Consider the following 57671-nt stretch of genomic DNA (forward strand, 5'->3'; position numbering starts at 1 on the left):
CTTAGCACGTGAGGGATCGGGACACAATGGCTAACGCAGGGTGAACCTGACGAATCCGAGAACCGCCGGGACCCTGGCCTTTACACCGGGTTATCCACAGGCCGTCCACAACGGCGAGGGCCCCGGCCGTCACTGTGACGACCGGGGCCCTGCGCGGCGTATCAGGCGGGAACGACCTCGACCGCGACGCGCGCGGTGGTGTCGTGACCCAGGTCGACGACAACGCTGTGGCTGCCGGTCGCCTTGATGTGCTCCTTGGGCATGGCCACGGAGCGCTTGTCGAGCGTCGGGCCGCCGGCGGCCTTGATGGCCGAGGCGACGTCACCGGCGGTGACGGAGCCGAACAGCTTGCCCGTGTCGGAGGTCTTGACCGCGACCTTGACGTCGGACATCGACTCGAGCTTCTGCTTGAGCTCGTTGGCGTGATCCGAGTCCCGCACCTCGCGGGCCTCACGGGCACGCTTGATGGACTCGATCTGACGCTCGGCGCCCGGGGTGGCCACGATGGCCAGCCCGCGCGGGAGCAGGAAGTTACGACCGTATCCGCCCTTGACCTCGACGATGTCGCCCGGCGCACCGAGCTTGTCGACGTCGGCGGTGAGGATCAGCTTCATGATCCGTCTACCTTTCTTTCCTCCGACGGACCCGACCTGGGCCGGATTGTCGCGAGGTCATGTCTCATGCTTGTGGGGTGGGACGCCGGCAGCGCCCCGGGGAATCGACCCGATCTAGAACGGGGGCTCGTCGTCCATGCCGCCGAAGCCACCGGAACCGCCGGCCTGCGGGGCGCTGCCCCACGGGTCGTCGTTCTGCTGGCCGCGACCCTGGCCGCCGCCGTAGCCGCCCTGCGACTGACCGCCGCCGAAGCCGCCCTGGGGCTGACCGCCGCCCTGGAAACCGCCACCCTGCTGGCCGCCGCCCTGGAAACCGCCGCCCCCGCCGCCTTCGCGGTTGGTGCGGGTCACCTTGGCGGTGGCGTACTTGAGGGACGGACCGACCTCGTCGACCTCCACCTCGTACACCGTGCGCTTCTCGCCCTCACGGGTCTCGTACGACCGCTGGCGGAGCCGGCCATTGACGATGACGCGCATGCCCTTCTGCAGCGACTCGGCGACGTTCTCCGCCGCCTGACGCCAGACGTTGCAGGTGAGGAACAGGCCTTCGCCGTCCTCCCACTGGTTGGTCTGCGAGTTGAAGCGACGCGGCGTGGAGGCGATCCGGAAGTTCGCGACCGCGGCACCCGACGGCGTGAACCGCAGCTCGGGGTCCGCGACGATGTTCCCGACCACTGTGATGGGGGTGTCGCCCTGTGCCATTCGCTTGTCCTCCGTGTTTCAGGCCTGGTGTGGATGGTGATCGGAGGCCGACCGACCGCGCCCAGAGTACCGGGGTGGTCGGACAGTCCGGGTCACTTGTCGGCGCGCAGCACCTTTGTGCGGAGAACGTTCTCGTTCAGACCGAGCTGGCGATCCAGCTCCTTGACGGCATCCGGATCGGACTTGATCTGGACGACGGCGTAGATGCCCTCGGTCTGCTTGTTGATCTCGTAGGCGAAGCGGCGCTTGCCCCAGACATCGACCTTGTCGACCGATCCACCCTCTTGCCGGATCACGTTGAGGAACGTGTCCAGCGACGGCGCCACGGTGCGCTCGTCGAGACTGGGATCGAGGATGACCATCACTTCGTATTGACGCATGGGACCTCATCACCTCCTGTGGACTACAGATTCGGCCACGGTGTCTCCGTGGCAGGAGGGTCGTTGCGTCAGCAACCGCTCAAGGCTACCCCGCCTGAACTCGGCTGACGAAATCACGCCGGAGCGCCGCCCCGCCCCCGTACGGCTCAGAGGTCCTCGAGCCGGACGTACCCGTCCTCCACCGCGCGCAGCAGCAGACGCACCTTGGTGCGTGCGGGTCGGCCCACCGCCTCGTATTTGGACCGGACCCGCTGGATGTAGGTGCTCACGGTCGAGTCGGCCAGGAACAGCCGCTCGGTCACCTCCCGTTTGCTGTCCGACGCGAGCCACGCGACGAGGACCTCGACCTCGCGCTCGCTGAGCTCGGGCCGGTTCGCCGCGGGTGAAAAGTGAAGTGTCGCCGTCATGGTGCCCTCCGTCTACATGAACGTGAGTTCATCCTGAGGAGTCGCACGGCGCGCGTCGACCTCGTGCGAGATGTCCGGACAAGTCCGTACGCGGGCGTCGTCCGTTCGCATGAAATACCAGCTTCTGCTGCGGTTTCCGACCCCGTACACCCGTGACCTGGCCGTACGATGTTGACCGTGGACACCACCCGCGGGGCCGGCAACCCGACCGACGATCGATCAGTTCCCTCTCAGGTTCAGACCCGGGAGGAGCTCGGCGCCGCGTTCACGGCGCTCCGCGTGTCGGCCGGTCTGTCGGTCCGTGACGTGGTCCGGTCGGTCCCGTCTCTGACCCTGGGGACCGCGTCGGGATGGTTCTCCGGCGGGCACGTGCCCACCCGCGCGAGCGAGTCGACGCTCGTCGAGATGCTCCGCCTCCTCGGCGTGGACGACGCCCCGGCCATGGAGGAGTGGCGGGCCGCGGTCGAGCGGGTCCGCTCCCTCCCCGGCCCGCGCCGCACCCGCCGCACCCCGCCCGCGCGCCCGCGCGACCCGCACGCGTCGACGGGCCGGGGCGGGTCGACCGGTGCGGAGCCGACCCCCGCCCGCCCGGCGCCGCACACTCCGGTGCCCCAGCCCGACGACACCGGCAGCCCGTACGTGGGCCTGCGCCCGTACCTCGCCGAGGACGCCCCGCTCTTCCACGGCCGCCGGGCCGAGGTCGACCAGGTCCTGCGGCGACTGGCCGCCCCGCGCGTCCGGCCGCTGATGGTGGTGGGGGCGTCCGGCTCCGGTAAGTCCTCTTTGCTCGCGGCGGGTCTCGCCCCCCGCTGGGCGGCCGGGGACGCCGGGGGCGGGGTCCGGGGCGGTGACCACGTCGACGGCGACGACGGCGACGCACGGGTGGCGATCGTGAGGCCGTCCGAGGTGACCGCGGAACTGGCCGACGGCGGCGGCCTGCTGGTGGTGGACCAGCTCGAGGAGATCTGGGCCGACGATCTCGACGCCGGACGACGCGCGACCGTCCTGGACCTGCTCAGCCGCCGCGCCGCCGCCGGACGCCCGACCGTTCTGGCGCTGCGCGCGGACTTCTTCCAGGCCGCCCTCGCCGAGCCGGTCCTGCGCGAGGCCCTCGACGACCCGGTCGTGCTGGGCCCTCCCAGCCGCGAGCAACTGGCCGAGATCATCGTCGAACCCGCCCGCTCCCTGGGCTACACGGTCGAGCCGTCGTTGGTGAACCTGCTGCTCGACACCGTCGCCCCCACCCACGCCGGCCCCGACGAGCGCTCGCTGCTGCCCCTGCTCTCGCACGTGCTCCTCGTGTGCTGGGAACGCAGCCGCCGCCGGCGGATCACCGTGGACGACTACTACTCCACGGGAGGGGTCGAGGGCGCCGTCCGCGCGTCGGCGGAGTCCGTCTACCAGCAGCTCGACCCGGCGGGACGGGCGCACTGCCGGACCCTCTTCCTCCGGCTGGTCGACGTCCGTTCCGCCCGACCCGTCCGCCGCCACGCCCCGCTCGCCGAGCTGTCCGAGGATCTCCTCGTCGTCGCCACCCCCTTCGCCAACGCCGGCCTCCTCACCATGGACGGCGACTCGGTGACCCCCACCCACGAGGTCCTCTTCTCCTCCTGGCCGCGGCTGGTCGACTGGATCGACGCCGACCGCGAAGGGCTGCGCGTCCTCGCCCGCGTCCGCGCCGCCGCCACCGACTGGGAGGACTCCGGCCGCGGCGACGCCGCCCTGCCCCCGGCGTCGGCCACCGCCGACTACCTGAGATGGAGGGACGACGACGAGGTCGCCAGCTCCCACCTGGCGGAATCGGAACGGCAGTTCCTCGCCGCCGCGGAATCCCACCACCGCTCCGTGGCCCGGAGGGACCGCAGACGCATCCGGGCACTGACGGGGCTCGCGGCGTCGTTGGCCGTGGTGACCGTGCTGGCCCTCGTCTCCAGCGTGCTCGCACTCCGGGCCAGCGCCGACGCCCGCCACACCCGCGATGTCGCCCTGTCCCGCTCCGGATCGGTCTTGTCGACCACCGCGTTCAGTCGCGACCCCGGGCTCGGGCGCGCCCTCGCGCTGGCCGCGTACCGCATCCTGCCCACGACCGAGGCGCGGTCGGCCCTGCTCAACACCAGCCGCGCCGACGTGCCGCTGCGGTTCGAGGCCGCCGCCGGCACCGGACGCGTAGTGGCACTGCCCGACGGCGCCGGGGTCGCCTCGGTCAGCTCCGACGGCGTACTGCGTCTGTTCCGCGCGGGCGACGAGGCCGCCTTCGCCACCCTCGCGCTCGGCACCGGCCCGCGGCACGAGCTCTATGACGTCGACCTCTCGCCCGACGGCTCCGTCCTCGCCGCCGCCGGGCAGGGCGGGGTGCACCTGGTCGACGTGCGCGACCCCCACGCGCCCGTCGCCCTGTCCGTCCTCGAGTCCGGGGAGGTCCCCTTCCATTCCGTGGCCTTCTCCCCCGACGGCGTCACGCTCGCCGCCGGCACCGGCGACGGCCGCGTCCTGCGCTGGCCCCTCGCCGCCCGCGGCGGGGCGCCCGCCGTCACCGACCAGCGCGCGCGGATCGCGGTGCCGGAGCCCGGCGCCGAGGTCGCCAAGCCCGTCGAATCGCTCGCGTGGCTGCCCGACTCGCGGACCCTGCTGGTGGCGAACCGGACGGCCGGGGTCAAGACGCTGGTGGACGCCCACGCCGACGGACCCGGCCGCCGCGGGCCCGCCCTCGACACCGGGCCCGTCGCGCTGCCGCTGTCGTTGGCCGTCAGCGCGGACGGCCGTCGCGTCGCCGCCGGCACCACCGGTCGCGCGGTGCAGATGTGGCAGCTGCCGGACGGCGCCGGGGCGGGCTCCGCTGGCTCGGGGGCCGGATCGGGCGGCTCGGGCTCCGCTGGCTCGGGGGCCGGCTCGGGCTCCGCTGACTCGGGGGCCGGCTCGGGCGGCTCGGGGGCGGCGGCAGCACTCGCGGGGGCGCGGGCCCTTCCCGAGTTGACCGGCTGGAACGCCTACGTCAACGACGTCGCCTTTGACGACCTCGGCCGCCTCGCCGCCGCCGGGTCCGACGAACGGATCCGCGTGTACGACCCCGCCGGTCGCCTGCTCACCGAACTCCCCGCCTCGCAGGTCGCGACCGGGGTCCGGTTCACCGACTCCGACCACCTCGTCACCTACTCGGTCGACGGCCTCATTCGGCTCTGGCCGCTCGGGCGCCTCGGGGCCGCGTCGGAAACCAACTCCATCTTCCAGACCGCCTCCTCGCAGGATCGGACCACCGGGGTCCTCGGCGTCACCGCCGCGGAGATGCACCACACCGTCGTCGACACCACCGGCCCCGTCCCCCGTGAGACGGGCCGCGTCCTCCCCGACGACGGCACCCGCTTCTCCGGTTCCGTCGCCATGTCCCCCGACGGGCGGGCCGTCTACGCGGGCCTCGCCGACGGCGGACTGCAGGTGTTCACGGCACCGTTCGGACCCGCCACCCGGTCGGTCGCGAGTCTGCCCGTCACCTCGGGCGTCGTGGTGGCCAGCCCGCTCAGCCCCGACGGGCGGACGCTCGCCGTGTGCAGCGACACCAGCCCCGACCTGGGCCTGGTCGACGTCACCGACCCCACCCGCCCCGAACTCCGGGTGACCGTGCCCCTGCCGGACCCGTGCGTGGTCGCCGAGTTCTCCGCCGACTCCCGGCAGCTCGTCGTCCCGACCCTCGGGCCGGAGACCGTCATCCTCGACACCGCCGACCCCGACAGGCCGTCCGTCGCGCACCGGCTCACCACCGGGATCGGCGCCTCCCCGTCCGCCGGGTACGCCCACCACTCGCCGCTGCTGGCCACCTCCGGCGGCGACAAGACCATCCGGCTGTGGGACGTCTCCGACGCGACCGCTCCCGCCGAACTCGCCTCGTTCACCGCGCCGCCCGGAGAGATCTACTGGACCGCGTTCTCCGCCGACGACGACCTGCTCCTCATCACCTCGAGCACCGGGCAGGTCACCGTCATCGACGTGACCGACCCCGGCTCGCCCGAACCGTGGGCGGTCCTCGGCTCCACCACGGATCCGCTGCTCTACCAGGGACGCAGCGCCTCCCCCACCGGCGGGCTGCTGGCCGTGGGCGTCGAGGGCGCCATGTGGATGTGGCAGCTCGACCCCGACCGCGTGGTGAGCGAGGCCTGCGCCGGCGGCGTGCAGCTCACCGCCGAGGAATGGGAGCGCCACTTCCCCGACACCGAGCCGTTCGACCTCTGCGAGTGAGGTCCGGCTACAGCCGCGGGCGTGCCTGCGCGCGGCGGCGGGCGGCGGGCCGGGCGGCGCCGGCAGGGCGGCGGCGGGGCGGTCCGGGCGGCGGCGGGGGGGGCGGCGAGTCTTGCCGGGCGCCTGCGGTCGGCAGCGGGTTCGAGCAGCGTCGCAGCGTAAGCGCCCCGAGTCGCGCTGGCTGGCCGACCTACGCGGGCCGAATGGACCAGACCCGCAGCACAACCCGGGCGCAAGTGTGCATTCCGCCAGCGCGGGTCAACGAGGCAGCGCACCTGGCGGCACTCGCGCTGCCGAAATGCCCACCAGCCCTGTCACCGAGCGATCTCCCAGCACACCCGACCGCAGTCGCGCTGCCGGAATGCTCACCAGCCCGGGTGGCGGGCATTCCCGCAGCACACCCGGCCGGACTCACGCTGCCGAAATGCCCATTCGCCCCGGCGGCGAACCTGGTCGCAGCGTAAGCGGTCCGAGTCGCGCTGGCTCCCCGACTTATGCGCGGTGAATGGACCAGACCCGCAGCACAACCCGGCCGAGAGTGTGCATTATGCCAGCGCGGGTCACGGAGGCAGCGCATCTGGCGGCACTCGCGCTGCCGGACTGCTCAGTCGGCCGGGCCGGGCCGCCACTCCGGTCTCGGGCCGACGCCGAGGCTGGGGACGGAGCCGACGCCGAGGCCGGAGCCACAGCCGACGCCGGGGCCGGGTCAGCCGTGCTGCAGGCCGATCGTCAGGGCCTGCGTCACCGGGATGACCGTGAGGAACAGGAACGCGGCGACCGTCCAGCCGATCCACACCGGCTGACGCCACCCCGCGCGGTAGCCGCCGGCGGCGGTCACCATGCAGATGAATCCGATCAGGATGCACAGGAACATCCAGATCATGGCGCTGGTAGTCATCGGATCGGGTCCTTCGTCTCGGGGTCGGCGGGATCGGCCCCACCGGGGTCTGAGGGGTCGGCTCGGAACTCGAGCGGCGCGGCCGGCGGGCCCGACTGCTCGGAGGCGGACGCGGCGATCGCCTGGACCGCGGAGTTCGCCTGGGCGGAGGCCGAACGGGCGCCGGCCGAGCGCGTGCCGGCCGAGCGGACGCCGGCCGAGCGGACGCCGGTCGGCCGCGCGACGGCCCGATCGGCGGCGGGCCGGGTGACCAGGCGCTCCGCGGGATCGGCGAGCACCCCGGCCAGCGGGTCCGGCCCGTCGGGGCCGCCCTGGTGCGTCATGCGGACCCGGTCGAGGTGCGGCCGGTAGATCTCCGCGATCACCACCGCGCACACCGCCACCACGAGCAGATCGCGGACCAGCACCAGCGGGTGGAACAGCTCGGGGCCGATCCCCTTGTTGGCCACCCCGTGGAAGTACGACATGTGCGCCACCCACAGCAGCGCGTCGAACGCCATCCACGTCAGCAGCAGCCGCGCCCGGGGCACGGCGAGCACCGCGAGCGGCACGAGCCACAGTGAATACTGAGGGCTCCACACCTTGTTGGTGAGCAGGAAGAACGCCACGATGAGGAACGCCAACTGCGCGATCCTCGGGGTGACGGGCGCGGTCAGTCCGATCGCCAACACGGCCAGGCAGGCCACCGCGAACAACACCAGCGAGACGGCGTTGAGCGTGGCCGGGGCCTCCCCCGCGGCGCGGCCGGCGTCGAAGCCCTGCCAGCCGGTGAGCGTCTGGATGACGACGTAGATGCTCTCCGGGTTCGCGGGCCGGTCCGAGTTGAGCCGGAAGAACTCCCGCCACCCGTCGGGGAACGGGATCATGATGGGCAGGTTGACCGCCAGCCACGCCACCACGGCGGCGACGGCGGCCTTGCCGAGCTCGACGAACCGGCGGCGGCGAAGCGCCACCACCAGCAGCGCGCCGAACAGGAACAGCGGATACAGCTTGGCGGCCACACCCAGCCCCAGCACGACGCCGGCCCACACCGGGCGGCGGCGGGCCCACAGCAGCAGCGCCACGGAGGCGAACATCACGGCCATGAGGTCATAGTTCGTGAAGGCCTGGAAGACGATGAGCGGGCTGGCCGCCATGAGCAGCGTGTCCCAGGGCCTGCGTCCGGCGGACCGGTAGGTGGCCCACACGGCGACCATCCACATGAACGCCAGCAGCACACACCCCAGGGCGAAGTAGACCACCACCTCGAGCGGCCCGCCCGGGAAGATCTCGTGCAGGGCCTGGGCGGCCCGCGCGGTGACGTACTGGAACATCCCGGACAACACCGGGTACTCCATGTACCGCACCTCGCCGCCGTCGGCGATCCACGAGTACTTGTAGGGCAGCGCGCCCGTGTCCAGTCCCTCCGCCGAGTAGAGCGGCAGCGGGTCCGCGTAGCAGGCCTTGTAGTACTGCCGGCCATCCCAGTTCAGGCCCGGCTGCGAGCCGTCGGTGGGGTGGGTGGTCTCCAGGCAGGCGGCCTTGGAGAAGAAGCCGAACGCCAGGAAGATCACCGCGAACAGCATGATGACGCGCAACGGCGTCCAGAAGCGCTGACGGCCGACCACCGCGTGCCGGCCGAGGGGGCCGCCCCATGCCCGGAGCGACTCCGCCCCGGGGCCGTCGCCGGGGCGGACCCGCTCGTGCGGCCCGAGCGAACGCAGGTCGTCCTCGAGCGGCAGCGGCGCCACGTGGTCGTCGCCCTGCACGCTCACATCCCGGTCAGACCCGCCGGTCACGCCCCGCCGCCGTCACCGCCGTCACCGGTCCCGTCGCCACCACCGGCCGTGCCGTCGCCACCGCCTGTGCCGCCGCCGCCGGGAACGGCCGGCTCGGGCGCGGGCGCGGGCGGGGCCGGCACGGGCGCACCGGCGCCGGGGATGACGATCTCGGGCAGCCCGGGCACCTGGATGGTGAGCGGGCCCGGAGCCTGCGGGGCGGGCGCCGGCGGCGCGGGCTCGGGGGCGACGCTCGGCTCCGGAGCGGTCTCCGTGGACTCGGTGTCGTCCGTCGTGCCCGCGCCGGTCCCGGTGGACTCCCACGCGGAACGCCCGGCCTGGCCGCCGATGTACCCGGGCTGGGGGAACTGCTCCCAGTCGGTGCCGGACAGGGCCCCGTCCATGGCGGACTTCCAGATGTCGGCGGGCAGGGCGGCGCCGTACATGGTCCCGCCCCAGGCGTTGAGCAACGGCTTGTTGTCGTCGGTGCCCACCCACACGGCGGTCGCGATGGACGGGGTGTAGCCGACGAACCAGGCGTCCTTGTTGTACCCGGTGTCGCCGAGCTGGGTGGTGCCGGACTTGGAGGCCGAGGGCCGCCCGCCGGCGAGCGCGTGCCCATTGGAGTAGGCGGCGATGGGCTCCATGGCGGAGGTGAGGTTGTTGGCGACGTCGGCGTCCACGACCTCCTCGCCCTCGACCTCGGAGTTGTCCAGCAGGACCTCGCCGTCGGCGGTCTCGACACGCTCGATGAAGTGGGTGGGCCGGTGGACGCCCTCGGCGGCGAAGGTCGCCAGGCCGGTCGCCATGTCGCGGACCCGGATGGGGTACTGACCCAGGATGAGGCCGTCGTAGGGGTCCTCGCCCTGCTCGCTCAGCGTCTCCCACGGCAGACCGGGGATCTGCTTGGGGATGCCAGTGCGGTGCGCGATCTCGCGCACGTCGTTGGCGCCGTTGTCGAGCATCCGCTGCAGGCGGATGAACGAGGTGTTGAGCGACATCAGCAGTGCCTGGGAGATCGAGCAGGACCCGCAGGACTGGCCGCCGACGTTGGTGACGGTGATGTTGCCCGTGGTGACGGGCGCGGACGAGATCTGGGTGCCGAGGCCGATGCCCTGCTCGAGCGCCGCGGCGACGCCGAAGATCTTGAACGTCGAGCCGGTCTGAAGCGGGGCGTTGGCGTAGTCCCAGCCCTCGGCCTCCTCACCGCCGTAGTAACCGATGACGCCGCCGGTGCGCGGGTTGATCGACACGATCGCGGTGCGGTTCTCGGGCCGCTCGCCCTGCATGTTGTTCCGCGCGGCCTCGACCACGGCGGACTGCGTCTTGGGGTCGATCGTGGTGATGATCTTCAGCCCGCGGGTGTTGAGCATCTGCTCGTCGATCCCGGACTGGGCGAGCTCGGCGAGCACCTGCCGGCGGATGGGCCCGTTGGTGGGGTCGCCGACGTTCTGCTCGACCGCCTGCGGGTCCTCGACGACCTGCGGGAACACCGCGTTGGCGCGCTGCTGCGCGTCGAGCGCACCCATGTCGCGCATGCCGTCCATGACGTAGTTCCACCGGCCCTCGGCGGCGGGGCGGTTGTTGAGCGGGTCGAGCGCGGAGGGGGACTGGATGACGGCGGCCAGGAGCGCGCCCTCCTCCAGCGTGAGCGCCTCGACGGGCTTGTTGAAGTAGGCGATCGAGGCGGCGGCGATGCCGTAGGCACCGCGGCCGAAGTAGATGGTGTTGAGGTAGGCCTCGAGGATCTGGTCCTTGGACCACTCCTGCGTCATCTTGGCGGCGATGATGATCTCTTTGGCCTTGCGCTCGTAGGTGGGGGCGTCACCGACCATCGTGTTCTTGACGTACTGCTGGGTGATGGTGGAGCCGCCGCCCGCGCTGGACTCGCCGGTGATCTGCCCGATCACCGCGCGGCCGATGCCGGTGGGGTCGTAGCCCTCGTTGGTGTAGAAGGAGCGGTCCTCCGCGGCGATGACCGCGTTGCGGACGTGGACCGGGACCACGTCGAGATCGATCAGCCGGCGGTTGCCCTCGGGCGGGACGATGCGGCCGATCATCGTGGTGCCGTCGCTCTGGTAGATCTCCGAGATCTGCTCGGTGCGGACGCTGCCGGGCTCGGGTACCTCGGTGCGGCTGTAGGTGACCCCGACGACCGTGAGGGGGACGACGAGGAGGACGACGGCGAGGAGGATCACCGTCGTCCAGACCGGGTGGCGACGAACCCAGCCGGGCCGGTCCGGGCTCTGTCCCCGGCCCTGGTCGGCGGTCCGACGCGTCCTGTCACTCTGCGACATCTTCTACCCTCCCCGCGAGCCGATCCGACCGGCCGGGAAGGCCCCCGACGGCCGTGCTCTGGCGACCATTGTGTACGAAACCGTGGCCGACGCTGTACTCCGGCGTCGTCGACAGGCGTCGCGCGGGGTCCTCAACGGTGGCGGCGGAGCTCTCTCGCCGCCCGTCGCACGCCCTTTCCGGTCCCCGGCGTGAGCCCCACCTCATAGGACTCGACCAGGTGGTTCCAGGAGCAGCTGCGGCACACCTCCACCACGTGGACGGTGAACTCGTCGTGGGTCAGGGCCAGCTGCTCGATCTCGTCGACACCGCGGGCGGAGCCCGACGCCGGACCGAGGTCGTCGCCGAACACCCAGGACACCTCGGTCAGGTTCTCCTTGCGGCACACCGGGCAGACCGTCTCCGTGACCACCCCGTGGAAACCGGCCGCGCGCAGGAGATAGACGTCGGCGTCGCAGACCTCGCGGAGCGACAGCGCGCCCTCGCGCAGGTCGGCCAGGACGCCGCGGCGGCGCAGCGCGAAGTCCACCACCCGTCGGCGCCGCAGCGCCGCACGGCCGGTGGGGTCCTCCGGCCCCGGCGGGGGGCCGGGTCGCACGTAGCGGGAGTCGGCCTGGTCCACGAGGCCAGCCTACGGCTCCCGCCGGGCCCCCGGGCCGATCCCGGGGGGCGCGGGACGGGGGCCGGGGCGACGAGCGGGCGGGAGCGTCGCGCCGAGAGGTCGCGCCGATGCCGCGACACGGTATATCGGTCCGATACATCAGCAGGTGTACGATCAGTGACCGTCGCATGACATCCGCAGGCACGACCGACGTGGGAAGGGGGAGGTGGAGTGCTGGAACTGGCCATCCTGGGGCTACTCGACGAGCGGCCGATGCACGGGTACGAGCTGCGCAAGCGGCTGTCCGAGATGCTCGGGACGGTCCGGACCGTGTCGTTCGGCTCGCTCTACCCGACCCTGCGACGCCTCACCCAGCAGGGCGACATCGTCGAGGACGCCTCCGCCGCCACCGCCACCAGGCCGCCCGCCACCGCGCGGCGGGGTCGCAAGACCTACCGCATCACCGCGCGCGGCAAGGAGACCCTGGCGACGCTGCTCGACGAGCCCGGGGCGTCCTCCTTCAGCGACGACGGCTTCGGCGTCCACCTGGCGTTCTTCGACCGCACCCCGGGCCCCGCGCGGGTCCGGCTGCTCGAGGGCCGACGTCGGGTCCTGGAGGAACGACGCGAGGGCCAGCGCGACGCGGCCGCCCGCACCGCCCCCACCGAACTGCGCTACGCCCGGCAGCTCACCCTGCTCGGGCTCGAGACCAGCGAACGCGAGCTCCGGTGGATCAACGAACTCATCCGGACAGAGAACCCATCACAAGGAGAACCCCAATGACCGACCAGAAGGTGCGCGTCGCGATCGTCGGCGTCGGCAACTGTGCGTCCTCGCTCGTGCAGGGCGTCGAGTACTACAAGGACGCGGCGGTCGACTCGACCGTCCCCGGCCTCATGCACGTCAAGTTCGGTGACTACCACGTGAACGACGTGGAGTTCGTCGCCGCGTTCGACGTCGACGGCAAGAAGGTCGGCATGGACCTCGCCGAGGCGATCACCGCCTCCGAGAACAACACCATCACCCTCTGCGAGGTGCCGCCCACCGGCGTCACCGTCCAGCGCGGCCCCACCCTCGACGGCCTGGGCAAGTACTACCGCCAGACCATCGAGGAGTCCGCCGCCGAGCCCGTCGACGTGGTGCAGGCCCTGCGCGACGCCGAGGTCGACGTCCTCGTCAGCTACCTGCCCGTCGGCTCCGAGGAGGCCGACAAGTTCTACGCGCAGTGCGCCATCGACGCCGGCGTCGCCTTCGTCAACGCCCTGCCCGTGTTCATCGCCTCCGACCCCGAGTGGGCCGAGAAGTTCCGCTCCGCCGGCGTCCCGATCGTCGGCGACGACATCAAGAGCCAGGTCGGCGCCACCATCACCCACCGCGTCATGGCCAAGCTGTTCGAGGACCGCGGCGTCGCGCTCGACCGCACGTACCAGCTCAACGTCGGCGGCAACATGGACTTCAAGAACATGCTCGAGCGCGACCGCCTGGAGTCCAAGAAGGTCTCCAAGACCCAGGCCGTGACCTCCAACCTCGAGGGCTCGCTCAAGAACAAGGTCCACGACCGCAACGTCCACATCGGCCCCTCCGACTACGTGGAGTGGCTCGACGACCGCAAGTGGGCGTACGTTCGTCTCGAGGGACGCGCGTTCGGTGACGCCCCCATCAACCTCGAGTACAAGCTCGAGGTGTGGGACTCGCCCAACTCGGCGGGCATCATCATCGACGCCGTCCGCGCGGCCAAGATCGCCAAGGACCGCGGCATCGGCGGACCCATCCTGCCCGCCTCCGCGTACCTCATGAAGTCGCCGCCGGTCCAGATGGCGGACGACAAGGCCCGCGCCGAGCTCGAGGCTTTCATCATCGGGGCCTGACCAGCACACCAGGGGGATCGATGACCACCACAGCGACGACGCACCGCCCGCACACCCCCACGGGACGTCGCCGTGTCCCGGCCGCCCTCGCACTCGCGATGGCGGCCGGGGTCGCACTCTCGGCCTGTTCCGCCGACCCCGACGACGAACCCACCACCCCGCCGGCCCCGGTGACGAGCACCTCGTCGTCGTCGACCCCCTCCCCCACCACGCCACCCGCCGACACCGTCACCCCGGCGTCCGCGCCCACCACCAGCGCGGTGCCCGCGCCACCCGCGCCCGCGCCGCAGCTGCCCGCCAACGTCGTGGGCTCCGGCGGACCGTGCCAGATGCTCGGCGAGGTCGCCCAGGGCGAGGACGGATCCGCCCTGTTCTGCACCGAGGACCCGCGCGGCGCCGGACCGCTGTGGCTGCCCCTCGCCGGCTCCGCCCCCGACCCCGGCGAGGGCGGCGGACTCGCCGACGCCACCGGGCAGCCGCGCCCCGGCGGACCGTGCACGCAGGAGGGCCTGGCCGTCACCGGACTCGGCGGCACCGTCCTGACCTGCCGACTCACCGGCGGCGGCGACGTGCCCGGCGGCCTCTACTGGCAGTAGGCCCCCGCCGCCGCGGCGCCCATCCGGTTGCAGGCACCCGGCTTCACGGATTGACTGGGCGGCATCTGTCCCCCCGCTCAACCGGAGGCCCCGATGACCCAGACCCGGTTCGCCCATATCGAGGTCGACGACGGCGTCTACGCGCCGCAGGACGACTCCTGGCTGCTCTGCGAGGCCCTCGACGGCAGTGACGTCGTGGAAGGACGGCGGGTCCTCGACATCTGTACAGGCAGCGGGATCCTGGCGATCGAGGCCGCGCTCAAGGGCGCCCGCGAGGTGGTCGCCTACGACCTCTCCCCCGCCGCGGTGGCCTGCGCCGCCCGCAACGCCGAGCGCGCCGGGGTGGACGTCGACGTCCGGCTGGGCACCCTCGCCGACGCCCGCTACGCCGGCCCCTTCGACGTGGTGGTGTCCAACCCGCCGTACGTCCCCTCCGAGGCCCCGCTCGAGGGCACCGGCCCCAACCGCGCGTGGGACGCCGGCGCCAACGGCCGCGTCGTCCTGGACGAACTGTGCGCGCTGGCGCCCGAGCTCCTCGCGCCCGGCGGCACCATGCTCATCGTGCACTCCGAGTTCTCCGACCCGCCGCAGACCATCAGCAAGATGGAGCAGTTCGGGTTCACCGCGCGCGTCGTCGCCACCCGCACCGTCGACTTCGGCCCCGTCATGACCTCCTACGCCGAACGCCTCGAGGCCGCCGGCCTGCTCGAGCCCGGGCGCCGCGAGGAGGAGTTGGTGGTGATCCGCGTTGACCGCAGCTGAGCGCGGCACGCGCGACACCGGCGGGGCGGCGCGGGGCACCGGCGGGGCGGCGCGGGACGCCCGCGGCACGCGCGACGCCCGTCGCGTGCGGATCGTCCCGGGCGGGCCCATGCTCGTCGAGGGGCCGGTCGACATGACCACGCCCGACGGGCACCGCGTCTGCTCGGACCGGTTCATGGTGGCCGTGTGCACGTGCCGGCGGAGCAAGACCTACCCGCTCTGCGACACCAGCCACCGCCGCAAGGTCCGGCCCTCGGACACCGACGACACGCACGGCTGACCGCCGGGCCGCGCCAGCCCGCCGCGCCAGCCCGCCAGCCGAAAATCCGCTACCCCGAGTAGGGATCCGCTACCCCTGTCGGCGTAGCGGATCCGGAGCGGGAGTAGCGGATTTCGGGCGCGGGGCTGAGCCGGAGTAGCGGGTCTGGGCGCGGGCTGAGCGGGCCGCACCGGATGCCGCCGCCCGGTGCCGCGGGGGCGTCAGGGCAGGAGCGAGGACTCGCCGCGCTTCCACGCCGCGAGCATCTTCTCCGCCGCGAGCTCGTCGAGGTGGTCCAGCGCGCGCATGCCGAACACCACGTCGACGGCCAGCTCGGGCTCGCGGGCCACCAGGTCGCCCACGACGTCGTGGCGCATGACCTGCTCGTGCACGGCGTCGGCCTCCACGTGCTCGGCGTAGAAGTGCACGCACTCCTCGGGCGCGTCCATCCGACGCAGTCCGGCCACCAGCCGCGCCGAACCCGGCGACGAGGTGATCTCGATGGCGGCGAAGTGACCGATCGCGGCGCCCTTCAGCGACCGGTGCAGGCCGAACATCGACATGAGGTTGACCGTCGACAGCGTCTCCGCGGACACCCGGTCGATGTAGCCGAGGTACGAGGGGTCCAGGCCGGCCGCGCTCATGAGATCGGCCCACAGCTGCTGGTGCACGCGCTCCCCGCGCCCGCCGCCGAACTCGTCGAACTCCACCGCGACGAACGAGGCCTTGGCCTGGCCCTGCAACCGCGGGATCGCGAAAGCGTGCGGGTCGCCCTCCTTGAGGTGATACAGCGACCGGTGCGCGAAGTACTCGCGGATCTGGTCCCACGTGCCCTCGTCCTTGAAGTACCACGACGGCCCGGTTCCGCTCGTCGCCTCCACGGACAGCGCATCCATCTCGGCCACCGGGTCGTCCCCCGGCTCCACCGCGTCACGCAGGTATCGCAGGAACACCCGCTCCAGGTCGCGACGCAGGCGCAGGAGCTGCGGATCCCACTCGGCGTCCGGGTCCACGCCCTCGAACCCGCGGTAGTGCAACTCGTAGAGCGTGTAGAGGGTCAGCTGGAGGTCTCGCCCCAGGGCCTCGACGCCGTCCGGCACCTCCGGCAGCCCGTCCGTGCGCCCGGTGGCCAGCGCCTCGACCACGGCCTCCGAGAGCGGGCCGCAGGCGCGCGGCAGCGGCGGCGCGGTGGTCGGGGCAGCGGGTGCAGGGGCGAGGTCGGTGGGTGCGGCGGTCATGACCCTTGTCTACCCTCTCGGCCGGTCATCCTCCACCGTGCCGGAGGCGCCGGCGGCGTCCCTCTCATCCGCCCCGGAGCCGCCGGAGGCGTCCCCCTCACCCGCCCCGGAGGTCTCCTCGGCCTCGTCGTGTTCCCGCTCGATCCGCTCGTGCTCCTGCTGCTCGTCGGAGTCACCCTCGCGGCTCTGGTAGCTGTCGAACATCTTCCGGCGTTCGTGCCAGCGCAGGCTATAGGTCGACTCGCGGACCACGTCCTCGTCGTCGAAGTTCGACCCCAGCGCCCCCGCGAACGCGCCGAGACAACTGGACAGCCACGCCAGATGGACGTAGTCGAGCAGCCGGACCGGCCGCTCCAGCTGGGTTTCGAGGTAGCCCGCGTCCATGACCAGGACCGCGAGCGCGAACATCGCCACCAACAGGCCGACGTACATGATCCCGACCCCCGCCCCCACGGTGAGCACCGTGGCGGCGTTGTCCATCCGCCGGTTGCCGGGGGTGAAACCGTCGTCCGAACGCGTCCATAGGCCGTTGCGCAGGATGAGCCACAACACCAGCGTGAGCACGCCCATCACGCTGATGAGCAGCAGCCGGAGGGGATGCAGCGCCACCGCCAGCGAGGCGATGCTGCCGTAGAAGATGCCGAACGCGCCGGTCCCGGCACCCGCGGCCACCACGCCGGACAGCGCCGTCACCATGCGGGTGGGCCGGTTGTTGTGGACCATGCCAGCGAGCAGGCGGGCCCGGTTGACGACGCCTCGGCGGTGCGCAGGGGGGAGCTCGTCCGTCCCGGGGGTGCCGAGCCCGTCACGGTAGGCGCCCGCACGCACGAGTTGCAGGGCCAGCTCGCGGACCTTCGACCGCACGCGGAACACGCCGAGAACCGGCACGCACACCAGGGCGGCGGCCCTCGACCCGCTGACGTCGTACAGCACGGGAGCGCCGTCGGGGTGGGTCGCCAGGTCGGTCAGGTACAGCAGGAAGTCCCACCCGTGCTGCCGCAGCAGCCGCGGCGCGTGCTCGGTGAGACGGATCTCGCCCTCCGGTCCCAGCGGCAGGGTCTCCTGGTCGACCTCCACCCGCCACCGGCCGCCCAGCTCGCGCCCGAGGTCCTCGGCGAGGTCGTCCGCGATCGCCACGGCGATCCTGCGGGGCACACCGGGATCGGCCATGAGCCCGACGGTCGCGTACGTGTCGGCATCGCTCGTCTTCTGCTCGTCCACGCCACCATCATGCGGGTCCCGGGCGGTCCGGGGAGGGGCCGCGCGGCGGCGGGGGCGGTCCGGACGCGATCCGCCCGGTTCGGTTGCGGCCCCCGGTGAACTGGCGTTACATGGGGGCCGGACCCGAGGCGTACCGGAGGTGGCGATGTCGGAGCAGCAGCCCGGCCCCGAGCGGCCGCAGGAGAGGCGTCCGCAACTGGCCCGTCGCGGCTCCCCGCGGAACTGGCCCGTCTGGCGCCAGTTCACGGGCGAGGACCTGCTCGGCCGGGGATCGGCCACCCGCTCCCGCCGCTCCCTGGAGATCACGCCCCGCACCACGACCGCCGACAAGGTGGTCAAGAGCGTCTGCCCGTTCTGCGCCGTCGGCTGCGCCCAGGACGTTTACGTCAAGGACGGGAAGGTCGTCCAGATCGAGGGCGACGAGCACAGCCCCGTTTCCCGCGGACGCCTGTGCCCCAAGGGGTCGGCGAGCAAGCAGCTCGTGACCAACCCCGAGCGGATCACCACGGTCCTGCACCGCAAGCCCTACGCCACCGAGTGGGAGGAACTGGACCTCGAGACGGCCATGGACATGGTCGCCGAGCGTGTCCTGGCCTCCCGCGAGGAGTTCTGGGAGGACACGGACTCCAACGGTGACCCGGTCCGGCGCACCCGCGGCCTCGCCAGCCTGGGCGGGGCGACGCTGGACAACGAAGAGAACTACCTCATGAAGAAGCTCTACACGGCGCTCGGCGCCATCGAGGTGGAGAACCAGGCGAGGATTTGACACTCCTCCACCGTTCCCGGTCTGGGAACCTCATTCGGGCGTGGTGGTGCCACGAACTACCAGCAGGACCTGGCCAACGCTGACTGCATCGTCATCCAGGGCTCCAACATGGCCGAGGCCCACCCGGTGGGCTTCCAGTGGGTCATGGAGGCCAAGCGTCGGGGCGCGACGATCATCCACGTCGACCCGCGGTTCACGCGGACGAGCGCGCTGGCCGACCTGCACGTCCCGATCCGGGCCGGCTCGGACATCGCGTTCCTCGGCGGGCTGATCAACCACGTGTTGACCACGGACTCGTACTTCCACGAGTACGTCCGGGCCTACACCAACGCGTCCACGATCATCGGCGAGGAGTTCCTCGACACCGAGGACCTGGCGGGACTGTTCTCCGGGTTCGACCCCGAGGACCGGACCTACGACGTCGAGTCGTGGCAGTACGAGGGCCGCGCCAACGACATGCCGGACGAGAGCGGAGACCACGACGACGCCGACGACGAGCCCGCGGAGGTCCCCGGCGCCGCCGGTGCCCGCGCCTCGGCCACGACCACCGACCCGGACGTGGACGAGACCCTGCAGCACCCCCGGTGCGTGTTCCAGATTCTCAAGCGCCACTTCAGCCGCTACACGCCGGAGATGGTGGAGCGGACCTGCGGCATCGCCACGGAGGACTTCCTCCGGGTCGCGAGGGCGCTGACGGAGAACTCGGGCCGGGAGCGCACGTCGGCGTTCTGCTACGCGGTCGGCTGGACCCAGCACACCGTGGGCGTGCAGTACATCCGCACCGCGGCGATCCTGCAGCTGCTGCTGGGCAACATCGGCCGGCCCGGCGGCGGGATCATGGCGCTGCGCGGGCACGCGAGCATCCAGGGTTCCACCGACATCCCCACCCTGTTCGACCTGCTGCCCGGCTACCTGCCCACCCCGCAGGCGGACAGCCAGCAGGATCTGGACAGCTACATCGGCACCGACGACGAGGCGCAGGGCTTCTGGGGCAACATGCGCTCGTACACGGTCAGTCTGCTCAAGGCGTGGTGGGGTGACGCCGCCACCGAGGACAACGACTTCGCGTACGGGTATCTGCCCAAGCTCACCGGCAAGGCCGACTCGACGGAGACCGTGCAGCGTCAGGTCAACGAGGGCGGGGGCGGGTACTTCCTCGTGGGCGAGAACCCGGCGGTGGGCACCGCGAACGGGCGGATGCAGCGCGCCGGCCTGGCCAATCTCGACTGGCTGGTGGTCCGCGACCTGGTGATGATCGAGTCCGCCGACTTCTGGAGGAACGGCCCGGAGATCGAGACGGGCGAGATGCGCCCGGAGGACATCGGGACGGAGGTGTTCTTCTTCCCGGCCGCCAACCACGTGGAGAAGAAGGGCACGTTCACCAACACCCAGCGTCTACTGCAGTGGCGGCACCAGGCCGTGGAACCGCCGGGGGACGCGCGCAGCGAACTGTGGTTCTACTACCACCTCGGGCGGCGCCTGAGGGAGAAGCTGGCCGACTCCACCGACCCGCGCGACCGGCCGCTGCTGGACCTGACGTGGGACTACCCCATGGAGCCGGGCACCGAGGACGAGCCCGACGCCGAGGCGGTGTTGGCCGAGATCAACGGCCGCGGCCCCGACGGCGAGCCGCTGTCGGCGTTCACGCAGCTCAAGCCCGACGGCTCGACCGCGTGTGGGTGCTGGATCTACTGCGGCGTCTACGCCGACGGCGTGAACCAGGCCGCGCGGCGCAAGTCGCGGCACGAGCAGGGCCCCGTCGCCCCGGAGTGGGGATGGGCGTGGCCGGCCAACCGGCGCGTCCTCTACAACCGTGCCTCCGCGGATCCGCAGGGCCGGCCGTGGAGCGAGCGCAAGGCGTTGATCCGCTGGGATCCCGAGGCGGACGACGGCGCCGGCCGGTGGGTGGGTGACGACGTGCCGGACTTCGAGGCCGGCAAGTCCCCCGACTACGTCCCGCCCGAGGGCGCGGTGGGCCCGGACGCCATCGGCGGCGCGCAGCCGTTCATCATGCAGGACGACGGCGTGGGGTGGCTCTACGCCCCGCGCGGGCTGGCCGACGGCCCGCTGCCCGCGCACTACGAGCCGCCGGAGTCGCCCGTGGCCAACCCGATCTACCCGGACCGGGACGCCAACCCGGCCCGCTCGATCCGCCCGGGCAGGTACAACGAGACCCAGCCGGGTCACGGCGACCCGGGCACGGACGTCTTCCCGTTCGTGTTCACCACCTACCGCCTGACCGAGCACCACACGGCGGGGGCCATGAGCCGGACCCTTCCGTACCTGTCCGAGCTGCAGCCGGAGTTCTTCTGCGAGGTCTCGCCGGAACTCGCGGCCGAGCGGGGCCTGGTCAACGGCGGCTGGGCCACGATCGTCACCGCCCGCTCGGCGGTCGAGGCGCGGGTGCTGGTGACCCGTCGGATGACGCCGCTGCAGGTCGACGGCCGTACGTTGCACCAGATCGGGCTGCCGTACCACTGGGGCGGCAACGGGGTGAGCATCGGCGACCCCGCCAACGACCTGCTGCCGCAGCAGCTCGACCCCAACGTGTCCATCCCCGCGACCAAGGCGACGAGCTGTGACATCGTCGCGGGACGTCGCCCGCGCGGCCCGGCACTGCTCGGGTTCGTCGAGGAGTACCGTCGCCGGGCCGGCGTGCCCACCGAACCGGGAACGGAGAGCTAGAGCCATGTCCGCCTTCCTGTCCGACCTCGGACGGTCCTTCTTCGGTGACATCGACCCGGCGGAGGACAACGGGTACACCGACCCGCCGCCGCGCAAGGGCTTCTTCACCGACACGAGCGTGTGTATCGGCTGCAAGGCCTGTGAGGTGGCGTGCAAGGAGTGGAACCTCATCCCCGAGGACGGCATCGAGCTGTCGGGGATGAGTTACGACAACACGCAGGCGCTGGGGGCGTCGACGTGGCGGCACGTCGCGTTCATCGAGCAGGAGGTGCCCGCGCGCGTGGCGGCCGCGTCCGTCGCGCCGGCGCCGAGCGCGCCGGTGGACCTGGGCATGCCGGCGCCGACCCTGCCGGGCGAGGCCCCGGGCGCCGCCGAGCCCACGGATTTCCGCTGGCTCATGGAGTCGGACGTGTGCAAGCACTGCACCCACGCGGCGTGCGTGGACGTGTGCCCGACCGGCGCGCTCATGCACACCGAGTTCGGCACGGTCGTGGTGCAGAGCGACATCTGCAACGGCTGCGGGTACTGCGTGTCGGCGTGCCCGTACGGCGTGATCGAGCGTCGCTCGGGGCCGGCGGGCGACCCGGCGGTGGGCATCGCGCAGAAGTGCACCCTCTGCTACGACCGGCTCACCGAGGGGCAGACCCCGGCGTGCGCGAAGGCGTGCCCCACCGAGTCGATCCAGTTCGGTGACCTCGACGAGCTGCGGGAGCGGGCGGCGGGGCGCCTGGACCAGCTGGTCGAGGCCGGCGAACCGAACGCGCAGTTGTACGGCCACGATTCGCGTAACGGCGTGGGTGGGACCGGTGCGTTCTTCCTCCTGCTCGACGACCCCGAGGTGTACGGGCTGCCGCCGGATCCGGTGGTGACGACGCGTCACGTGGGCGCGATGTGGCGCCAGGCCGCGCTCGCCGCGGTGACCCTGCTCGGCGGGGCCGTGGCGGCGTTCGCCGCGGGGGGACGGTCCTGATGGGCGACGACGACAAGGCGGGCATTCCCGGCGGCCCGGGGCAGACCACCCGGACCCGCCGAAAGGGCCGGGGCGGCCGCGAGCAGGCCATGGTGCCCCCCGCGGAGTTCCGCTCCTACTACGGCAAGCCGATCGTCAAGGCTCCCCCGTGGAAGTACGACATCGCGGCGTATCTCTTCCTCGGCGGGTTGGCCGGTGGCTCGTCGCTCCTCGCGGCCGGTGCGGACCTGGCCGGGTTGCCGAACCAGCGTCGCTCGGCGCGGATCGTCGCGCTCGGCGGGATCACCGGCAGCTTGTATTACCTGGTCCACGACCTGGGGCGCCCGGAGCGGTTCCACCACATGCTGCGGGTGCTCAAGCTCACCTCGCCGATGAGCGTGGGCACGTGGATCCTCTCGGCGTACGGGCCGTTCGCCGGGCTGGCGCTGGGTCAGGAGATCGTGCCGCTGCTGCCCGAGAGGCTCGCCCGGCGTCTGCCCACCGAGCTCATCACCCGCGCGTCGCGGCCGGCCGGCATCGTCGCGGCGCTCGTGGCCCCGGCGGTCGCGTCGTACACGGCGGTGTTGCTCACCGACACGTCCCTGCCGAGCTGGAGCGCGGCGCGCCGCGAGCTGCCGTTCGTCTTCGTCGGCAGTGCCGCGGCCGCGTCCGGCGGGGTGGGCCTGCTGCTCAACCCGCTGGAGGAGACCGGTCCCGCGCGTCGGCTGGCGGTGGGCGGCGCCGCTCTCGAACTGACCGCCGACCAGATCATGCAGCGGTCGATGGGCATCACCGCCGAGCCCCTGCACGAGGGCCGGGCCGGGAAATACCACCGGGCGGCGCAGATTCTCACCGGCGCCGGCGCGGTGGGCGCGGTCCTCGGGCGGCGCAGTCGGCTGCTGTCCGCGGTGTCGGGGCTGGCGATGGCGGCCGGGTCGGCGTGCACGCGGTGGGCGGTGTTCCACGCGGGCATGGCCTCGGCGGAGGACCCGAAGTACGTGGTGGTCCCCCAGCGCGAGCGCCGCGATGCCCGCGGTGGCGGCGAGGCCTACGCGGAGCAGGTGGGCGACGACCGGGCCCGCTGACGGCGCCCGGTCAGAGCACCACGTGGCCGTCGTCGCCCTCGCGGCGGGTGAGCCCGCGCGCGGCGAGCGCCTCGAGCAGCGGCATCACCACGCGCCGCGAGGAGTCCAGGTGTGTCCGGGCCGTGCTCGGGGTGAACGGCTGTGGTAGCTGACGGAGCCGGCGCACCGCCTCGTCATAGACGTCCGGGCCCAGCCACACCCCGGACCCCAGTCCGGTGAGCAGTCCGGCGCGCTCGCACGCGGCCAGCTCGCGCGGCCCGAGGCCCAGCTCGGCGAGCTCGTCAGCGGTGGGTGCGTCGAACGGGGCGCCCCGCAGCCGCTCGGCCACCTGCTCCGCGGAGGCCCGGACGCGTTCGGGCAGCGTGGACCCGCCCCCGGCCGTCACCCGCCCGCCCTCTGCTCGCAGCGACGCGGCCGCGGGCTGCGCGAGTACCGCCTCCAACAGTGCGGCGTCCGGCAGGTCGAGGGCGCGACGCGCGGCCTCCGTGGGCAGCCCGGGCTCGAGGGGGTCGTCGCGGTCGTGCCCGCGGACGGCCTCGACCAGGCGTCCGGCCAGCGCGGCCGCCCACTCCGGGTCGATGAGCCACCCGCGGTATGCCTCGCGGGCCGGTGGCTCGGCGATGCCCCACGCCCGCAGGTCGTCGACGTGCGCGACACGGCGGCGACGCAGCTCCGACTCCACCTCCGGCGACTCGGGCACCTGCGCGAGCTCGTCCGCCCGCCGGCGGGCCGCCCCGCGGCGACGCAACTCCGGTGGCGCGGGGTCCAGGACGACGGCGCCCGAGGGGATCCGGTCCGCGCCCGGTTCGCGCAGGATCAGGCGGTCTCCGATCCGCATCGGCAGCGGTGCGGAGAGCGTCAACCGCGCGTGGCGCTCGTCGAGGGGCCGGACGCGTGCGGCCACCGCGGCGGAGCCGAGATGCACCATGATCTGCTCGGGCAGAGCATCGGTCCGCCCGTCGACCCGCACGTCGACGGTGTCGACCGCCCGCCAGCGGCCCGGCGCGACCAGGGTGCTGCCCCGCGGGACGTCGTCGGCGGCGACCCCGCGGAGGTTCACGGCCACTCGCGCCACCGCGGTCACCTCGTCCCGCGTGTGCCCGAGCGACTGCAGGCCACGCACGGTGACGCGCGGGCCCGACGGCCCGAGCTCGAGTGGGTCGCCCACGCGGATCGTGCCGGCGGGCAGGGTCCCGGTGACGACCGTGCCGGCGCCGCCGATCGTGAACGAGCGGTCCACCCACAGGCGCACGTCGGCGTCGGGGTCGGGCCGGGGCAGGAGCGAGCCGAGCTCGGCCAGCTCGGCGCGCAACCGGTCCATGCCCTCGCCCGTGACTGCGGAGACGCACACGGCCGGGATGGCGGCGAGCGGGGTCCCGGCGAGCGCCTCCCGGGCCTCCGCCAACGCGAGCTCCGGCTCCAGCAGGTCACTGCGGGTGATCACCAGGATCCCGTGCTGCACCCGCAGGGCCGCGAGCGCGTCGAGGTGCTCGGCGGACTGCGGCATCCAGCCGTCGTCGGCCGCCACGACGAACATCACCGCCGGCACCGGCCCCACCCCGGCGAGCATGTTCGGCACGAACCGCCGGTGCCCGGGTACGTCGACAAACGCGACGGTCCGGCCGTCGTCGAGGGTGGTCGAGGCGTAGCCGAGGTCGATCGTCAGCCCCCGGCGCCGTTCCTCCTCCCACCGGTCGGGCTCCTCGCCAGTGAGCGCGCGGACGAGCGTCGACTTACCGTGATCGACGTGCCCGGCGGTGGCCACGACGAACATCAGGCGAGCGCCCCCACGCGGAGCACGAGCGCCGCGAGCTCGTCGTCGTCACCCGGAGGCAACGCCCGCAAATCCAGGAGGCACCGGCCCTCGGTGACCCGCCCCAGGACGGCGGGGCGGCCGGCGCGCAGCGCGTCGGCGAAGGACTCCGGCAGGGCCACCGCAGCGCTCGGGAGCTCGATGCCCGGTGCACCGCCGCCGCCGACGGCCGCCACCGACCGCACCGCCCGCGCGTCGACCCCGGCCTCGCACAGACGGCCGGCGATGCGCTCGGCGCGCGACATCAGCGCGTCGGGGTCGGCCTCGAGCCCCGCCACGACGGGCGGGCGCGGTCCCCGCAGCGTCGCCTCGAGCGCGGCGAGCGTGAGCTTGTCGACCCGCAGCGCGCGGGCGAGCGGGTGGCGCCGCAGGCGGTGGACGAGCTCGGCGTCGCCGGCCAGGATCCCGGCCTGCGGCCCGCCGAGCAGCTTGTCACCGCTCGAGGTGACGAGGTCCGCGCCCGCCGCGAGCGTGGTGGTCATGTCCGGCTCGTCGGGCAGGGTCGGGTGCGGGGCGAGCAGGCCCGAGCCGATGTCCACCACCAGCGGCACGCCGAGATCGCGGAGGTCGGCGGGCGGGACGGACGAGGTGAAGCCGCTCACCACGAAGTTCGACGGGTGCACCTTGAGGACGAACGCGGTGGTGTCGTCGATCGCGCGGGCGTAGTCCTCGGCGGTGACGCGGTTGGTGGTGCCCACCTCCCGCAGGCGCGTGCCCGTGGACTCGAGCAGCTCGGGCAGGCGGAAGCCGTCGCCGATCTCGACCATCTCGCCGCGCGCGATGACGACCGTGCGCCCGGGCCCGCCGAGCGCGGTGACCACCAGCGCGAGGGCGGCCGCGCCGTTGTTCACCACGTGCACGTCACCGGCCGTCGGGACCGCCGCGCGCAGGGCGTCCAGTGTTCCGCGACCCCGCTTTCCGCGGCGTCCCGTCGCCAGGTCCAGCTCCACGTCGTTGGTCCCCGCCGCCTCGGCGAGCGCCCGCACCGCGGCCTCCGACAGGGGTGCGCGGCCGAGGTTCGTGTGCAGGAGGACCCCGCTGGCGTTGAGGACCCGCGTCAGGGTCACCGCGGCGGTGGGCAGGGCGGCGATGACGGCGTCGACGATGCCGCCCGCGTCGAGGCCACCCGAGCGGGCCCGCTGCTGCGCGCGCCGGATCTCGGCCTTCACCAGGTCGCGGCCCAGGTCGGCGATCGCGGGCGCGAGGCGGGGATCGCGGAGCAGGGCGTCGGTGGACGGGATGCGGCGGCGGGGATCGTCGGTGGCCGGAATCCGGCGGCGGGGATCGTCGGCCGCGGCTCGCGTCGGGCCCGCGGGCGGCTGCTCGGCGATCGTCGCTCCCCTTCCCTGTGGTGGCCGCGCTCGGCGGCTCGTACATCAGACGGTTGTGGCGGAGGCGGACGGGAATCGAACCCGCCTGACCGAGATACTCGGCCACGTCGGTTTTGAAGACCGCGGGGACCACCAGGTGCCCGGACGCCTCCCTGCCCACACGAGGGTAGGCGTTCCGCGCCGCCCGCGCCCACCGATGCTCCCGCGTGGTTAGGGTCGGGGCCATGGCCATCGACCCCGCACCGCCCACCGCCCGGCTGACCTCGTACGCGCACGGGGGCGGCTGCGCCTGCAAGATCCCGCCCGGCGCGCTGGAGAACGTCGTCTCCGGACTCGTCGGCGCCCCGGTGCACGACCCGGCGGCGGAACTCATCGTGGGGCTCGACGACGGCGACGACGCCGCGGCAGTACGGATCTCCGGCGGGCGGGCCGTCATCAGCACCGCCGACTTCTTCACCCCGGTCGTCGACGACCCGTACGACTGGGGCCGGATCGCCGCCGCCAACGCCCTGTCCGACGTCTACGCGATGGGCGGCACCCCGATCGTGGCGATCAACCTGCTGTGCTGGCCGATGGACGTGCTGCCGTACGAGATGGCCGGCGAGGTGCTGCGCGGCGCCCAGGACGTCGCCGGGGCGGCCGGCTGCCACGTGGCCGGCGGGCACAGCGTGGACGACCCGGAGCCCAAGTACGGCATGGCCGTCACCGGCATCGCGGACCCGGCTCGCCTCCTACGCAACGACGCGGGCCGGGCCGGCGTGCCACTCTCGCTGACCAAGCCGCTGGGGATCGGCGTGCTCAACAGTCGGCACAAGAACACCGGCGAGGGGAGCGCCGAGGCGATCGAGACGATGACCCGACTCAACGACGTCGCCTCCCGGCAGGCCCTCGAGGCGGGCGTGGAGTGCGCGACCGACGTCACCGGGTTCGGACTCCTCGGCCACCTCTACAAGATGGCCCGCGCCAGCGGGGTGTCGGCGGTGATCGACTCGGCCGCGGTGCCCTATCTGGAGGGCGCGCGGCAGGCTCTCGCCGACGGATTCGTCAGCGGCGGGACGCGCCGCAACCTGGACTGGGTGCGCCCGCACCTCGACGCAGGGGTGGGCGAGGACGAACTGCTGCTGCTCGCCGACGCCCAGACCTCCGGCGGTCTGCTGGTGGCCGGCGAGATCCCGGGCGCCCCGGTGATCGGTGAGCTCGTCCCCGCCGGAGACGCGGCCATCACCATCCGCTGACGTGGCGGGCGCAGAGGGCGCAGAGGGCGCGTAAGTCCCGCCGGATGCGCTGCCCCGCTGTCCTACGCTGCGGGAATGGTCCTACCGGGCAGCGCAACCGGGCCGGAACCGGGCATTCTCCCAGCGCGAGCCGGCAGCGCAGCGTAAGTGCAGTCACCCGCGCTGCCGGAATGCTCGGCGGGGGGGCGGAGAGCGGCCGGGCACCCCGGCCGGGCCGGGCGCGAGCGCGTCAGGCGTCGCGGTCGAGGCGGGCGAACTCGTCGAAGATGCGCGCGCCGTGGAGCAGCGCCCGCTCGTCGAGCACGAAGCCCGGGTGGTGCAGGTCCGTCTCGTCCCCCTCGCCGTCCCAGACGCCCAGCCGCAGGTACACGCCCGGGATCTCCTCGGTGTACCAGGCGAAGTCCTCGCCGCCGCTGGACTGGTCGGCCGTGCCCACGCCCTCCGGACCGAGCACGGCCTCGACCGCGCGGGCCGCGAGCTCGGCGCACTCGTCGTCGTTGACCACGGGCGGGACGCCCTGCACGTAGTCGACCTCGGCCCGCACGCCGTACAGCGCGGCCAGGTGCTCGATCGCGTCGCGGACGAGCGGCTCGGCGGTGGCCCAGACGTCGCGGTCGGCGCTGCGGAGGGTGCCCCACAGCTCACCCGAGTCCGGGATGACGTTCGGCGCCGACCCACCGGCCTTGATCGACCCCCAGGTGAGGACCGTGCCGGAGCGGGGATCGATACGCCGGTCGATCACGCCGTTCAGACCCAGGACGATCTGCGCGAGCGCGTGGACGGTGTCCTGCGTCTCGTGGGGCCGCGCCGTGTGACCGCCGGCCGAGTGGACGTGCACGCCGATCTTGGCGTTGGACGAGGTGATCGGCCCGCCGGTGACGCCGACCTCGCCGACGTGGCGATGGGGGTCGCAGTGCAGCGCGATGATCCGGTCGACGCCCTCGACCACGCCCTCCTCGACGCAGGTCTTGGCGCCGCCGGGCATGGTCTCCTCGGCGGGCTGGAAGATGAGGCGGACCGGGCGCGGTGGCGGGTCGGCGACCAACATCTCGGCGGCACCGAGCAGCATCGCGGTGTGCCCGTCATGGCCGCAGGTGTGGCTCACGCCCTCGACCTCGGACGCGAACGACTCCCCCGACTCCTCGGCCATGGGCAGGGCGTCGATGTCGGCGCGGAGCGCGACGACGTCCTTCGCGGTGGCGCCGTCGGCCGCCGGCACGTCACACCACAGGCCCGTGCCCAGCTCGAACTCGCGGGGCTTCAGCCCCATCCCGCGGAGCTGCTCGGCGATGTAGGCCGTGGTCTGCTCCTCCTCGAACGACAGCTCGGGGTGCGTGTGGATGTGGCGTCGCCACTGCACCAGCCGGTCCTCGAGACCGCTCGGGTCCCGCTTCTCGTTCTCACTCCCGGTCTTTCCGCGTCCGAACATCGAACACCTCCTGACAGAACTGGACCACCCGGTCGCCGAGCAGCTGCCGGTTGGCCAATTTCACGAATTCATGACCTTCGTCCTCGAAGATCAGCACGTCCACCGGTACGTCCCGCGCCCGCAGCGCCTCGGCCGCCTGTTCGCTCTCGCTGGGCGGGACGTTGGTGTCGTGGGCACCGTGGACGAACAGCATCGGCACCTCGACCCGGTAGAACCGGCGCAGTGGCGAGACCTCCTTGAGCAGCTCCTGCTCCTGGAGGGGATTGCCGTACTTGGGGTAGGCGGCCGCCGCGACCCACGGTTCGGTGTCGCGGTAGAAGGTCCGTATGTCGCTCATCCCGCACGCCGCGATCCCGCCGCACCAGCGACCCGCGTGGCGGACGAGGGTGGCGTTGACGAGGTACCCGCCGTAGGAGCGCCCGGCCACGATCACGTGGTCCGGGTCGGCGATGCCCTCGTCCACCAGGTGCAGCAGCGCGTCCTCGACGTCGTCGATGGCGGCGAAGCGCCCGTAACGGTCGTCGGCGTGGCTGAAGAAGCGACCCGACCCGGTGGAGCCGCGGACGTTGGGGGCGAAGAACGTCACCCCGATGTCGAGCAGCCGGCGGGCGATGTCATTGAACCCGGGGCGCGACTGCCCCTCCGGTCCGCCGTGCAGGTAGACCACGGTGGGGGCGGGTTCGCCCTCCGGCGCGGCACGGTACAGCCACCCGCTCATCTCGAGGCCGTCGCGGGCGGTGAACGTCACCGACTCGGGCGCAGGGTCGGGCTTGTGGGGGCCGCGTCCGGTCCAGCGGCCGGCGGCGACGTCGTACATGACCACGCGTGGCGGCTCGTCGAGGCTCTCGACCGTCACCGCGAGCAGCCGACCGTCCGCGGTGATGGTGGGCGAGGTGGCGACCACGTCGGGAAGGGGCGGCCGGGCGATCACGCGGGGCCGGTCGGACGTGATGTCGAGGACCTCCAGCTCGGAGAGGCCGTCGCGGACGTTCCACAGCAGCACGGCCGTCGACCGGTCCAGGCTCACCTCGACGGTGTCGAGGTCGGCGTCGTCGCGGTAGGACAGCGGCCACGACGTGGTGCCGTCCTCGCCGGCCTCCACGGCGAGCAGGCCCGTCCGCTCGGCGGAGTGGTCGCTGCGGACCACCATGCGCATCGGCCGATCCGGTCCGCCGGCGTCGAGGATGACCCCGGCGTCGGTCGTGGACCCGGTGTCGACCGGGAGCAGCGGCCACCACCGGCCGTCCGGGACGATCCGGAGCAGCTCGCGGATGCCGCGGGCGCCCACCCGGAACAGGGCCGCCCCGTCGCGGGCGTGGACGAGCGCCCCGCCCATCCGCCGGTCCACGACCGTGCTCTCCCCCGACTCGGGGTCCACGAGGCGGCCCTCGGCGACGCCCTCGGAGTCGAACGCCGTCACGGCCAGCAGCTCGCCGTCCCAGCACACGATCTGCACCGTCGCGTCGCCCCAGGTGTCCACGGCGTGGGCGCTGTGATCGTCGGGGTCGGTGGTGACGAGGAAGATCCGCTCACGTTCACCGCCACCGGGGGCGACCTCGCAGGCCAGCCACCTGCCGTTGGGCGAGTACGCGACCTTGCGGACCGGGCCGTCGATCGGCAGCACCACGTCCCGCTCGGGGCCGGCGCCATCCAGCCCGCCCGGCCCGAGCGGCCGCTGCACCGCTCGCGGGTAGCCGGTCCGTTCGGTGACCACGAACGCCAGCATCGACCCGTCGGGCGACAGGCACGGCGACGACGTGTGCCGGATGTACCCCGGCCCGCCGGCGGCGTCCACGGGCGCCCCCGCGACGTCCAGGGATTCTCGTTCCTCTGTGATCTCGGTGATGTCAGGCACGGTGGATCCAGGTGTCCTTTCCTCCCCCTCCGCTGGAGGCGTTGACCACCATCGTGCCCGCGGGGGCCACGCGTGTCATGGCCACCGGCGGCGCCTCGGCGAGGATCTCCCCGGCCGATCCGCGGCTGAGCATGACGAACGCCCGCATGTCGACGTGGCGCCGCTGCAGCTCGTGCCCGTCGAACGTCGGCAGCGTGGACAGGGCCTGCACCTCCTGCGCCACGAACCGCGCACCGTCGCGGCGCAGCTCGTCGCGCCGCTCGTCGAGCTCGCGGGGCGAACACTCCGGGCCAACAGTGATCCCCGACCCGCCGTACCCGTCGATGGGCTTGACCACGAGCTCGCCGAGCCGGTCGAGCACCTGGCGGCGCTGCTCGGGGTCGGAGCACAGGTAGGTGTCGACCTGGCCGATCAGGGGCTTCTCGCCCAGATAGAAGTCGATGATCTGCGGGACGCGCGCGTAAATGGCCTTGTCGTCGGCCGCCCCGTTGCCCGGTGCGTTCACCACCGCCACGGCCTGCTCCGCCATCGCGCCGAGCAGCCCACGGCGCAGGCGTACACCGTCCGCGCCTTCAGACGACAGCAGCATCTCCTCGTCCATACGGACGTAGAGGACGTCGACGGGGTGGCGGCCCTCGTCGTCGTCGCCGAAGACCTTCCCGTCCGCGACCACCAGGCGATCCGGGGTCACCACCACGGCCCCCACCACCTCCGCGGCGTGGATGATGTCGAACGCCTGCAGCTCGTCCTCGGCGACCACCACGGCGATCCGGGGATCCTCCACCCCCTCCGGCGCGGCCGCCCGCAGGGTGCGGCCCAGGATCTCCAGACCCTCGCGCGGGTCGTGGACCTCCGAGCGCGCGCCGAACTCGGGGTACCCCTCGGTGATGCGGTCACGCAGCGCGACGGCCATCGCCAGACCGCCCGGCATGCGCAGGTTGTCCTCCAGGACGATCCACTCGCCCGGCCCCGTCGAGACCAGGTCGGCGCCACACACCGGGGCGTGCAGCACGCCCTCGGGCACCGCGCGGCCCGTGGGCCGGAAACCGGGCGCCCGCTCGAGCGCATCGGGCGGGACGATCCCCGCGCGCGTGATCTCGCTCGGGCCGTAGATGTCCTGGAGGAACATCTCCATCGCACGGGCGCGCTGCTCGAGCCCCGCGGAGATGCGGCTCCACTGGTCGGCGGGCACGATGCGCGGCACGGCGTCCAGCGGGAAGACCTGCGGCTCGTCGTGGCCGTACACCTTGAGCGTGATGCCGAGGTCGCGCAGGCGGTCGTCGACGTCGGCCTTGCGGTCGCACAGGGTCTCGGGGCCGAGGTCGGAGACGGCCTTGAGCACGTCCACGTACTCGGGCCGCGGCGCGCCGTCGGCGGTGATCGCCTCGTCGTGGACGTCCTCGGTGACGGCCTCGCCGAGCGGCGAGTACGCGGACAGCATGGAGCGCATGCCGCGGTCGTCGGAGATCGCGCGCGGTCGCAACCGGCCCGAGGTCTCGGCGAGCAGCACGGACACCACGTCCCGCCGCCGACCGCGACGGCGGTGCGCGGCGCGCTGCCGGGCGGCCGAGGTGCCGGTCGCGCGGACCCCGTCGAGCAGGTCGCGCACGAGCTCCGCCTCGCCGGTGGCCTCGATGTGCGACTCGAGGTCGGCGACCAGGTCCACGAGGACCTCGGTGGCGGGCCGGGGCGCCCCGCTGACCACGTCCACGAGGTCACCCTCGAGGCCGGACCGCGCCGCGCGCCAGAACGCCGCGTCCAGCACGGCCGGCGAGGGGTCGTCCCAGGGGCCGGCGCCGTCGGCGCGCTCGGCCAGGAGGGTGTCGACCGTCGCGCGGAACAGAGCGGCGACGACGACGAGGGTGTCCACCGTGCTGCAGGAGTCGCACGCCCGGAATTCCACCCCGGCGCCGTCCCGGGACGGGCGGATGTCGATCTCGATCGCCTCCCGGCCCGGCACGACACCGGTACCGACGAGCTCGTCCTCGGCCGCGAGCAGGCCCTCGGCGGTGTCGGTGGCGAACGCCGTGACGTGGGCGGGCGACCAGCGGGCCTCGAAGGTCCGCGTGGAGGCGTAGCCGGAGTCGGTGCCGTCCGCCCAGTAGGGCGAGCTCGCGCTCATGGCCAGCAGCGTGGGGGCCACCGCGACCGCCCGGCGCGCGACGTACTGGGCCTCGTCCGCGTCGGCGACCTCGACCACCACGGAGAAGCGGGCGGCCGCGCGGGTCTGCGACTCCCGGCCGGGGCCGGGGTGGAAGTCGCCGGGGCCGGGGTCGAACTCGACGCCCGGGGAGGCCAGCGAGCCCGCGGCGACGATCCCCGCGTGGGACCTCTCCGCGGCCTCGCCGAGGGTCCGGCGGTTGCGCCGGATCGCCTCGGCGAGGTCGTCGAGCCGCGTGTGCGCGCCCGCGTCGGACACCAGGAGAGCACCGTGGTGTGCGGACGACACGGGGCTCGCGCCGCCGTCAGCGGTGCCGGCGGAGTCGGCGGTGCCGGCGCTGTCGGCGCTGTCGGCGCTGTCGGCGCTGTCGGCGCTGTCGGCGCTGTCGGCGCTGTCGGCGAGGGTGGCGAGCACCTCGGGCGCGCGGCGCACCGGTCGTCGGGTCCGGAGGTCGACGAGGTGGAGTTCCTCCTCGACCCTGATCCATCGTTGTCGCTGGGTCATTGTTCCCACGCTAAGGGAGCCGGTCGGGGCGTGCACCCGCGCGCGAGCGGCGCCTGATCAGCGCGGGTCGCGGTCCGCTCGCGCGGGTGGGCGCAGGATCCACGTGTCCTTGCCGCCGCCGCCCCGCGAGGAGTTGACGATCATCGACCCCGCCGGCGCCACCCGCGTCAGCCCCGCCGGGACCGCATGCGCGGTGGTCCGGCCCCCTTCGCGGCGGAGGTGCGCGAACGCCCGCAGGTCCACGTGGCGCCGCTGCATCTCGCGGCCGTCGAAGGTCGGCAGCGTCGACAGGGACACCACGTCCTGGGCGATGTACCGCTCCGGTCGGGCCAGCAGGTCCTCGCGCCGCTCGGCGAGCTCGGCCTCGGTGCACTCGGGTCCGATCGTGATGCCCGCCCCGCCGTACCCGTCGATGGGCTTGACCACCATCTCGGCGAGCCGGTCGAGCACGTGGTCCCGCTGGGTCCGGTCCGCGCAGAGGAACGTGGGGACCTGGTCGAGGATCGGGGTCTCGCCGAGGTAGAAGTCGATCATCTCCGGCACCGCGGCGTAGATCGCCTTGTCGTCGGCCACCCCGTTGCCCAGCGCGTTGGCCACGGTGAGCCGACCCGCGAACAACGCCTCGAGAAGCCCGTCGCGGAGCGGCACCCCGTCGAAGCCGGGCGAGGACAGCAGCATGTCCTCGTCGATGCGCGCGTAGACCACGTCGATCCGGTGCAGTCCGCCCCGGTCCCGGCGGTGCAGGATGCCGTCGACGAACGCGACCTTGTCGGGCGTGACCAGGGGGAGCCCGGCCCGTTCGGCGATGAGCCGGTGCTCGAACCACGCGGAGTCCGTGGATCCGGACGAGAGCAGCACCACCGCGGGCTCGTCCCCGGCCGCGGGGGGCGCGGCCGCCTGCAGGGTCTGCCTGATCATGGGGAACGCCTCGTCGGGCGAGTAGAGGTCGTACCCGTCCATGAGGTCGCCGAACAGCGTCGTGGTCATCTCCCGGTGGGCGTGGGAGAACGCGATTCCCGAGGGCACCCGCACGTTGTCCTCGAGGACGAGCCATCGGCCGTCGTCCGCGCACACCAGGTCGACGCCGCTGATGTGGGCGCGGATCCGGCCCGGTCTCACCACCCGCCCGGTGCTGCGGTAGCCGGGTGCGCGGTCCAACGCCTCCGGCGCGAGGCGCCCGGCCGCGACGATCGCCTGGTCGCCGTAGACGTCGTTGAGGAACGCGTCCACCGCCCTCGCGCGCTGCTCGACGCCCGCGGCCAGCCGCTCCCACACCGCCGAGGTGATGATCCTGGGCAGGAAGTCCATCGGGAAGACGTGCGGCCGGTCCTCCCCGGTCACCCGGAACGTCACCCCGGCCACCGCGGCCTCCTGCTCGGCCCGGATCTGCCGTGCCCGCAGCCGCACCGTCCCCAACCGCTCGAGACGCTCGACGACGCGCGCGTACTCGGGGCGCACCCCGCCGTCGGCGCCGACCGCCTCGTCCCAGCTCGGATCCAGGTCGAGCCCGTCGAGCGGCAGGTAGACGCCGAACAGGCGGCCGCGCGCCTCCGACATCGGGGACCGCGTGCCGGTGCTGCCGCCGGTCTCGGCGACGAGGAGGTCCACCACGTCGACCGGGCGGGTCCGACGCCGCAACACCTGCCGCTGCCGGTAGGCGCTACTGCCGTTGTAGAGGGCGTCGTCCAGCAGCTCGCGGGCCAGGTCGAGGTCGCCGGACGCGGCCAGCTCGTCCTCGAGGGAGGTCACGAGGTCGGTGAGGACGTCGGCCGCGGGGCGCGGACGGGCGGTCCCCGGGTCGACCAGGTCGCCCTCGAGTCCGGAGCGCGCCGCCCGCCACATCGCCGCCCGTAGCGAGGTGTCCGCCGGCGCCCCGGTGTGCGCGCCCCGGTCGAGCGCCGCCGACTCCCTGTTCACCAGGGCCCGGAACAGGACCGCCACGAGCACGGCGGTGTCCGCGATCGGGCTCGAGTCGCAGGCAGTCAGCTCGACGGTCCGCCCGTCCCGCCCGGGTTGTACACCGAAGCGGACCATCGACGCGTCCGCGACCACCCCGCTGGCCACCAGACCGTCGACCAACGCGTCGTACTCCTCCGCCGAGCAGACCCCCGCCACCGGGGCGATGGTCGGCCACCGCGACGCGGCCGTGGAGCGGTAGCTGGCGTACTCGGAGTCCGACCCGTCCCGCAAAAACGGTGAGCTCGCGGTGAGCGCCAGGAACGCGGGCAGGTGCGCCGAGGTGCGGCAGGCCACCTGCACCGCCCGGTCGCGATCGGCGACCTCCACTCGTACGCCGGTGCTGCAGTAGACCTGGTCGCGGACCAGATACTCGTAGTCCGCGAGCAGCCGACGGAACCGCAGGGTCTCGTTCTCCAGGGAGGATGTCGGGGGGCCGAGCGGCAGCGCGCCCGCGGCGACCACGGCCAGCCCCGCCTTCTCCGCGGCGTCCCGGAGATCACCGCGCAGCCGGCGCATCTCGGCGCGGAGCCCGGCCGCCGAGGTCGTCTCCGGGGTGAGCGACCGCACCACCGAGCTCTCCACCTCGACCACGCGGTGGTCTGCGGGCAGGCGGGCGATGAGTCCCCCGGCGCGGGGGGCGAGCTCGCGGGTGGCGGCGTCGAGGACGTGGAGGTCCTCCTCGATCACGATCGTCCGGCCGGCGGGGCTCATGGAGAAACGGTAATACCGCTCCGCCCGGGGCACATCCGGTCCGGCTGCGGGGGGCGGCTCAGCGCGCCTTCCACACGGGGGCGCGCTTCTCGGCGAACGCCCGCGGGCCCTCGGCCGCGTCCTCCGAGGTCATCACCGTGATCATCTCGGTGTCGCTGACCTTCCAGCGCTCGGCCTCCGACGGACGGGCGCCGTCGGAGATCCCCAGCGCGACGCGCTTGGTGCCCTGGACGGCCAGCGGCGCGTTGGCGGCGATCGTCGCGGCCAGCTCGAGAGCCTCGTCGAGCAGCCGGTCGGCGGGGACGACGCGGTTGACGAGGTGCAGGTCCAGCGCCCGGTCGGCGGAGATCGGTTCGCCCGTCAGCAGCATCTCCATGGCCACGCGGTGCGGCAGCTGGGCGGGGAGACGGAACGCCCCGCCCGCCGCGGCGATGAGTCCGCGCTTGACCTCGGGCAGGCCGAAGACGGCGTGCTCGGCGGCCACCACGAGGTCGCAGGCCAGCGCGATCTCGCAACCCCCGCCGAGGGCGGTGCCGTTGACGGCGGCGATCACCGGGACGGACACGTAGTGCTGCATCATCCCGGCGAAGCCCCACTCGCGGTTCTCGGCGGGGAAGATGTCCTCGCCCCGGGAGATGGCCTTGAGGTCGGCTCCCGCGCAGAACGACTGATCGCCCGCGCCGGTGATGACGACGGCGCGGATCTCGGGGTCGGTGTCGGCCTCGTGCAGGGCCCGGCCGAGCAGGGTGCTCACCTCGCCGTTGACGGCGTTGCGGGCCTCGGGGCGGTCGAGGGTCGCGATGAGGACGTGATCGCGTCGCTCGGTGCGGACGGCGGGGCGGGTCTCGGACATAGCGGAGTCGGGCACAGCGGAGTCGGTCATGCGCCCAGTCTCGCCCGGCCGCGCCGCTCGTGGGCCGTCTTTCCGCTCCTGCGCGGCGGCCTCCCGGTTCCTCGCCGGCGCTCGTGGGCGGGGCGGCGCGTGATCCCGCCGGTCAGCCCTCGCGCCCGGTGCCCGGCGGTCATTCCGCCAGCGGGAGTCCGCTCACCTACGCTGCCGACCTGACCCATGCTGCGTTGCTGGTCCACCTCCCCAGCGCAACCGGCCTCGAGACGTACATGCACCCAGCGCGGGTCAGCGAGGCAGCGCGACCGGCGGCACATGCGCTGCAGGGATGACCGCGGCGGGCGGGTCCGCGAGACGGTCGCGCCGCCCGGCCGGGCGGGTGCGCCGGGTGGGCGCTCCACCCGGGCCGAGCGGGTGCGCGGGGTGGGCCGAGCCGGCCCGCGGGTCAGCTGTGCAGCGGCGTGATCGGCGGGACGAACACACAGCCCACGGGCCGCGGGTTCTCCGGGTCCAACGCGTTCAGTACGAGGTCGCGGGCCACCGGGTCGGTGACGATCGAGACGTGTTCCGAGTAGTCCTGCGCGCAGAAGTCCTGCACGATGTGGTTCTCCGCGTTGGGCCCCTCGACGAGACCGCTGGCGAACGGCGTGACGATCTCGTCGTACCGCGTCAGGATGTTCGTGTACTGCACATCCGGGTGGTACGGCGTGCCCGTGCGCCACAGGTCGTGGAAGAACTGGCTGCCCGCGAGCACCTGGTTGCACGCACCGCAGCCGACGGTCCGGAAGAAGTGCTCGACCTCATCGCGGACGCCGATCTGGCCGAACAGGTCGAACGCCTGGGAGATGAAGAACGCCGTGCTGCCCCGCCACACCGAACCGAGGCCGACGTAGTTCTCCACGAACTCGTGCCCGCCCAGCTCGTTCACGTACACCGCCGGCATGAGCGTGCCCTGCGAATGCCCCACCAGGTCGACCTTGTCCGCGCCCGTCGCCTCACGCACGCGGTCCACGAACACCGCGAGCTCGGCCGCACCCTCCTCCATCGTGCGCGTCCCGCCCAGTGCGCTGAGCGGCCACGGCGCCTGCGGGTGCGCGGCATACGTCAGGGCGAACACGCAGTAGCCCTCGTTGGCCAGCGACGGCGCCAGGTACGCCCAGTTGTCCTGTCGGTTGAGGAACGTGCCGTGGACGAGGATCACCGGACGCGGACGTGCCTCGGTGAGCTCGCAGTCCCAGTCGTTCGTGGCCGGGTGCTCGCCGAGCGGGTTCTGGACCTCGGCGCGCAGACCGTCGACGAACGACGCGGGCACGGGATGGGGGCCACCGGCCGTCGGCGCCGGCGCGGTGCCGGGCTGCGCCACCGCGGCGGAGGGGACTACGACGAGCGATACCATCGCCAGGATCAGAGCGGTCACGAGATGTTTCACGTGAATCCCTTCGGCGGGGCGGCGCGCGCACCCCTGCCGAGGTATGGTGAGCCGCTACGGATATATTTGATTTGAATTATCGAGTACGGGCGCCCACGGTGGGTGCTCCTCCTTGAAGAAACGAGGTGGCGGACTTGGCCCCCACACGACTCGCGCAGCGTCCGCAGCTCTCCGAGGAGGTCGCCGACCACGTCCGGACGCTCATCATGAGTGGCGAGGTCCGCCCGGGCGACTTCATCCGCCTCGACGAGACCGCCGCCGCCCTCGGCGTGAGCGTGACCCCCGTCCGCGAGGCCCTGCTCACCCTGCGGGGCGAAGGCCTGGTCGATCTCGTACCGCGACGCGGCTACCTCGTCTCCCCCATGAGCCGTCAGGACATCGAGGACATCTTCTGGCTGCAGGCCGAGCTGTCCAAGCGGATCGTCGACCGGGCCATCACCCGCTACGACGACGCGGCGCTCGAAGCCCACGCGCGCCTCATCGACGACTTCGAGGCGGCGTCCGCGGCCGGACACGCCGACGGCGTGGTCCACGCCCAGTACGCGATCCACCGGGCCATCAACCGGGTGTCCCGATCGGACAAGCTCTCGAGATTCCTCTCCAACGCCGCCCGCTACATGCCGTACCGCCTCTACGCCGAGGACCCCGAATGGCGCGCGGGCGCCCTCGTCGACCACCGGCGCATGCTGCAGGCCCTCCGTGACAAGGACCTCGACACCGCCCACGCCGTGGTCGACGGCGAGTTCAGCAACGGCGCCCGGCTGCTCGTCGCCCACCTCGAACGCGCCGGGGTCTGGGACGAGGCCCGCGAGCCGGAGCTCGCCGCCGAGGCCTGACCCCACGCAAGGGCCCGACCCCGCCGGTTCCGCCGGACACGGGGACGGGCCCGGGCACCGGTCACCCGGCCCGGGCCCACCTCGTCGTCGTCACATCAACGGACGACCGGTCGTCAACCGCCACCTCAGGTCCCACAGCAACAGCCGGTAGGTGATCGTCCGCACCGGCTCGGGCAACAGCCCGTTGAGCCGCGCCGTCACGGCCAGGAACGCCTCGAAGCGTCGCTGGTCCCGCGGTGTCCACGGCAGGCCCAGCTCGTCCCGGAACTCACGGTGCAGGAAACCCGTGGTGACCCACCTGGCCGCCCGGCCGAACAGCAGCGTCGCCGGCTGGGGCAGCATCCTCAGCTCCGTCAGGCCCACCAGGTGCTCGCGGACGGGCTCGTCGAAGCGGATCCGCGACATGCCCTCCCGCCAGTACTCGTCGAAGTCCGCGCGGGTCGCCGGCCACTGCTCGGGCCGCACCTGCAACGTGGTGCCCAGGGTCGGCGCGGAGGCGTAGAAGGCCTCGCGATCCGCGTCCGACATGGGCCCGTGCAGCCACTCGAAGACGTCCTCGAAACCGATGTACAGGCACGCGGCCACCCACATCTGCAGCTTCGGGTCGAGCGCGCTGTACTTCACACGGCTCTCCGGCGTCGAGTGGACCCGCCGGTGGATCCGCGTCACCTCCTCGCGGTAGATCCGCTTGTCCTCGTCCGTGCCCAGCGTCGCCACCGCGAGATACTGGAACGTCGTACGCGCCCGCTTCAGGGGCCGCTTGTAGACGTTTCCCGTGTCCACGCGGCTCTCGCGCACACCCCACCCGACCTCCGGCCAGGACAGCTGCATGATCACGTTGGCCACCCCGCTGGCCGCGCCGAGGGAGTCGACGGCATCGGTCAACGTCGGCGGGGACGTGCGCGCCACGGCGGGCGCGGGATTGCGGTGCAGTTCGGTGATCACTACTCGCCTTCCGGGCAGGTGTCGGATGAGGTGCGCGGCCGGAGGTCAGACGCCCACGGTGCCGTGCTCGGCGCGAAGCGTGCCCTTGACCACCTTGCCGCTGGCGTTCCGCGGCAGCTCCTCCACGTGGACCAGGTGCTTGGGCAGCTTGAAGCCGGCGAGCTTGTCGCGCAGCCACTCGTTCAGCTCCTCGAGGGTGAGGTCGGGCCCGCCCTCGTGCTGGGCCACGACCGCGACGGGGACCTCTCCCCACTTGTCGTCCCGGCGCCCGATGACCGCGACCTCGCGGATCCGCGGGTGCCCGGCGATGATGTTCTCCACCTCCGCGCAGTAGATGTTCTCGCCGCCGGAGATGATCATGTCCTTCTTGCGGTCCACCACGTAGACGAAGCCCTCCTCGTCCATCCGGACCAGGTCGCCGGAGTGGAACCAGCCGCCCTCGAACGCCTCCGCGGTCTCCCGGGGCTTGTTCCAGTACCCCGACATCATGGTGGGGCCGCGGTAGACGATCTCGCCGACCTCGCCCGGGCCGACCGGCTCGCCGAACCCGTCGATGACCCGCGCCTCGATGGTGGGGATGACCTTGCCGACGGAGCCGAGCTTGCGGATGGCGTCGTCACCGTCGAGCGCGCAGGTGATGGGGCTCATCTCGGTCTGCCCGAACACCGCGCAGTTGAGGGCGTCGGGGAAGGTCTCCGCCATCGCCCGCAGGATGGTGTCCGTGGACGGGGCGGCGCCCCACGAGATGTTGCGCAGGGACAGGCTGCGAGGCCGGGCCTGCTGCTCCGCGCAGACGGCCTGCCACTGCACGGGGACCAGGAAGATGCTGGTGATCTTCTCCGCCTCGAGGGTGTCCAGGAGGGCGGCCGGGTCGAAGGCCTGGAGCGGGTGGATCACCGTCACCCCACCGAGCTGCAGGCTCGGGGCGATCGAGCCGAGAGCCGCGATGTGGAACATCGGCGCCGCGCACAGGGCACGCCCGTCCTCGTCGAAGAGGCGGAAGACCCGGATGCAGGTCAGCGACTGTGCCGTGAGGTTCTGGTAGGACAGCATGGCGCCCTTGGGGCGGCCGGTCGTGCCGGAGGTGTACATGATCAACGCGGTGGTGTCCTCGGGGACGTCGACCGGCTCGTGCGGCGTGCCCTCCTCGGCGAGCGCGTCGGCGTAGCTCGTCTGGTCCGGGGTGCCGCTCTCGCCGCCGATCACGATGTGCTGGCCCGGCTCCTCCCCCTGGGCCCGGATGGCCGGGACGAGCGGGGCCAGCATCGCGTCGGTGACGACGACCTTCGGCGTGCAGTCGCTGACGAGGTACGCGAGCTCCCCGGGGGTGAGTCGGAAGTTCACCGGCACCGCGATGGCGCCGAGTTTGTTGATGCCCAGCACCGCCTCGACGAACTCCGGGTTGTTCAGGGTGATGAGCATGACCCGGTCACCCTTGCCGACACCGCGGCGCGCGAGCGCGTCGGCGAAGCGGTTCGTGCGATCGCGCAGTTCACGCCAGGTGGTGGTCTGCCCGAGGTACCGGAGTGCCTCGGCGTCGGGCTTCATCTCGGCGTGGATGGAGACCCACGTGTTCCAGTGGTTGCGACGCGCCGCGTGCAGCTCGGCGATGGGGTCCGTGGCGGTGGTCATGGTCTCGGCCTTTCGTGGCGACGGTGGGTGGGAGGTGGGTCGGTCAGGTGAAGTTCGGGCGTCTCTTCTCGAGCACGGACTTCACGCCCTCGGCGAAGTCCTCGGAGACGAGCAGTTCGCACTGCCCCTCGTGTTCACGCCGGAGGGCCTCGTCGAGCTCGGTGAGGGCGGCCAGGGTGACGGCCCGCTTGGTCAGTTCGAGCGCCCGGCGGGGTCCCCGCGCCAGGCGGCGGGCCGATTTCTGAGCGGCCTCGTGTAGCTCGGCGGCCGGCAGGACGTCCACGACCAGGCCCACGTCACGCGCCTCACCCGCCGACACCGCGTCCCCGCGCAGCAACATGCGCGAGGCCACCGACCGCCCGACGGACGCGGGGAGCAGGACGCTGGCGCCGCCGTCGGGCATGAGCCCGATGTTAGTGAAGGCGAACAGCAGGTAGGCGTCCTCGGACATGAACATCAGGTCCGCGGCCAACGCGAGGGAGACCCCGACCCCGGCGGCCGGCCCGTTGACCGCCGCGATGACCGGCACGGGGGCCCGGAGCACGGCGTGCACCAGGTTGTTGGCGGCGTCCATCGTGACGTCGGGAGCGATCGCGTCGCCCGACGAGCCGGATTCACTGGCGGCCTGGAGATCGGCCCCGGTGGTGAAGGCCCCGCCCTCGCCGGCGAGCACGATGACGCGCGTGTCGTCCTGCGCACCGACCTCGGCGATCACCTCGCCGAGCGCGGCTAGGGTCTCGTAGTCCACGGCGTTCATCCGCTCGGGGCGGTTGATCGTGATGGTGACGACGCCGATGTCGTCCCGGTCGATGCGGAGGGCGTCCCGCCCCGAGGCGGTCATCGGACCGCCTCCGAGACACCGACCATCCCGGCCAGGCGGGAGGTGATGATCTCCTCCGCCTCCGTCATCATGCGGTCGACGAGCTCGGCCACGGTGGGCACGTCGTCGATGAGCCCCTGACACTGGCCGGCGGTCCAGATGCCGGCGTCGAGGTCCCCGTCCTCGAAAACCTTGCGCCCGCGGGCGCCGGCGACGAGATGCTGGATGTCGGAGAACTCGGCACCCTCGGACTCCTTGGCCACGACCTCGGCCGAGATCGCGTTCGCCGCGACCCGGGCGGTGTTGCGCATGGTGCGGAAGATGAGCTTGGTGTCGAGCTCGGTGTTGGCGACGATCTGCTGCTTGACCTGCTCCGCGACCGGGGACTCGGCCGTGCACATGAAGCGGGTGCCCATGTTGGCGCCGTCGGCGCCCAGGGCGAGGGCGGCGACCATGCCGCGCGCGTCGGCGATCCCTCCGGAGGCGAGGATCGGGATCGTGAGCCTGGAGGCCGCCGCGGGGATGAGGACGAGCCCGGGGACGTCGTCCTCTCCCGGGTGCCCGGCGCATTCGAAGCCGTCGATGGACACGGCGTCCACGCCGAGCTTCTCGGCCTTGAGGGCGTGGCGCACGGAGGTGCATTTGTGGATGACCTTGATGCCGGCGGAATGGAACACCGGCAGGTGCTCGGAGGGGTTCGACCCGGCGGTCTCGACGATCTTCACGCCCGACTCGACGATCGCCTGTCGGTACTCGGCGTAGGGCGGCGGGTTGATCGCCGGCAGGATCGTGAGATTGACGCCGAACGGCTGGTCGGTCATCTCCCGGCAGCGGGCGATCTCCCGGACCAGGTCCTCGGGCGTCGGCTGGGTGAGGCCCGTGATGATGCCGAGCGCCCCGGCCTCCGACACGGCGGCGGCGAGTTCGGCCCGGCCGACCCACATCATCCCGCCCTGCACGATCGGGTGGCGGACGCCGAACTCCTCGGTGAAGCGGGTGCGGATCACGGCTGGACCTCCTCGTAGGTGCCGCCCGAGGCGGCCTTCGAGCGCAGGGACTCGGGCGGGGTGAACCGGTCGCCGTAGCGCTGCGCGAGTTCCTCGGCCCGGGCCACGAACCCGGGCAGGCCGCCGGGGTACTGGTCCATGTAGCGGGCGACGCCGCCGGTCCAGCCGGGGAAGCCGATGCCGAGGATGGAGCCGACGTTGGCGTCGGTGGTCGTCTCGAGGACGCCTTCGTCGAGGCATTTGACGGTCTCGATCGCCTCGGCGAAGAGCATGCGGTCGATCGCGTCCTGCAGCGGGATCTCGGTGGTACCGCCGAAGGCGTCGGCAAGGCCGGGCCACAGTCCGGCCCGCTTGCCGGTCTCGGGGTCGTAGTCGTAGAACCCGGAGCCGGTCGAACGACCCTTGCGGTCGAATTCGTCGATCATGCGGTCGAGCACCGCGTTGCCCGGGTGGTCGGGCAGCTCGCGCCCTTCCGCCCGCGCGGCCTCGCGGGTCTCGTCCCGGATCTTGCGGGGCAGGGTCAGGGTGAGCTCGTCCATGAGGGCGAGCACCGGCGCGGGGTAGCCGGCCTGCGAGGAGGCCTGCTCGATGGTCGGCGCCGGGACGCCCTCGGCGAGCAGGGCCATGCCCTCGCTGGTGAAGGTGCCGATGACGCGGGAGGTGAAGAATCCGCGGGAGTCGTTGACCACGATCGGGGTCTTGCCGATCTGGGCGACCAGCGCCAGGGCCCGTCCGAGGGTGTCCTCGGAGGTCTCGGCGCCCTTGATGATCTCGACCAGCGGCATCTTGTCGACCGGGGAGAAGAAGTGCAGGCCGATGAAGTCGGCGGGCCGGTCCACGCCGCCTGCGAGCATCGTGATGGGCAGGGTGGAGGTGTTCGAGCACAGCAGGGCCCCCGGTGCGAGGTGCGGGGCGATCTCCGCGAACACCGCCTCCTTGACCTTCGGGTCCTCGAAGACGGCCTCGATGACGGCCTGCGCGCCGTCGGCCGCGGCGGCGTCGGTGGTCGGGGTGATGCGCGCCAGGAGGGCGTCGCCCTTGCGCTGCGCCTTCTCCCGCGCCTCGCCTTCCGCCGCGCGGGCGACCGTCTTGGCGACGAGCTTCTCGGAGTAGCCCTTCCCGCGCTCGGCGGCGGACTGGTCGATGTCCTTGAGGACGACCTCCATGCCGGCCTTGGCGCACACGTAGGCGATCGCGGCGCCCATCATGCCGGCGCCCAGGACGACGACCTTCCCGACGGGCTCGCGGTCCGCCGAGCCGTACTTCTTCGCCAGGCCGTTGGCCTTCTGCATGTCGAAGAAGAACGCGCGGATCATGTTCTTGGCGGTCTGCCCGGTGGCCAGGCCGGCGAAGTAGCGGGCCTCGACCTTCTCCGCCGCGGCGAAGTCGAGCCCGGCGCCCTCCACCGCCGCCGCCATGATGGCGACGGGGGCCGGGTAGGGCGCGCCCTTGAGCTGCTTGCGCAGCATGGCCGGGAAGGCGGGCAGGTTGGCGCCGAGCGCGGGGTTGGACGGGGTGCCGCCGGGCATGCGGTAGCCCTTGCGGTCCCACGGCTGGGCCGCCTCGGGATTGGCCTTGATCCACTCCTTGGCGGCGGGCAGCAGGTCCTCGGGCCCGGCGACGAGCTCGTCGACCAGGCCGATCTGGTGCGCCTTCCCGGGGCGCATGCGCTTGCCCTCGAGCAGCACCTCCATGAGCGCGGTGGCCACGCCGAGCATCCGCACGGTGCGGACGATGCCGCCGCCACCGGGCAGCAGGCCGAGTCCGACCTCGGGCAGGCCCAGCTGGACGGCCGGGGAGTCCACCACGATGCGGCGGTGGGCCGCGAGGGCGATCTCGAGGCCGCCGCCGAGCGCGGCGCCGCCGATGGCGGCCACGACGGGCTTACCCAGCGTCTCGAGTCGCCGCAGGGGGGCCTTGGCGCGCTCGACGGTCTGGATCGCGAGGTCGGCGGCGTCCGCGGGGATGGACAGGATGTCGCCGAGGTCGCCACCGGCGAAGAAGGTCTTCTTGGCGGAGGTGAGGACGACTCCGGTGACGTCGTCGATCTCCGACTCGAGCCGGTCGACCGCCGCCTCCATGGAGGCGAGATAGTCGGCGTTCATGGTGTTGGCGCTCTGGTTGGGGTCGTCCATGGTGAGGACGACGATCCCGTCGGCGCCACGCTCGTAGGTGATGGTGTTGGTGAAGTCGCTGCTCATTGAGGTGTTCTCGTCCTTATGGGGCTGGAGGCCGGCGCTTGTCTACAGGCGTTCGATGATGGTGGCGATGCCCATCCCGGCTCCCACGCAGAGGGTGGCGAGGGCGTAGCGGGCGTCGCGGCGTTCCAGTTCGTCCAGGGCGGTGCCGAGGATCATCGCGCCGGTGGCGCCGAGCGGGTGGCCCATGGCGATCGCGCCGCCGTTGACGTTGATCTTCTCCATCGGGACGTCGAGGTCCTTGGCGAACTTCATGGGCACGGCGGCGAACGCCTCGTTGACCTCGAACAGGTCGATGTCGTCGATCGTGAGATCGGCCTTGGCCAGCGCCTTGCGGGCGGCGGGGGTCGGTCCGGTGAGCATGATGGTCGGCTCGGACCCGACGACCGCGGCGGAGACGATCCTCGCGCGGGGCGTCAGCCCGTTGCGCTCGCCCGCCGCGGCGTTGCCGATGAGCATCGCGGTGGCGCCGTCGACGATGCCGGAGGAGTTGCCGGCGTGGTGGACGTGGTCGATCTTCTCGACCGAGTGGTACTTCTGCAGGGCGACGGCGTCGAAGCCGGCCTGCTCGCCGAGGGCGGCGAACGAGGGCTTCAGACCGGCGAGGTCGTCGGCGGTGGTGCCGCGGCGGATGTGCTCGTCGTGGTCGAGCACCACCCGGCCGGCGAGGTCGACGACGGGGACGACCGAGCCGGCGAACCGGCCGGAGTCCCAGGCTGCGGAGGCGAGCTCCTGGGAGCGGGCGGCGAACTCGTCCACGTCGCGACGGGAGAATCCCTCGAGGGTCGCGATGAGGTCGGCGCCGATGCCCTGGGGCACGAACGAGGTCTCGTAGTTGATGCGGGGGTTCTGCGCCCAGGCGCCGCCGTCGGAACCCATGGGGACGCGCGACATCGACTCCACGCCACCGGCGATCACGAGGTCCTCCCATCCGGCGCGGACCTTCTGCGCGGCGAGGTTCACCGCCTCCAGACCCGAGGCGCAGAAGCGGTTCTCCTGGACGCCCGCCACGGTCTCCGGCAGTCCCGCCGCGATCGCCGCGATACGCGGCAGGACCGCGCCCTGCTCGCCGACGGGGCCGACGATGCCCATGACCACGTCCTCGATCTGCGCGGGGTCGAGGCCACCGTTGCGCTCGACGACGGACCGCAGGACGCCCACGGCGAGGTCGATCGGGGCGACGCTGTACAGCGAACCACTGGACTTGCCCCGTCCGCGGGGCGTGCGCACCGCGTCGTAGATGTAGGCCTCGGGCACTGACATGGGTGGGAGATCCCTTCCGCGTTCGTGTTCACGTGGGCGCCGACACGGCTATCACGTGGATCCGATCACATATATGTGTGAATTGGGGTTTACTATCGCCACTGTATCCCGTGTTGTCAAGATCACACCTGGTTCCGCCGAACCCGAGAGCCGAGGCGCCGTGACCCTGCCTCCCCCGCCCCACCGGCCCGTGCTGGTGGCTCCTGCCGCGGGTACGCGACGTGCGGAGATCGCGCTCGTGGCGGCCGAGGAGTTCACCCGTCGCGGCTATCACTCGACCCGTGTGGAGCACATCGCCGAGCGGCTCGATCTCTCGCCCGGGGCGCTCTACCGGCACGTCCCGGGCAAGTACGAGATGTTCCGGGACGCGGTGGCCGTGCTGGTGTCCGAGCTCGAGGCCGCCACGACCGCCGGTGTCGGCCCGGTCGCCGGGGAGGGTGACGCGTTGGGGCGGTTGGTCGAGTCGATCACCCTGGCCACGCTGGCGCACCGCTCGCGTGCGGCCCTGTACCGCTGGCAGGCGCGGTACCTGGGTCCCGAGGACCGCGCCGCGGTGGTCGCCGCCGACGCCCGCGTGCGGGGTCGGCTCGCCGCGGCGGTCCGGGGACGACGACGAGGTGGGGCGGCCGAAGGGGCGGGGTCCGCGGCCGGGGCGATCCTGTCGTGCATCTCCTCGCTGGGCCATCACCGGATCGGGATCGCGGATTCCGATGCCGTGGCGTTGATGACCGCGATCGCCGGGGACCTCGCGGCGTCCGTGCCGCCCCCGCGCCCCGGGCCGTCCCCGGCCGCGCCGTCACCAGCCGGGCCGTCACCGGCCGGGCCATCGCAGGCCGGGCTGTCACCAGCCGGGTCATCACAGACCGGCCGGCTCCGGAGTGGCGCCCTCGGCGGCGAGTCCCTCCGAGGTGGCGCGGCCACCCGGGAGGGCGCGATCGCCGCCGCGATCGCGCGCTTCCACTCGTCGGGGTACGACAGCGTCACCATGGAGGCGATCGGGGCGGACGTGGGCGTGGCGGCGTCCGCGCTGTACCGGCACTTTCCGGGGAAGTCGGCCCTGCTCACGGCCGTCGTGGACAGGACCGCCGTGCTGGTCGGGGACCTGCTGGACAGGCACGCCGCCTGGCCCGGCGCCGACGCCGAGCCGGCCGAGGTGTTGGCGGATCTGCTGGAGCAGTATGTGGCGATCGCGTTCTCGCACGGCCCGGACCTGATGCTGTACCACTCGGAGCTCGGGTCGTTGAGTGCGGACGACCGGCGTCGGATCCGTCGCGCACAACACGGCCAGCTGGACCGGTGGGCGGGACTGCTCCTCGAGGCCGCGCGTGCGCGGGGTGGCCCGCGGCCCGACCCCGATGACGCGCGCATCCGGGTCCACGCGGCCCTGGCCGTGGTGCTCGACGGTGGTCGCGCCACAAATTTCGACCCGTCGGTGTCGACGCGCCTCGGGCAGCTGGCGCGTCTGGTCCTGCTGCCCCGCTGAGCCGATCGGCGCGGGCGCGGAACCCGGTTGACCGCTCCGCTCAGACGAGCGGCTGCACCGTTCCGCGGGAGTACCGCGTGATCTGTCGACGGATGCGGCGGTCCCCTCGCCGCTCGAGCGCCCGACGCACCCTCGGCGACACCAGCGCCGCCCCGTGCACGAGGGCATTGGCGGGGATGATCACCGCCGGATACCACGGCACGGCGGGCCGCTGCCCGAGTTCACGCATCCCGGCCGGGCCGTTGAGGTAGGTCGCGGTGGCCCGGTGGCGGGCCACCTCGACACGTCGACGCAGCGGGGCCAGCCGGGGGAACTCGGTCATCCCGTAGGAGTCCAGCAGTGACCCGGCCAGCACCACGGAGTTGGCGTCGGGCGGCGGGGACGTGCGCAGGAAGTGGTACATGTCCCGCAGGGCCCGGCGGGGTTGCTCGTGAAGGAAGTCCTCGTCGACGCCCAGGACGCGGCCGATCCAACGCCACAGGTGCATGACGGCCCTCGCCTCACGGGGGGAGTGCGGGATCCCCAGCACGAGCGTGCCCAGCAGGAACGTCGCGGAGAACAGCCCGTTGGTGGCGGCCATGTCGCCCTGGTTGATCGGCAGGCCCTTGGCCCCGGTGTCCCAGCCCTTGTCCAGCATCGCCCGGTTCACCCGCGCGTGCATCAACCGGACGTGGACGGTCATCTCCCAGCCGGGTGCGCCCGGGCGCCACCCGCCCGGCGTGGCGACCGCGTGCCACCACGCCATGGTCTCGGCGACGCGGCGGGAGGTGCGCTCCCCCGTGAGCCGTCCGGTCGAGGTGAGGACCTCCGTGGTGGCCGACGGCCGGTAGCCGCCGAGCAACGCCAGATCGCCGAGCACGTCCTGGCCGGTCAGCCCGGCCCGCAGGCAGGCGCGGGCGCCCCGGTCGGCCACGTCCGGGTCGAGCCAGCCGGGAAGGTCGGTGACCGACAGGACGAAGGCGTGGACCTCCTCCGGCTCGTCGGCCGGCACCGGGCCGCCGGCGACCGCGGCGTCGAGCGCCGCCCGCAACCGCGACGTGGACGTGTCCCCGCGGGAGATGGCCTCGAGCACCGCATCCGCCACGGGATCACCGCTCGTCAACGCCCGCGAGATCCTCGCGCGCTCGGCCGGGGTCGGACCCGAGCGCGTGTCGGCGAACGGGCGCAGCATGCGCGCGGCCCGGCGCCCCCACGCCTCGTCGGCGGCGAACCGGGCCGGAGCACCCGCCGGGCGGGCCGGTGCGACCCGGAGGGTCATGCCACGGCCTCTCCCGATGCACCGTGCGCCACCGGGCAAGCGCCCATCCGGTCGCGCGGCTGGATCGGACACGCCCCCAGGTCCGCGGGCCGGTAGCCCTCCGGGTAGCCCGGGTAGGTGCGGTTCTCCGTCCCGCGCGAACCGAGCTCGCGGCGGCGGACCGGCATCCAGCGGACGACCTTCGACCGCGCGCGCAGGGCCGCGTAGGCGGCCTTCCGGAACGCCGGCGGCTGCCACGGGAACCCGAACGCCCGGGTCATGTCGTCGTCGATCAGCGACTGCACCACCCTGCGTACCACCGGCCTGACCGGCTCCGGGTACCACGAACACATGAGGTCCAGGGTGTACGTGCCGATCAGCTCGTTGTTCCGGTCGTAGCGCATGGTGCGCGCCTCGTAGTCGTCCCGCCAGCGACGGAACTCCCCGATGTCCTCGGGGATGTCGGCGATCTTCATCCGCTGCCCCACCCCGCGGTAGAAGTGGAACGCGGCCAGCCGCTCGTTCGGGTGCAGGCGGCGCCACCCGTTGGCGTCGATCCACTCCAGCGGCTCGTAGATGAACGTCGACAGCACGTACAGCATGTCGTCGTTCGTGATCTCGTACCGCGCGTGCTGCCGGTTGATCACCCGCAGCGCCTCCTTGCCGCGCGGCGAGTCGTACCCGTGCTCCACGAGTTCCACCATGAGCAGGGCGGTGTCGTCGTACCGCTTCTGCGGGTGGTCCCGGAAGTTGCCGGCCTGTTCCAGCACCGCCGAGACCGAGGGGATGCAGTAGGTCCGGTACAGGGCCAGCTCGAGCGCCCGCTGGTAGTCCCACGGGAACTCGTACGTCGAGGTGATGCGGTGGATCTCCGGCGCGTCCGCCACCGGGTCGAGCGTCGCGATGAGATCCCGCCAGTACCACCGCCCGGGCTTGAGCGGGACCCGTGCCGTCAGCGGGTGTTCGACTGCCGGCTCCACGACGAGCTCGGCCGGGATGGTTCCGAACACCCCGGGAAGGGCGGGCCGGTCGGAGTCGGACGCCCTCGTCGTCGTCTCTCCGGTCCTCTCGGGAGTGGTGGCGGTCATGTCACATCACAGCTTTCCCTGGACGTTGGCGAGCATCCACTTGACGATCTTGATGTCGCGCGGCTTGCGGGTCATGGTCATCAGGTTCAGCGGCGCCGTGAACTTCTGCGCGGTGATGGCCTTGGGGCGGGCGAACTCCCGCAGGCCGTCGGCGCCGTGGATCCGGCCGAAGCCCGAGTCCCCCGAGCCACCGAACGGCAGCGCCGGGATGCCGGCGAACGCCAGGAAGGAGTTGACCGACACCATCCCCACATCGAGCTTCTCCGCCAGGGCCAGGCCCCGCTTGCGGTCGCCGGTGAAGATCGAGCCGCCGAGCCCGTAGCTGCTGGCGTTGGCCTTCTCCACGGCCTCGTCCAGATCCACCACCGGGTTGATGACGACAGTGGGTCCGAACGTCTCCTCGGTGACCGCGCTCGAGTCCTCGGGGACATCGACCAGCACGACCGGCTCGACGATCTTCTCGCCCACCGAGTCCTCGCCGCCCAGAACCGCCCTGCCCCCGCGGGCGATCGCGTCCTTGACGTGCCGGCGGATGATGTCGACCTGCGACGGCAGGGTCATCGGACCGTAGCTCGACGCGACCGAATTGCCCGGCTTCAGCGCGCGGACCTTGTCGGTGAACTTCTGGACGAACTCGTCCCGGACGTCCTGGTGGACGTAGATCCGCTCGACGCCCGCGCACGTCTGACCCGCGTTGCCCATCGCCCCGAACACCGCCTGGTCGGCCGCCGCGTCCAGGTCCGCGTCCCTGTCCACCAGTAGCGCGTCCTTGCCGCCGCCCTCGATCACGACCGGCGTGAGCGTCTCCGCACAGGCGGCCATGACCTTCCGACCCGTCGCGGCGGAACCGGTGAAGGCCAGCTTGTCGACCCCGGCCCGGCACAACGCCGCGCCGGTCGAGCCGTCGCCGGTGATCGTCTGGATGAGCGGCTGGGAGGCACCGAGCGAATCCCACACCTCGGCGAGCCACACGCCCACGCCCGGGGTGAGCTCACTCGGCTTGAACACGACCGCGTTCCCGGCCGCCATCGCGTACGACAGGGTGCCCATCGGCGTGAACACCGGATAGTTCCACGGTCCGATCGCCCCGACCACGCCGTAGGGCTGGTACTCCACGTACGCCGCCTGGTTGGACATCAGCAACCCCGCGGACACCGGGCGCCGACGCAGGACCTTGTCGGCGTTCTTGGCCGCCCACTCCAGATGGCTCACGGCGAGCATGACCTCGAGTGTCGCGTCCTCGTCCGGCTTTCCGGTCTCGGCAGAGATCAACGACGCGAGTTCCTCGGCCCGGGAGGAGATGGCGCGCTTGTACTCCAGCAGCCACTCACGGCGTCCGCGCGGGCCCTGGTTGCGCCACCAGCGGGCGGCGGCCCGGGCCCGTTCGACGGCCAGCGCGACCTCCTCGGGGCCGGCGATCGGATACTCCGCGAGGACGGTGCCGTCACGCGGATCCAGGCTCGCGAAGGTGGGTCCCGTCTTGCTGGGCTCGGTGGTGGTCATGAGTGGTCCTTCCGCCTCAGATCACATATATTTGATGTAGCGTACCGTGATACGTGCCACATTAGTGGACCGTGCCCGTTCCCGATACCCCACCGACCTCCACCCACAGAAACTGAGGCGAGAAGTGTTCGACATCCTCACCGAAGAGCAGCGTGACTTCGCCAGATCCATCGATGACTTCTGCGCGCGCGAGGTCGGCAGCGTCGAGAAGAGGCGCGAGCTCACGACGGAGGGCGGCACCCACTCGCCCGAGATCTACTCCAAGATGGCCGACCTCGGCTGGCTCGGCCTGACCGTGCCCGAGCAGTACGGCGGCTCCGACGCCGGCGCGGTCGAACTGTGCCTGCTCCTCGAGCACCTCCTCAAGGGGATGGCCCCCATCGGCGGTATCGGCCCGACCCTCATCACCGCCGCCGCCTATCAGAAATTCGGCAGCGAGGAACAGCGCCGGCGCGCCCTCGAGCTGGTCGTCAAGGGCGGCACCCTGTCCATCTCCATGTCCGAGCCCGGCGCCGGGTCCGACGTCGCGGCGCTGCGCTGCAGGGCCGAGCGCGACGGGGACGACTGGGTGATCAACGGCCAGAAGACGTGGTGCTCCAACGCCCACTTCGCCGACCGTATCCTCCTCGTCGCCCGCACCGACTCCTCGGGCAAGAAGCACGAGGGCATCACCATGTTCGACGTGCCGGCCGGCATCGAGGGTCTGCAGATCACGGGCATCGAGACCATGGGCGGCAAAGAGGTCAACGACCTCTACTTCACCGACGTGCGCCTGCCCGCGGACTCCGTGGTCGGCGAGGTCGGCGGCGGCTGGAAGCAGCTCATGACCGGCCTCAACACCGAGCGCCTCATCCTGGCCGCCATGCAGCTCGGGGTCGCCCAGCGCGCCTTCGACGACTGCCTGGCGTTCATCAAGGAACGCGAGCAGTTCGGCCGTCCCGTGGGATCGTTCCAGGTCATCCGCCACCGCATGGCCGACCTCGCCACCGAGATCGAGGCCACCCGCCTCCTGATCTACGCGGTGGCCAGGAAGGTCGACGAGTCCGACCCGGCCGCCCTCTTCCCGCGCGAGGCGTCGATGGCCAAGCTCAAGGCGTCCGAGCTCAGCAAGCGCGTGACCCTCGAGTGCATGCAGTCGATGGGTGGCTACGGATACGCCACCGAATACGGCATGGAGCGCATGGTCCGGCAGGCCGTCGTCTCGACCATCTACGGCGGCACCAACGAGGTCCAGCGCGACATCATCGGAAAGACCCTCGGGTTGTGAGCGCGGCCGCCGCGACCGGCACAGGCGGCTCCGGGGCCGCGGCCGAGCTCGACCGGATCCGCGCACTGGAGGCCGTCCCGTCCGACCGGGTCGTCGCACTGTGGGACTCCCTGGCGCCCGTGCGCGTCGAAGACATCGCCGGCTCGCGTTGGCGGGGTACCGGCCTGGACACCGGTCACCCGATGTACGGCACCCTCGGGACCATGCGGTGGTGGGGCAAGGACTTCACCCACGCGCGCAAGGTCGATCCCATCCTCGTCACCGACGACGCCGGCGGGATCGTCGCCGACACCACCGCGACCGGGGGCGGGGGGGCCTCACTGTGGGAGGTCACCTTCCGGGGCCGCCCGACCGCCTCGATGGTGTACGACCGACTGCCGGTGATCGACCACTTCGCCGTCGTCGACACCGGCCCGGACGGCCGCCCGGCGACGCTGCTCGCGGTGATGAACGGACGCGGCACGCTCCACGAGGGCGAGCACTTCTGGTTCGTGCTCGAGCGCGACGGCTGATCGCGCGCCGGCACCGGGGTCCCGCTCCCCTCACCGGGTGCGGGGCCCCGGACCCGACCGCACAATGGGACGCATGACCCCGAGCACCGACCGCCCGGTCCGCATCGCCGTCCAGCTGCAGCCGCAGCACACCCCCGACTACGCACGACTGCGCGACGCCGTCTCCCGCTCCGAGGACGCCGGCGTCGACGTGGTCTTCAACTGGGACCACTTCTTCCCCCTGTACGGCGATCCCGACGGCGCCCACTTCGAGTGCTGGACGCTCCTCGCGGCGTGGGCCGAGCAGACCGAACGCGTCGAACTCGGCGCCCTGGTCACCTGCAACAGCTACCGCAACCCCGACCTGCTGGCGGACATGGCGCGGACCGTCGACCACATCTCGGGCGGCCGCCTCATCCTGGGCCTCGGCAGCGGCTGGTTCGAGCGCGATTACGCCGAGTACGGCTACGACTTCGGCACCAAGGGGTCGCGTCTCGACGACCTCGGCGACTCGCTCGAGCGGATCGAGCAGCGGTTCGCCGCGCTCACCCCCGCGCCGACCCGAGACATCCCCGTCCTGCTCGGGGGCGGCGGCGAGAAGAAGACGCTGCGGCATGTGGCGCGGCACGCCGACATCTGGCACTCGTTCGTGGACGTGGAGACCTACCGCCACAAGTCCGCCGTCCTGGCCGGTCACTGCGCCGACGTGGGGCGCGATCCGGCCGAGATCGAACGGTCCACGGAGATCGGCGGCGCCAGCACCCCGGACGAGGCGCGCCGCCTGGCCGACGACCTGCACGCGGAAGGCGTCACCCTGTTCACCGTGGGGCTCAACGGCCCGGACTACCCGCTGGATCTGGTCGAGTCGCTGGTCGCCTGGCGCGACGGCCGCTGACAACGCCTCGGCCCCCGCTCGCACCGAACCCGCGAACCCCCGGGCCCCGGGCCCCGGGCCCCGGGCCCCGGGCCCCGGAAATCCGCTACCCCGCCTCGGGATCCGCTACTCCTACGAGGGTGGCGGATCCGGATTCCGGGTAGCGGATGTGGGTCGCAACGGCTGGCGACGGCAACGGCTGACGGCGGGCAACGGCTGACGGCCCGCGGCAGCCGAGGCGGACCACAGAGCCGAGCGCGCCGCCTCAGCCGGCGCGGACCGCCCTGTCGACCCTCCGCCACGTGCGGAACGTGAACCACGACGCCACGAGCATTAACACCAGCACCAGCGACGCGAAGATCGACGGCCGGCCCGTGACGATGAGGCCCGCCGCGTTGACCAGCGCGAGCACCGTGAAGAACGCGACGAACCCGCCGATCACCTCGAGCCGCTGGCGGGCGGCCAGCACGTCGGAGCCGCTGCGCCCCCGCACCACCCGGTCGGCGCCGCCGGAGGGGCTCGCGCCATCGGAGGGGCGGGCGCCATCGGAGGGGCTGGCGCCATCGGACCGATCGGCACTGTCCCTGCGCGTCATGCCGGTCAGCTCTTGAGGCCACCGGCGGTGAGGCCGGAGATGATGCGCCGCTGGAAGAGCAGCACCATGATCACCAGCGGCACGGTGACGAGCGCGCCGGCGGCCATGATCGCCGCGTGCGGCGGGATGTACGGGTTGACGCCGGAGAAGCGGGCGATCGCCACGGTGACGGGTTCGGTCGCGGTGGTCGACAGCTGCTGCGAGAGGATGAACTCATTCCACGTGATGATGAACGCGAGGATCGCCGTGGTGAACAGCGCCGGCGCGGCCAGCGGCAGGATGATCTTGATGAACGCCTGCCCGCGGGTGGCGCCGTCCACGCGGGCGGCCTCCTCGAGCTCCCACGGCAGGTCGTTGAAGAACGACGTGAGCGTGTAGATCGTCAGCGGCAGGGCGAACGAGATGTTGGGGATGATCAGCGCCTGATACGTGCCGATCCAGCCGATGTCGGTGAACAGCTGGAACAGCGGGGTCACCAGCGCGACGCCGGGGAACATGGACGCCGCCAGAATGAGGCCGGTGACGAAGAACTTGCCGCGGAAGTCGACGCGGGCGAGTGCGTAGGCGGTGAAGACGCCGAAGGTCAGCGCGAGGGCGGTGGTGACCGAGCTGATGATCACCGAGTTGATGATCGCGCCGAGGAAGTTGTTGCCGCCGTCGGTGGACAGCGCCTCGCGGAAGTTGTCGAGGGTGACGTTGGACGGCAGGGGGCTGGCGGAGAACACGAACCGGTTGTCGCGGAACGCGGTGACGAGCATCCAGTAGAACGGCGCGAGCCCCCAGATGAGGATGAGGAGCGCGCCGACGTAGGTGCCCGCGGTGCGGCCGAACGGCTTGCGCGGGGGCTTGAGGTCACCGTCGTCGGGGCGACGGTGGGGGCCGGGGGTCGACGACGACGAGGAGGTCGGCGGCGTGGTCGGCGAGGTACTGGGGTCAGGCACTCGGTGGCTCACCGGATCTCCTCCTTCTTGCCGGTGCGATCCTCCACGACGTTCGCCCCGAGGAATTTCACCATGATGTACGCGACGGCGAAGACCAGCAGGAACACGAGTGTCGAGATCGCGGAGGCGCTGTTGAAGTTGCCCATCCTCATCTCGTTGACCACGAGCATGGACACGGTCGCGGTGGGCGAGTTGGAGTTGGCCGAGACCAGGATGACGGGCAGGTCGTACATGCGCAGGGCGTCGAGGGTGCGGAACAGGACCGCCACCATGAGCGCCGGCCGGACCAGCGGCAGGGTGATGCGGACGAACTGCTGCCACCGGGTGGCGCCGTCGACGCGGGCGGCCTCGTAGACGTCGCCCGGGATCATCTGCAGGCCGGCGAGGATGAGCAGGGCCATGAACGGCGCGGTCTTCCACACGTCGGCCACGATGATCGCCACGCGGGCGTAGAACGGGTCGGTGGTCCAGGCGATGTTCGTGCCGAGGATCGTGTTGGCGATGCCGTTGGGGTCGAAGATGAACGCCCACAGCTTGGCGGTGACGGCGGTGGGGATGGCCCACGGGACCAGCACCGCGGCGCGCAGCAGGGACCGCCCCCATATGCTCTTGCCCATGATCACGGCCATCGCGAAGCCGAGCACGGTCTCGAGCGAGACGGTGGTGACCGTGAAGAACAGGGTGTTGCCCATGGCGGGCCAGAAGTCGGTGGACGAGACACCGTCGGGGCACGTGACGGTCCCGCCGCCGGGGGCCGGGCAGGCCTGGGTGAGCCAGTAGAGATAGTGCTGGAAGCCGGCGAACCCACCGGCGGTGAACATGCCCGTGGCGGGGTCGAGGCCGCGGTCGGCCATGAAGGACAGGTAGACCGCGCGGACGATCGGGTAGCCGATCACCACCGCGA

Annotated in this window: 45 protein-coding genes and 1 tRNA gene (1 of these 46 running past the window's edge); 15 read left to right on the forward strand and 31 right to left on the reverse strand. The window is 72.4% G+C overall.

What is annotated here, in order from left to right; all coding sequences use genetic code 11:
• Positions 1-161: 161 nt before the first annotated feature.
• The 4 genes from rplI to RWK90_RS08020 form a co-directional block, all read right to left on the reverse strand.
• Entirely contained in the window at positions 162-614 is a 453-nt protein-coding gene (gene rplI / locus RWK90_RS08005; protein WP_314036568.1) for a 50S ribosomal protein L9, read from the reverse strand.
• 114 nt (positions 615-728) lie between these two features.
• Complete coding sequence (locus tag RWK90_RS08010) at positions 729-1316, reverse strand: single-stranded DNA-binding protein (RefSeq protein WP_314036570.1); 588 nt, start codon at positions 1314-1316, stop codon at positions 729-731.
• 92 nt (positions 1317-1408) lie between these two features.
• On the reverse strand, positions 1409-1696 hold the full coding sequence (rpsF, locus tag RWK90_RS08015) for a 30S ribosomal protein S6 (protein ID WP_031264380.1): 288 nt from the start codon (positions 1694-1696) through the stop codon (positions 1409-1411).
• Between the two features lie 146 nt (positions 1697-1842).
• Positions 1843-2103 carry a LuxR C-terminal-related transcriptional regulator gene (locus RWK90_RS08020; protein WP_314036573.1) on the reverse strand — a complete coding sequence of 87 codons (261 nt, stop codon included), beginning with the start codon at positions 2101-2103 and terminating at the stop codon, positions 1843-1845.
• Between the two features lie 177 nt (positions 2104-2280).
• On the opposite strand from RWK90_RS08020, the gene RWK90_RS08025 reads away from it, so the two are divergent.
• A complete protein-coding gene (locus RWK90_RS08025; protein ID WP_314036575.1) occupies positions 2281-6333 on the forward strand; it encodes an AAA family ATPase in 4053 nt (1350 codons plus the stop codon).
• Between the two features lie 706 nt (positions 6334-7039).
• On the opposite strand, the gene RWK90_RS08030 is transcribed toward RWK90_RS08025, so the two are convergent.
• From RWK90_RS08030 to RWK90_RS08045, 4 genes are all read right to left on the reverse strand, one after another.
• Positions 7040-7231, reverse strand: a complete 192-nt coding sequence (locus RWK90_RS08030) for a hypothetical protein (protein WP_314036577.1) — start codon at positions 7229-7231, stop codon at positions 7040-7042.
• Positions 7228-8985, reverse strand: coding sequence for a glycosyltransferase 87 family protein (locus tag RWK90_RS08035; RefSeq protein WP_396230300.1), 1758 nt, complete (start codon positions 8983-8985; stop codon positions 7228-7230). The genes RWK90_RS08030 and RWK90_RS08035 overlap by 4 nt, the downstream gene beginning before the upstream one ends.
• 20 nt (positions 8986-9005) lie before the next feature.
• Entirely contained in the window at positions 9006-11285 is a 2280-nt protein-coding gene (locus RWK90_RS08040) for a transglycosylase domain-containing protein (RefSeq protein ID WP_314036581.1), read from the reverse strand.
• 131 nt (positions 11286-11416) lie between these two features.
• Complete coding sequence (locus tag RWK90_RS08045; RefSeq protein ID WP_396230284.1) at positions 11417-11905, reverse strand: DUF5318 family protein; 489 nt, start codon at positions 11903-11905, stop codon at positions 11417-11419.
• Positions 11906-12115: 210 nt separating this feature from the next.
• On the opposite strand from RWK90_RS08045, the gene RWK90_RS08050 reads away from it, so the two are divergent.
• The 5 genes from RWK90_RS08050 (at position 12116) to RWK90_RS17355 (ending at position 15390) form a co-directional block, all read left to right on the forward strand.
• Positions 12116-12667: a PadR family transcriptional regulator gene (locus tag RWK90_RS08050; RefSeq protein WP_314036583.1), complete on the forward strand. Its 552-nt coding sequence runs from the start codon at positions 12116-12118 to the stop codon at positions 12665-12667.
• Positions 12664-13752 (forward strand): inositol-3-phosphate synthase, encoded by a 1089-nt coding sequence (locus RWK90_RS08055; RefSeq protein WP_314036585.1) that lies wholly within the window; start codon positions 12664-12666, stop codon positions 13750-13752. Before RWK90_RS08050 ends, RWK90_RS08055 begins: the two co-directional genes overlap by 4 nt.
• 20 nt (positions 13753-13772) lie before the next feature.
• On the forward strand, positions 13773-14348 hold the full coding sequence (locus RWK90_RS08060) for a hypothetical protein (RefSeq protein WP_314036587.1): 576 nt from the start codon (positions 13773-13775) through the stop codon (positions 14346-14348).
• Positions 14349-14441: 93 nt separating this feature from the next.
• The gene (locus tag RWK90_RS08065) at positions 14442-15110 is read left to right on the forward strand and encodes a HemK2/MTQ2 family protein methyltransferase (RefSeq protein ID WP_314036589.1); all 669 of its coding nucleotides are present in this window, start codon (positions 14442-14444) and stop codon (positions 15108-15110) included.
• Positions 15097-15390: a CDGSH iron-sulfur domain-containing protein gene (locus RWK90_RS17355; protein ID WP_396230285.1), complete on the forward strand. Its 294-nt coding sequence runs from the start codon at positions 15097-15099 to the stop codon at positions 15388-15390. The genes RWK90_RS08065 and RWK90_RS17355 overlap by 14 nt, the downstream gene beginning before the upstream one ends.
• Positions 15391-15590: 200 nt before the next feature.
• On the opposite strand, the gene RWK90_RS08075 is transcribed toward RWK90_RS17355, so the two are convergent.
• Both RWK90_RS08075 and RWK90_RS08080 read right to left on the reverse strand, forming a co-directional pair.
• Positions 15591-16607 carry an iron-containing redox enzyme family protein gene (locus tag RWK90_RS08075; RefSeq protein WP_314036591.1) on the reverse strand — a complete coding sequence of 339 codons (1017 nt, stop codon included), beginning with the start codon at positions 16605-16607 and terminating at the stop codon, positions 15591-15593.
• Positions 16608-16616: 9 nt separating this feature from the next.
• Entirely contained in the window at positions 16617-17828 is a 1212-nt protein-coding gene (locus RWK90_RS08080; protein ID WP_314036593.1) for a hypothetical protein, read from the reverse strand.
• Between the two features lie 196 nt (positions 17829-18024).
• Between RWK90_RS08080 and fdh the strand changes: the two genes are divergently transcribed.
• The 3 genes from fdh to nrfD are packed head-to-tail and all read left to right on the forward strand — an operon-like array spanning position 18025 to position 23313.
• On the forward strand, positions 18025-21279 hold the full coding sequence (fdh, locus tag RWK90_RS08085) for a formate dehydrogenase (RefSeq protein ID WP_314037102.1): 3255 nt from the start codon (positions 18025-18027) through the stop codon (positions 21277-21279).
• Positions 21280-21283: 4 nt separating this feature from the next.
• Positions 21284-22249: a 4Fe-4S dicluster domain-containing protein gene (locus tag RWK90_RS08090; protein WP_259905422.1), complete on the forward strand. Its 966-nt coding sequence runs from the start codon at positions 21284-21286 to the stop codon at positions 22247-22249.
• A complete protein-coding gene (gene nrfD, locus RWK90_RS08095; RefSeq protein WP_314036596.1) occupies positions 22249-23313 on the forward strand; it encodes an NrfD/PsrC family molybdoenzyme membrane anchor subunit in 1065 nt (354 codons plus the stop codon). Before RWK90_RS08090 ends, nrfD begins: the two co-directional genes overlap by 1 nt.
• Positions 23314-23323: 10 nt before the next feature.
• On the opposite strand, the gene selB is transcribed toward nrfD, so the two are convergent.
• The 3 genes from selB to RWK90_RS08110 all read right to left on the reverse strand — a co-directional run bounded on the left by selB (position 23324) and on the right by RWK90_RS08110 (position 26609).
• Positions 23324-25087 carry a selenocysteine-specific translation elongation factor gene (selB, locus tag RWK90_RS08100; RefSeq protein WP_314036598.1) on the reverse strand — a complete coding sequence of 588 codons (1764 nt, stop codon included), beginning with the start codon at positions 25085-25087 and terminating at the stop codon, positions 23324-23326.
• Positions 25087-26349: an L-seryl-tRNA(Sec) selenium transferase gene (selA, locus tag RWK90_RS08105; RefSeq protein ID WP_314037104.1), complete on the reverse strand. Its 1263-nt coding sequence runs from the start codon at positions 26347-26349 to the stop codon at positions 25087-25089. The genes selB and selA overlap by 1 nt, the downstream gene beginning before the upstream one ends.
• A gap of 164 nt (positions 26350-26513) precedes the next feature.
• Positions 26514-26609 (reverse strand) — tRNA-Sec (locus RWK90_RS08110).
• 72 nt (positions 26610-26681) lie between these two features.
• Here RWK90_RS08110 and selD point away from each other — a divergent pair.
• Complete coding sequence (gene selD / locus RWK90_RS08115) at positions 26682-27692, forward strand: selenide, water dikinase SelD (protein ID WP_314036600.1); 1011 nt, start codon at positions 26682-26684, stop codon at positions 27690-27692.
• A 229-nt stretch (positions 27693-27921) separates the two neighbouring features.
• Here selD and RWK90_RS08120 read toward each other — a convergent pair whose 3' ends face one another.
• The 6 genes from RWK90_RS08120 to RWK90_RS08145 form a co-directional block, all read right to left on the reverse strand.
• Complete coding sequence (locus RWK90_RS08120) at positions 27922-29121, reverse strand: M20 family metallopeptidase (protein WP_314036602.1); 1200 nt, start codon at positions 29119-29121, stop codon at positions 27922-27924.
• Positions 29093-30976 carry a prolyl oligopeptidase family serine peptidase gene (locus tag RWK90_RS08125; RefSeq protein WP_314036604.1) on the reverse strand — a complete coding sequence of 628 codons (1884 nt, stop codon included), beginning with the start codon at positions 30974-30976 and terminating at the stop codon, positions 29093-29095. The genes RWK90_RS08120 and RWK90_RS08125 overlap by 29 nt, the downstream gene beginning before the upstream one ends.
• Positions 30969-33641, reverse strand: coding sequence for a glutamate-cysteine ligase family protein (locus tag RWK90_RS08130; RefSeq protein WP_314036606.1), 2673 nt, complete (start codon positions 33639-33641; stop codon positions 30969-30971). Before RWK90_RS08130 ends, RWK90_RS08125 begins: the two co-directional genes overlap by 8 nt.
• 57 nt (positions 33642-33698) lie before the next feature.
• On the reverse strand, positions 33699-36311 hold the full coding sequence (locus RWK90_RS08135; RefSeq protein WP_314036608.1) for a carboxylate--amine ligase/circularly permuted type 2 ATP-grasp protein: 2613 nt from the start codon (positions 36309-36311) through the stop codon (positions 33699-33701).
• A 58-nt stretch (positions 36312-36369) separates the two neighbouring features.
• Positions 36370-37194, reverse strand: coding sequence for a crotonase/enoyl-CoA hydratase family protein (locus RWK90_RS08140; protein ID WP_314036610.1), 825 nt, complete (start codon positions 37192-37194; stop codon positions 36370-36372).
• A 409-nt stretch (positions 37195-37603) separates the two neighbouring features.
• Complete coding sequence (locus tag RWK90_RS08145) at positions 37604-38587, reverse strand: alpha/beta fold hydrolase (protein ID WP_314036612.1); 984 nt, start codon at positions 38585-38587, stop codon at positions 37604-37606.
• Between the two features lie 125 nt (positions 38588-38712).
• Between RWK90_RS08145 and RWK90_RS08150 the strand changes: the two genes are divergently transcribed.
• A complete protein-coding gene (locus RWK90_RS08150; protein ID WP_314036614.1) occupies positions 38713-39423 on the forward strand; it encodes a GntR family transcriptional regulator in 711 nt (236 codons plus the stop codon).
• 90 nt (positions 39424-39513) lie between these two features.
• Here RWK90_RS08150 and RWK90_RS08155 read toward each other — a convergent pair whose 3' ends face one another.
• From RWK90_RS08155 to RWK90_RS08180, 6 genes are read right to left on the reverse strand one after another with little or no spacing between them, the layout of a single operon-like run.
• The gene (locus RWK90_RS08155) at positions 39514-40368 is read right to left on the reverse strand and encodes an oxygenase MpaB family protein (RefSeq protein ID WP_314036616.1); all 855 of its coding nucleotides are present in this window, start codon (positions 40366-40368) and stop codon (positions 39514-39516) included.
• Positions 40369-40413: 45 nt separating this feature from the next.
• Complete coding sequence (gene fadD5 / locus RWK90_RS08160) at positions 40414-42000, reverse strand: fatty-acid--CoA ligase FadD5 (protein WP_314036618.1); 1587 nt, start codon at positions 41998-42000, stop codon at positions 40414-40416.
• Between the two features lie 43 nt (positions 42001-42043).
• Positions 42044-42841 carry an enoyl-CoA hydratase gene (locus tag RWK90_RS08165; RefSeq protein ID WP_314036620.1) on the reverse strand — a complete coding sequence of 266 codons (798 nt, stop codon included), beginning with the start codon at positions 42839-42841 and terminating at the stop codon, positions 42044-42046.
• A complete protein-coding gene (locus tag RWK90_RS08170) occupies positions 42838-43824 on the reverse strand; it encodes a nitronate monooxygenase family protein (RefSeq protein ID WP_314037106.1) in 987 nt (328 codons plus the stop codon). Before RWK90_RS08170 ends, RWK90_RS08165 begins: the two co-directional genes overlap by 4 nt.
• Positions 43824-46028 carry a 3-hydroxyacyl-CoA dehydrogenase NAD-binding domain-containing protein gene (locus RWK90_RS08175; RefSeq protein ID WP_314036622.1) on the reverse strand — a complete coding sequence of 735 codons (2205 nt, stop codon included), beginning with the start codon at positions 46026-46028 and terminating at the stop codon, positions 43824-43826. Before RWK90_RS08175 ends, RWK90_RS08170 begins: the two co-directional genes overlap by 1 nt.
• Before the next feature lie 42 nt (positions 46029-46070).
• Complete coding sequence (locus tag RWK90_RS08180) at positions 46071-47288, reverse strand: acetyl-CoA C-acetyltransferase (protein WP_314036624.1); 1218 nt, start codon at positions 47286-47288, stop codon at positions 46071-46073.
• Between the two features lie 160 nt (positions 47289-47448).
• Between RWK90_RS08180 and RWK90_RS08185 the strand changes: the two genes are divergently transcribed.
• Entirely contained in the window at positions 47449-48771 is a 1323-nt protein-coding gene (locus tag RWK90_RS08185) for a TetR/AcrR family transcriptional regulator (protein WP_314036626.1), read from the forward strand.
• A 40-nt stretch (positions 48772-48811) separates the two neighbouring features.
• On the opposite strand, the gene RWK90_RS08190 is transcribed toward RWK90_RS08185, so the two are convergent.
• The 3 genes from RWK90_RS08190 to RWK90_RS08200 are packed head-to-tail and all read right to left on the reverse strand — an operon-like array spanning position 48812 to position 52599.
• Positions 48812-50029: an oxygenase MpaB family protein gene (locus tag RWK90_RS08190; RefSeq protein ID WP_314036628.1), complete on the reverse strand. Its 1218-nt coding sequence runs from the start codon at positions 50027-50029 to the stop codon at positions 48812-48814.
• The gene (locus tag RWK90_RS08195) at positions 50026-51096 is read right to left on the reverse strand and encodes an oxygenase MpaB family protein (protein ID WP_314036630.1); all 1071 of its coding nucleotides are present in this window, start codon (positions 51094-51096) and stop codon (positions 50026-50028) included. Before RWK90_RS08195 ends, RWK90_RS08190 begins: the two co-directional genes overlap by 4 nt.
• A gap of 6 nt (positions 51097-51102) precedes the next feature.
• Positions 51103-52599: an aldehyde dehydrogenase family protein gene (locus RWK90_RS08200; protein ID WP_314036632.1), complete on the reverse strand. Its 1497-nt coding sequence runs from the start codon at positions 52597-52599 to the stop codon at positions 51103-51105.
• 124 nt (positions 52600-52723) lie between these two features.
• Between RWK90_RS08200 and RWK90_RS08205 the strand changes: the two genes are divergently transcribed.
• The 3 genes from RWK90_RS08205 (at position 52724) to RWK90_RS08215 (ending at position 55252) form a co-directional block, all read left to right on the forward strand.
• Positions 52724-53866, forward strand: a complete 1143-nt coding sequence (locus RWK90_RS08205) for an acyl-CoA dehydrogenase family protein (RefSeq protein ID WP_314036634.1) — start codon at positions 52724-52726, stop codon at positions 53864-53866.
• Entirely contained in the window at positions 53863-54378 is a 516-nt protein-coding gene (locus RWK90_RS08210) for a GXWXG domain-containing protein (RefSeq protein ID WP_314036636.1), read from the forward strand. The genes RWK90_RS08205 and RWK90_RS08210 overlap by 4 nt, the downstream gene beginning before the upstream one ends.
• A 73-nt stretch (positions 54379-54451) precedes the next feature.
• A complete protein-coding gene (locus RWK90_RS08215; RefSeq protein ID WP_314036638.1) occupies positions 54452-55252 on the forward strand; it encodes an LLM class F420-dependent oxidoreductase in 801 nt (266 codons plus the stop codon).
• Positions 55253-55496: 244 nt separating this feature from the next.
• Here the strand turns inward: RWK90_RS08215 and RWK90_RS08220 are convergent, their stop codons facing one another.
• The 3 genes in view from RWK90_RS08220 to RWK90_RS08230 are tightly spaced (at most 8 nt apart) and all read right to left on the reverse strand, a layout consistent with a single transcriptional unit that may run on beyond the window.
• Positions 55497-55826: a hypothetical protein gene (locus RWK90_RS08220; RefSeq protein ID WP_314036640.1), complete on the reverse strand. Its 330-nt coding sequence runs from the start codon at positions 55824-55826 to the stop codon at positions 55497-55499.
• 5 nt (positions 55827-55831) lie between these two features.
• On the reverse strand, positions 55832-56767 hold the full coding sequence (locus RWK90_RS08225) for a carbohydrate ABC transporter permease (protein WP_396230286.1): 936 nt from the start codon (positions 56765-56767) through the stop codon (positions 55832-55834).
• Positions 56768-56775: 8 nt separating this feature from the next.
• On the reverse strand, positions 56776-57671 hold the 3' portion of the coding sequence (locus tag RWK90_RS08230) for a sugar ABC transporter permease (RefSeq protein ID WP_314036642.1). It continues 91 nt past the right edge of the window; 896 of the gene's 987 nt are visible here — the last part of the coding sequence; its start codon lies beyond the right edge, outside the window; it ends in the stop codon at positions 56776-56778.

The organism is Dietzia sp. CH92, assembly GCF_032248695.1.
Classification (GTDB): domain Bacteria; phylum Actinomycetota; class Actinomycetes; order Mycobacteriales; family Mycobacteriaceae; genus Dietzia.

Excerpts from the sequence above, each read along its gene's own strand:
- rplI (WP_314036568.1), bottom strand. The coding sequence starts at position 614 with ATGAAGCTGATCCTCACCGCCGACGTCGACAAGCTCGGTGCGCCGGGC.
- RWK90_RS08010 (WP_314036570.1), bottom strand. The coding sequence starts at position 1,316 with ATGGCACAGGGCGACACCCCCATCACAGTGGTCGGGAACATCGTCGCG.
- rpsF (WP_031264380.1), bottom strand. The coding sequence starts at position 1,696 with ATGCGTCAATACGAAGTGATGGTCATCCTCGATCCCAGTCTCGACGAG.
- RWK90_RS08020 (WP_314036573.1), bottom strand. The coding sequence starts at position 2,103 with ATGACGGCGACACTTCACTTTTCACCCGCGGCGAACCGGCCCGAGCTC.
- RWK90_RS08030 (WP_314036577.1), bottom strand. The coding sequence starts at position 7,231 with ATGACTACCAGCGCCATGATCTGGATGTTCCTGTGCATCCTGATCGGA.
- RWK90_RS08040 (WP_314036581.1), bottom strand. The coding sequence starts at position 11,285 with ATGTCGCAGAGTGACAGGACGCGTCGGACCGCCGACCAGGGCCGGGGA.
- RWK90_RS08055 (WP_314036585.1), top strand. The coding sequence starts at position 12,664 with ATGACCGACCAGAAGGTGCGCGTCGCGATCGTCGGCGTCGGCAACTGT.
- RWK90_RS08060 (WP_314036587.1), top strand. The coding sequence starts at position 13,773 with ATGACCACCACAGCGACGACGCACCGCCCGCACACCCCCACGGGACGT.
- RWK90_RS08065 (WP_314036589.1), top strand. The coding sequence starts at position 14,442 with ATGACCCAGACCCGGTTCGCCCATATCGAGGTCGACGACGGCGTCTAC.
- RWK90_RS08075 (WP_314036591.1), bottom strand. The coding sequence starts at position 16,607 with ATGACCGCCGCACCCACCGACCTCGCCCCTGCACCCGCTGCCCCGACC.
- RWK90_RS08090 (WP_259905422.1), top strand. The coding sequence starts at position 21,284 with ATGTCCGCCTTCCTGTCCGACCTCGGACGGTCCTTCTTCGGTGACATC.
- nrfD (WP_314036596.1), top strand. The coding sequence starts at position 22,249 with ATGGGCGACGACGACAAGGCGGGCATTCCCGGCGGCCCGGGGCAGACC.
- selB (WP_314036598.1), bottom strand. The coding sequence starts at position 25,087 with ATGTTCGTCGTGGCCACCGCCGGGCACGTCGATCACGGTAAGTCGACG.
- selD (WP_314036600.1), top strand. The coding sequence starts at position 26,682 with ATGGCCATCGACCCCGCACCGCCCACCGCCCGGCTGACCTCGTACGCG.
- RWK90_RS08120 (WP_314036602.1), bottom strand. The coding sequence starts at position 29,121 with ATGTTCGGACGCGGAAAGACCGGGAGTGAGAACGAGAAGCGGGACCCG.
- RWK90_RS08130 (WP_314036606.1), bottom strand. The coding sequence starts at position 33,641 with ATGACCCAGCGACAACGATGGATCAGGGTCGAGGAGGAACTCCACCTC.
- RWK90_RS08135 (WP_314036608.1), bottom strand. The coding sequence starts at position 36,311 with ATGAGCCCCGCCGGCCGGACGATCGTGATCGAGGAGGACCTCCACGTC.
- RWK90_RS08140 (WP_314036610.1), bottom strand. The coding sequence starts at position 37,194 with ATGACCGACTCCGCTGTGCCCGACTCCGCTATGTCCGAGACCCGCCCC.
- fadD5 (WP_314036618.1), bottom strand. The coding sequence starts at position 42,000 with ATGACCACCGCCACGGACCCCATCGCCGAGCTGCACGCGGCGCGTCGC.
- RWK90_RS08165 (WP_314036620.1), bottom strand. The coding sequence starts at position 42,841 with ATGACCGCCTCGGGGCGGGACGCCCTCCGCATCGACCGGGACGACATC.
- RWK90_RS08175 (WP_314036622.1), bottom strand. The coding sequence starts at position 46,028 with ATGAGCAGCGACTTCACCAACACCATCACCTACGAGCGTGGCGCCGAC.
- RWK90_RS08180 (WP_314036624.1), bottom strand. The coding sequence starts at position 47,288 with ATGTCAGTGCCCGAGGCCTACATCTACGACGCGGTGCGCACGCCCCGC.
- RWK90_RS08190 (WP_314036628.1), bottom strand. The coding sequence starts at position 50,029 with ATGACCCTCCGGGTCGCACCGGCCCGCCCGGCGGGTGCTCCGGCCCGG.
- RWK90_RS08195 (WP_314036630.1), bottom strand. The coding sequence starts at position 51,096 with ATGACCGCCACCACTCCCGAGAGGACCGGAGAGACGACGACGAGGGCG.
- RWK90_RS08200 (WP_314036632.1), bottom strand. The coding sequence starts at position 52,599 with ATGACCACCACCGAGCCCAGCAAGACGGGACCCACCTTCGCGAGCCTG.
- RWK90_RS08215 (WP_314036638.1), top strand. The coding sequence starts at position 54,452 with ATGACCCCGAGCACCGACCGCCCGGTCCGCATCGCCGTCCAGCTGCAG.
- RWK90_RS08220 (WP_314036640.1), bottom strand. The coding sequence starts at position 55,826 with ATGACGCGCAGGGACAGTGCCGATCGGTCCGATGGCGCCAGCCCCTCC.